52 protein-coding genes, 1 tRNA gene and 2 pseudogenes (1 of these 55 only partly in view) are annotated in these 55803 nt (G+C 66.1%); 25 read left to right on the top strand and 30 right to left on the bottom strand.

Annotation, left to right across the window (positions count from 1 at the left end):
• Positions 1-276: the 3' portion of an Lrp/AsnC family transcriptional regulator gene (locus tag L0976_RS24580; protein WP_203316605.1), read on the top strand. Its footprint begins 165 nt before the window's first position; 276 of the gene's 441 nt are visible here — the last part of the coding sequence; its start codon lies off the left edge, out of view; it ends in the stop codon at positions 274-276.
• Positions 277-282: 6 nt separating this feature from the next.
• On the opposite strand, the gene L0976_RS24575 is transcribed toward L0976_RS24580, so the two are convergent.
• From L0976_RS24575 to L0976_RS24565, 3 genes are all read right to left on the bottom strand, one after another.
• Positions 283-4458 carry a translocation/assembly module TamB domain-containing protein gene (locus L0976_RS24575; RefSeq protein ID WP_234189600.1) on the bottom strand — a complete coding sequence of 1392 codons (4176 nt, stop codon included), beginning with the start codon at positions 4456-4458 and terminating at the stop codon, positions 283-285.
• Between the two features lie 101 nt (positions 4459-4559).
• Positions 4560-6482, bottom strand: coding sequence for an autotransporter assembly complex family protein (locus tag L0976_RS24570; protein ID WP_234189599.1), 1923 nt, complete (start codon positions 6480-6482; stop codon positions 4560-4562).
• 260 nt (positions 6483-6742) lie between these two features.
• Positions 6743-7009 (bottom strand): YMGG-like glycine zipper-containing protein, encoded by a 267-nt coding sequence (locus L0976_RS24565; protein ID WP_203316608.1) that lies wholly within the window; start codon positions 7007-7009, stop codon positions 6743-6745.
• A gap of 457 nt (positions 7010-7466) precedes the next feature.
• On the opposite strand from L0976_RS24565, the gene L0976_RS24560 reads away from it, so the two are divergent.
• The 4 genes from L0976_RS24560 to hemA all read left to right on the top strand — a co-directional run bounded on the left by L0976_RS24560 (position 7467) and on the right by hemA (position 12680).
• Positions 7467-7958 (top strand): (2Fe-2S)-binding protein, encoded by a 492-nt coding sequence (locus L0976_RS24560; protein WP_234189597.1) that lies wholly within the window; start codon positions 7467-7469, stop codon positions 7956-7958.
• A 102-nt stretch (positions 7959-8060) separates the two neighbouring features.
• On the top strand, positions 8061-10412 hold the full coding sequence (locus L0976_RS24555) for a xanthine dehydrogenase family protein molybdopterin-binding subunit (protein WP_234189596.1): 2352 nt from the start codon (positions 8061-8063) through the stop codon (positions 10410-10412).
• 12 nt (positions 10413-10424) lie between these two features.
• Complete coding sequence (locus tag L0976_RS24550; RefSeq protein WP_203316611.1) at positions 10425-11222, top strand: xanthine dehydrogenase family protein subunit M; 798 nt, start codon at positions 10425-10427, stop codon at positions 11220-11222.
• A 243-nt stretch (positions 11223-11465) separates the two neighbouring features.
• Complete coding sequence (gene hemA / locus L0976_RS24545) at positions 11466-12680, top strand: 5-aminolevulinate synthase (protein WP_203316612.1); 1215 nt, start codon at positions 11466-11468, stop codon at positions 12678-12680.
• Positions 12681-12700: 20 nt separating this feature from the next.
• On the opposite strand, the gene dxr is transcribed toward hemA, so the two are convergent.
• Complete coding sequence (dxr, locus tag L0976_RS24540; protein WP_234189595.1) at positions 12701-13876, bottom strand: 1-deoxy-D-xylulose-5-phosphate reductoisomerase; 1176 nt, start codon at positions 13874-13876, stop codon at positions 12701-12703.
• Between the two features lie 188 nt (positions 13877-14064).
• On the opposite strand from dxr, the gene L0976_RS24535 reads away from it, so the two are divergent.
• Positions 14065-14781 (top strand): META domain-containing protein, encoded by a 717-nt coding sequence (locus tag L0976_RS24535; RefSeq protein WP_234189594.1) that lies wholly within the window; start codon positions 14065-14067, stop codon positions 14779-14781.
• 28 nt (positions 14782-14809) lie between these two features.
• The gene (locus L0976_RS24530; RefSeq protein WP_234189592.1) at positions 14810-15190 is read left to right on the top strand and encodes a CAP-Gly domain protein; all 381 of its coding nucleotides are present in this window, start codon (positions 14810-14812) and stop codon (positions 15188-15190) included.
• A 19-nt stretch (positions 15191-15209) separates the two neighbouring features.
• Here the strand turns inward: L0976_RS24530 and L0976_RS24525 are convergent.
• Both L0976_RS24525 and L0976_RS24520 read right to left on the bottom strand, forming a co-directional pair.
• Positions 15210-15286, bottom strand: a tRNA-Arg gene (locus tag L0976_RS24525).
• Positions 15287-15422: 136 nt separating this feature from the next.
• Positions 15423-16595 carry a M20 aminoacylase family protein gene (locus L0976_RS24520; RefSeq protein ID WP_234189589.1) on the bottom strand — a complete coding sequence of 391 codons (1173 nt, stop codon included), beginning with the start codon at positions 16593-16595 and terminating at the stop codon, positions 15423-15425.
• Positions 16596-16726: 131 nt separating this feature from the next.
• Between L0976_RS24520 and L0976_RS24515 the strand changes: the two genes are divergently transcribed.
• Positions 16727-17839, top strand: a complete 1113-nt coding sequence (locus L0976_RS24515) for a D-alanyl-D-alanine carboxypeptidase family protein (RefSeq protein WP_234189588.1) — start codon at positions 16727-16729, stop codon at positions 17837-17839.
• 14 nt (positions 17840-17853) lie between these two features.
• Positions 17854-19002, top strand: coding sequence for a GTP-binding protein (locus L0976_RS24510; RefSeq protein ID WP_234189587.1), 1149 nt, complete (start codon positions 17854-17856; stop codon positions 19000-19002).
• A gap of 1 nt (position 19003) precedes the next feature.
• Here L0976_RS24510 and L0976_RS24505 read toward each other — a convergent pair whose 3' ends face one another.
• The 5 genes from L0976_RS24505 to L0976_RS24485 all read right to left on the bottom strand — a co-directional run bounded on the left by L0976_RS24505 (position 19004) and on the right by L0976_RS24485 (position 23067).
• Positions 19004-19252 (bottom strand): sulfurtransferase TusA family protein, encoded by a 249-nt coding sequence (locus L0976_RS24505; RefSeq protein ID WP_203316618.1) that lies wholly within the window; start codon positions 19250-19252, stop codon positions 19004-19006.
• Positions 19249-20748, bottom strand: a complete 1500-nt coding sequence (locus L0976_RS24500; RefSeq protein ID WP_234189586.1) for a murein L,D-transpeptidase family protein — start codon at positions 20746-20748, stop codon at positions 19249-19251. The genes L0976_RS24505 and L0976_RS24500 overlap by 4 nt, the downstream gene beginning before the upstream one ends.
• Positions 20749-20941: 193 nt before the next feature.
• Complete coding sequence (locus tag L0976_RS24495) at positions 20942-21895, bottom strand: acetyl-CoA carboxylase carboxyltransferase subunit alpha (RefSeq protein WP_203316620.1); 954 nt, start codon at positions 21893-21895, stop codon at positions 20942-20944.
• A gap of 78 nt (positions 21896-21973) precedes the next feature.
• The gene (gene xerD, locus L0976_RS24490; RefSeq protein WP_234189585.1) at positions 21974-22921 is read right to left on the bottom strand and encodes a site-specific tyrosine recombinase XerD; all 948 of its coding nucleotides are present in this window, start codon (positions 22919-22921) and stop codon (positions 21974-21976) included.
• The gene (locus L0976_RS24485) at positions 22918-23067 is read right to left on the bottom strand and encodes a hypothetical protein (protein ID WP_117371919.1); all 150 of its coding nucleotides are present in this window, start codon (positions 23065-23067) and stop codon (positions 22918-22920) included. Before L0976_RS24485 ends, xerD begins: the two co-directional genes overlap by 4 nt.
• Before the next feature lie 154 nt (positions 23068-23221).
• Between L0976_RS24485 and L0976_RS24480 the strand changes: the two genes are divergently transcribed.
• The 3 genes and pseudogenes from L0976_RS24480 to L0976_RS24470 all read left to right on the top strand — a co-directional run.
• Complete coding sequence (locus L0976_RS24480; RefSeq protein ID WP_203316622.1) at positions 23222-23803, top strand: shikimate kinase; 582 nt, start codon at positions 23222-23224, stop codon at positions 23801-23803.
• A gap of 10 nt (positions 23804-23813) precedes the next feature.
• A complete protein-coding gene (aroB, locus tag L0976_RS24475; RefSeq protein WP_234189578.1) occupies positions 23814-24941 on the top strand; it encodes a 3-dehydroquinate synthase in 1128 nt (375 codons plus the stop codon).
• Positions 24942-25054: 113 nt separating this feature from the next.
• Positions 25055-25828, top strand: a pseudogene (locus L0976_RS24470) (transporter associated domain-containing protein); the annotation flags it as partial.
• 61 nt (positions 25829-25889) lie between these two features.
• On the opposite strand, the gene L0976_RS24465 reads toward L0976_RS24470, so the two are convergent.
• Positions 25890-26171, bottom strand: a complete 282-nt coding sequence (locus L0976_RS24465) for a BolA family transcriptional regulator (protein ID WP_234189577.1) — start codon at positions 26169-26171, stop codon at positions 25890-25892.
• 113 nt (positions 26172-26284) lie between these two features.
• Here L0976_RS24465 and L0976_RS24460 point away from each other — a divergent pair, with 113 nt between their 5' ends.
• The 4 genes and pseudogenes from L0976_RS24460 (at position 26285) to L0976_RS24445 (ending at position 30975) form a co-directional block, all read left to right on the top strand.
• On the top strand, positions 26285-26917 hold the full coding sequence (locus L0976_RS24460) for a DnaJ domain-containing protein (RefSeq protein ID WP_203319859.1): 633 nt from the start codon (positions 26285-26287) through the stop codon (positions 26915-26917).
• 118 nt (positions 26918-27035) lie between these two features.
• The gene (cobS, locus tag L0976_RS24455) at positions 27036-28034 is read left to right on the top strand and encodes a cobaltochelatase subunit CobS (RefSeq protein WP_203316626.1); all 999 of its coding nucleotides are present in this window, start codon (positions 27036-27038) and stop codon (positions 28032-28034) included.
• 16 nt (positions 28035-28050) lie between these two features.
• The gene (gene cobT / locus L0976_RS24450) at positions 28051-29952 is read left to right on the top strand and encodes a cobaltochelatase subunit CobT (protein WP_203316627.1); all 1902 of its coding nucleotides are present in this window, start codon (positions 28051-28053) and stop codon (positions 29950-29952) included.
• A 55-nt stretch (positions 29953-30007) separates the two neighbouring features.
• A pseudogene (locus L0976_RS24445) lies at positions 30008-30975 on the top strand (esterase-like activity of phytase family protein).
• A gap of 172 nt (positions 30976-31147) precedes the next feature.
• On the opposite strand, the gene L0976_RS24440 reads toward L0976_RS24445, so the two are convergent.
• Together L0976_RS24440 and rpmB are read right to left on the bottom strand one after the other, a co-directional pair.
• Entirely contained in the window at positions 31148-31786 is a 639-nt protein-coding gene (locus tag L0976_RS24440) for a VUT family protein (protein WP_203316628.1), read from the bottom strand.
• A gap of 113 nt (positions 31787-31899) precedes the next feature.
• The gene (rpmB, locus tag L0976_RS24435) at positions 31900-32196 is read right to left on the bottom strand and encodes a 50S ribosomal protein L28 (RefSeq protein ID WP_203316629.1); all 297 of its coding nucleotides are present in this window, start codon (positions 32194-32196) and stop codon (positions 31900-31902) included.
• Between the two features lie 342 nt (positions 32197-32538).
• Between rpmB and L0976_RS24430 the strand changes: the two genes are divergently transcribed.
• Together L0976_RS24430 and L0976_RS24425 are read left to right on the top strand one after the other, a co-directional pair.
• Positions 32539-33315 carry a DUF3108 domain-containing protein gene (locus tag L0976_RS24430; protein ID WP_234189576.1) on the top strand — a complete coding sequence of 259 codons (777 nt, stop codon included), beginning with the start codon at positions 32539-32541 and terminating at the stop codon, positions 33313-33315.
• A 35-nt stretch (positions 33316-33350) separates the two neighbouring features.
• Positions 33351-34232 (top strand): DMT family transporter, encoded by an 882-nt coding sequence (locus L0976_RS24425; RefSeq protein WP_234189575.1) that lies wholly within the window; start codon positions 33351-33353, stop codon positions 34230-34232.
• Between the two features lie 2 nt (positions 34233-34234).
• Here the strand turns inward: L0976_RS24425 and gloB are convergent, their stop codons facing one another.
• Positions 34235-34999, bottom strand: coding sequence for a hydroxyacylglutathione hydrolase (gloB, locus tag L0976_RS24420; RefSeq protein ID WP_234189574.1), 765 nt, complete (start codon positions 34997-34999; stop codon positions 34235-34237).
• 91 nt (positions 35000-35090) lie between these two features.
• Here gloB and L0976_RS24415 point away from each other — a divergent pair, with 91 nt between their 5' ends.
• Positions 35091-35840: a class I SAM-dependent methyltransferase gene (locus tag L0976_RS24415; RefSeq protein WP_203316633.1), complete on the top strand. Its 750-nt coding sequence runs from the start codon at positions 35091-35093 to the stop codon at positions 35838-35840.
• Between the two features lie 163 nt (positions 35841-36003).
• Positions 36004-36933 carry a prephenate/arogenate dehydrogenase family protein gene (locus L0976_RS24410; RefSeq protein ID WP_234189573.1) on the top strand — a complete coding sequence of 310 codons (930 nt, stop codon included), beginning with the start codon at positions 36004-36006 and terminating at the stop codon, positions 36931-36933.
• Here the strand turns inward: L0976_RS24410 and L0976_RS24405 are convergent, their stop codons facing one another.
• Positions 36934-37941 carry a DUF2125 domain-containing protein gene (locus tag L0976_RS24405; RefSeq protein ID WP_234189571.1) on the bottom strand — a complete coding sequence of 336 codons (1008 nt, stop codon included), beginning with the start codon at positions 37939-37941 and terminating at the stop codon, positions 36934-36936. It abuts the gene before it with no gap.
• A gap of 77 nt (positions 37942-38018) precedes the next feature.
• Here L0976_RS24405 and L0976_RS24400 point away from each other — a divergent pair, with 77 nt between their 5' ends.
• Positions 38019-38570, top strand: coding sequence for a gamma-glutamylcyclotransferase (locus L0976_RS24400; RefSeq protein ID WP_234189569.1), 552 nt, complete (start codon positions 38019-38021; stop codon positions 38568-38570).
• Here L0976_RS24400 and L0976_RS24395 read toward each other — a convergent pair.
• From L0976_RS24395 to ftsE, 4 genes are all read right to left on the bottom strand, one after another.
• Positions 38549-39358, bottom strand: coding sequence for a 1-acyl-sn-glycerol-3-phosphate acyltransferase (locus L0976_RS24395; protein WP_234189567.1), 810 nt, complete (start codon positions 39356-39358; stop codon positions 38549-38551). The two genes, L0976_RS24400 and L0976_RS24395, sit on opposite strands and share 22 nt — an antisense overlap.
• A 75-nt stretch (positions 39359-39433) precedes the next feature.
• Complete coding sequence (locus L0976_RS24390) at positions 39434-40141, bottom strand: YdcF family protein (RefSeq protein ID WP_234189566.1); 708 nt, start codon at positions 40139-40141, stop codon at positions 39434-39436.
• A gap of 70 nt (positions 40142-40211) precedes the next feature.
• Positions 40212-41219 carry an ABC transporter permease gene (locus L0976_RS24385; RefSeq protein WP_234189564.1) on the bottom strand — a complete coding sequence of 336 codons (1008 nt, stop codon included), beginning with the start codon at positions 41217-41219 and terminating at the stop codon, positions 40212-40214.
• Positions 41212-41871, bottom strand: coding sequence for a cell division ATP-binding protein FtsE (ftsE, locus tag L0976_RS24380; protein ID WP_203316639.1), 660 nt, complete (start codon positions 41869-41871; stop codon positions 41212-41214). The genes L0976_RS24385 and ftsE overlap by 8 nt, the downstream gene beginning before the upstream one ends.
• A gap of 175 nt (positions 41872-42046) precedes the next feature.
• Between ftsE and L0976_RS24375 the strand changes: the two genes are divergently transcribed.
• From L0976_RS24375 to L0976_RS24365, 3 genes are all read left to right on the top strand, one after another.
• Positions 42047-42715, top strand: coding sequence for a hypothetical protein (locus L0976_RS24375; RefSeq protein ID WP_234189562.1), 669 nt, complete (start codon positions 42047-42049; stop codon positions 42713-42715).
• Positions 42716-42816: 101 nt separating this feature from the next.
• Positions 42817-43362 carry a hypoxanthine phosphoribosyltransferase gene (gene hpt, locus L0976_RS24370; protein WP_203316641.1) on the top strand — a complete coding sequence of 182 codons (546 nt, stop codon included), beginning with the start codon at positions 42817-42819 and terminating at the stop codon, positions 43360-43362.
• A gap of 101 nt (positions 43363-43463) precedes the next feature.
• Positions 43464-43823 (top strand): response regulator, encoded by a 360-nt coding sequence (locus tag L0976_RS24365; protein WP_234189560.1) that lies wholly within the window; start codon positions 43464-43466, stop codon positions 43821-43823.
• 102 nt (positions 43824-43925) lie between these two features.
• On the opposite strand, the gene L0976_RS24360 is transcribed toward L0976_RS24365, so the two are convergent.
• The 4 genes from L0976_RS24360 to argH all read right to left on the bottom strand — a co-directional run bounded on the left by L0976_RS24360 (position 43926) and on the right by argH (position 49711).
• Positions 43926-46526 carry a TIGR02302 family protein gene (locus tag L0976_RS24360; protein WP_234189558.1) on the bottom strand — a complete coding sequence of 867 codons (2601 nt, stop codon included), beginning with the start codon at positions 46524-46526 and terminating at the stop codon, positions 43926-43928.
• Positions 46527-46630: 104 nt separating this feature from the next.
• The gene (gene lysA / locus L0976_RS24355; protein WP_234189555.1) at positions 46631-47899 is read right to left on the bottom strand and encodes a diaminopimelate decarboxylase; all 1269 of its coding nucleotides are present in this window, start codon (positions 47897-47899) and stop codon (positions 46631-46633) included.
• Between the two features lie 118 nt (positions 47900-48017).
• Entirely contained in the window at positions 48018-48203 is a 186-nt protein-coding gene (locus L0976_RS24350; protein WP_203316645.1) for a lipoprotein, read from the bottom strand.
• Between the two features lie 104 nt (positions 48204-48307).
• Positions 48308-49711, bottom strand: a complete 1404-nt coding sequence (gene argH, locus L0976_RS24345; RefSeq protein ID WP_234189553.1) for an argininosuccinate lyase — start codon at positions 49709-49711, stop codon at positions 48308-48310.
• A gap of 36 nt (positions 49712-49747) precedes the next feature.
• On the opposite strand from argH, the gene L0976_RS24340 reads away from it, so the two are divergent.
• Entirely contained in the window at positions 49748-50422 is a 675-nt protein-coding gene (locus L0976_RS24340) for a TlpA disulfide reductase family protein (protein ID WP_234189551.1), read from the top strand.
• 4 nt (positions 50423-50426) lie between these two features.
• Here L0976_RS24340 and L0976_RS24335 read toward each other — a convergent pair whose 3' ends face one another.
• From L0976_RS24335 to L0976_RS24310, 6 genes are all read right to left on the bottom strand, one after another.
• Positions 50427-51449, bottom strand: a complete 1023-nt coding sequence (locus L0976_RS24335) for a sulfate/molybdate ABC transporter ATP-binding protein (protein ID WP_234189549.1) — start codon at positions 51447-51449, stop codon at positions 50427-50429.
• The gene (cysW, locus tag L0976_RS24330; protein WP_234189547.1) at positions 51446-52342 is read right to left on the bottom strand and encodes a sulfate ABC transporter permease subunit CysW; all 897 of its coding nucleotides are present in this window, start codon (positions 52340-52342) and stop codon (positions 51446-51448) included. Before cysW ends, L0976_RS24335 begins: the two co-directional genes overlap by 4 nt.
• Position 52343: 1 nt before the next feature.
• Complete coding sequence (gene cysT, locus L0976_RS24325; protein ID WP_119259051.1) at positions 52344-53165, bottom strand: sulfate ABC transporter permease subunit CysT; 822 nt, start codon at positions 53163-53165, stop codon at positions 52344-52346.
• A gap of 76 nt (positions 53166-53241) precedes the next feature.
• On the bottom strand, positions 53242-54225 hold the full coding sequence (locus L0976_RS24320) for a sulfate ABC transporter substrate-binding protein (RefSeq protein WP_234189545.1): 984 nt from the start codon (positions 54223-54225) through the stop codon (positions 53242-53244).
• A 138-nt stretch (positions 54226-54363) separates the two neighbouring features.
• Entirely contained in the window at positions 54364-55236 is an 873-nt protein-coding gene (locus tag L0976_RS24315) for a 3-hydroxybutyryl-CoA dehydrogenase (protein WP_234189544.1), read from the bottom strand.
• A gap of 148 nt (positions 55237-55384) precedes the next feature.
• Positions 55385-55803 (bottom strand): electron transfer flavoprotein subunit alpha/FixB family protein (locus L0976_RS24310; RefSeq protein WP_234189542.1); only part of this gene is annotated, 419 nt, incomplete at its 5' end.

Below are 55803 nucleotides of genomic sequence, written 5' to 3'. Positions count from 1 at the left end.
AGGACCGGCGCGGAACTGACGGGAAGCGGCGTGCGCGCCATCGTGATGATCGAGGTGCACGGCAAGATGGCCGACCGCGTCGCCGCACAATTGCGCGGCCTGCCGCAGGTGCGCGCACTTCATTCCACCAACGGTCGCTGGGATTTCATTGCGGAACTGGAGGACCGCGACCTCGGCACATTCGACGAGACGCTGCATCGCATCCGCCTCATCGACGGCATCACCGTCACCGAGACGAACATCCTGCTGAAGACGACGAAGAACGCCCTGGCCTGAGCGGCCTCAATATTCCTTCTCGTAGAAGATGCCCGCGCCGGCATTGCCGGCGCTGCCGGCCTCGCCGCGCAGCTTCAGGCCGCGCCCGACGTCGAGGTTGATCACCGCCTTGGCGCCGTTCGTCTCCGGATCCTGCTTCAGCTCCAGGTAGGTCCGATCGTTCAGGTACTTGCCGGCCGAGACCGCCGCACGGCCCTCCGCATCCGTGGTGATGTCGAGGTCGTCGACGCCGAGCTTGCTGCGAAGGCTGTCGAGCAGGCCCGTGGAGTTGCCGCCGGCAAGCTGGCTGGCAGCGGCGGCGAGCTGCGCGATCTGCACGGCCGAAAGGTTCGACATGGAGCGGTTGAAGATGAGCTGGGAGAGGATTTCGTCCTGCGGCAGCGAGGGTGAGGAGGCGAAGGTCACCGTCGGATTGCTGGCAAGACCCGCAACCGTGACGGTGATTTCCGTCGTGCCGGCCGAACTGGAGGCGACAAGATCGACGGTCGGCACGAGGCCGCCGGCAAAGCCGATATGCGCGCTGGTGAATTCGAGGCGGCGCGCCAGGATTTCCATGCGGCCGCGCTTCAGCTCGAAGCCGCCGGAAACGACCGGCGCCAGGGAAGTGCCGGTGACCGTCAGGTTGCCGCCCATTTCCGCGTTGATGCCACGGCCGCGCACGAAAAGCTGGCCGGGCGATTCGATGGTGAGATCCAGCGCGATGCCGCGCGCGGCGCCGCTGGCGCCCTGCTCGCGCTGTACGTCGGCCGTCATGCGCCTGACGGCGGCCGGCGCGTTGCGGTGCTTGATGTCGATTTCCGAAAGCGACGCCGGCAGCTTCTGCGGGATGGTGATGTTCGCCTTGTTGATGTGCACCTTGCCCCCGAGCGCCAGCGCCGCGACCGGCCCCTTCAGCGTCAGGTCGCCGGTGACGTTGGCGGTCACCAGCGTGCCGTCGACATAGGTGATGTCACCGAGCTTGATCGCCACGTCGACGGGGAAGCCGCTCGCCGGATCGATGCCCACCGTGCCGCTCGCGGAAAGCTGCCCGCCGCTCGCCAACTTGCCGGAAACGGTCTCGATCACCGCCTGCCGGCCGTTCATGGTGACGCGGATAGCGAGGTTCTCGACGGCAAGGTTGCGGCGCACGTCGACAAGGCGCGCACCGCCCGCGGTGATGCTGCCGGTGACGGAAGGCGCGGCGGCCGTGCCGCCGATGGAGACATCGACATCGGCGTTGCCGGTCAGCACGAAACCCTGTCCGGAGAGCTGGCCCTGCAGCAGGCCGAACGGAACCTTGCCGTTGAACTTCAGGCCGAGCGGCGTCGCCCCGCCGATCCCGACCGTGCCGCCGCCGCGGAAGGACAGGCCGCCCGCGCCGGAAAGCACGGTATCGAGCCGCACCTGGTTGTTGGCGAATTCACCCTTGGCATTGATGTCGAGCCCGCCGATGCCGGCGCCACGGGTCTGGCTTGTCACCGCGCCCTTCCAGTCCAGCGCATAATTGACGACCGGGGCCGTCGCCTTGCCCTTCACGGTCACCGTACCGGCGATCGTACCGTCCGCGTCGAGCCCGGCAGCAAAGTTGTTGACGAGCGCGGCCGGCAACGCATCGAGGCGGAGCGACAGGTCGAGCGTCTCGCCCGCCTTGCCCGAAACGGCGACGGAGCCGCGCCCTGCCTGGATGGTCAGCCCGTCCAGCGTCGCGACGCCATTGGCGACGCCGATCGTCGCGGGCTTGGCGAGTTTCAGCGCGATGCGGCGCGGCGCGGCCTCGAAGGACTGCAGGGCGACATCGAGCCCGCCATCACCGCGCTGCAGGACCTTGCCCTTCGTTACGAGCGGCGCGCCGTCGAGGCGGCCGGTGAGGTCGAAATTCGTCGCCTGCCCTTCCCGCGAGAAGTCCAGCTTCAACGCTTCCACGCGGTTCTCGCCCGAGGTGATGCGCTCGGCACGGACCGTGCCGGTGACGGCGGCGGTCGAAAGGTCGGTGATGGCAAGATCGACCGCAGGCTTGGCGATGCTGACGGCATCGTACCGGATCGCCGAGCCCGAGGCCTGCACCGTCGCGGAGGTCTTGCCGTTGCCGGTCGCGATCTCCACCTGGCCCGCAAGGTCGCCGGCCGCCTGCTGGCCGGCCATCGCCGCGAGCAGGCCGAGATCCGGGAAATCGAAGCGGATCGTCCCGTCGGGCATGAAGTTCGGCGCAAGCGCCAGCGATCCCTTCAGCGTGTTCGCACCGATCTCGGCCTCCAGAACCGGCACGGAAATGCGCCCGCCCTCCGAGGTGATGGTGGAGCGCACGTTGATCGCCTGTCCGCCGAGCGCACCGGTCGCCGTCAGCTCGCCGGAGGGGCTGTCGGCCACGGCCTTGCCCTTCGCCGTGACGACGAGGTCGCTGAGCGTGCGGCCGGACAGCGTCGCGCCGCTGGACGTGACCCTGGCCGAAACGTCGAGCCCTTCCACCGGCCCCTTGGCGGACAGTTCGAATTCGGCTTCGCCCGCCGCATCCGCAAGCAGCTTGCCGAGGTTCAGCACCTTGCCCGTCAGCGCGGCGTCGAGGTTGCCGTTGCCGAGCGAGACGTCACCGGCCGTTTCCAGCGTGCCGGACTTGACCTGAAGGCCGGAGACCTGGACCCCGCCGTCGCCGGCCAGACCGAGCCGGCCTTCCATCGCGATCGTCGTATCGAATTTGCCGGAGAGCGCCGGCGGCAGCACCGCCGGCAGGGCGAAGAGGCGGAAGGCCACGTCCGCCTCGCGGCTTTCCAGCCCGTAGCGGCCGGACAGGGTGCCGCCGATGCTGGCGCTTTCGAGCGTTGCCGGATCGAATGCGATTTCGCTCGTCGATATGTCGAGGCTTGCAACGAGCTTTGCCGGCCCCTTGACCGCCCGGTCGACATCGGGATTGGCAAAGGCCGTGGCGCCGGTCTCGATCGTCGCCACGACCCGGCCGGACCGGTTCGCCACGTCGAAGGCCCCGCTCCTGGCCGACAGGCGGATATTCTCGATCCGGCCGGCCGGCAGTTCCGCGGAGGCGATCGCCGCCGTGACGTCGAGCGCCGCCGCGCTCGCCTCGCCGGTCAGCGAAATATCGGCGCCGTCGATCAGGACGCGCGCATCGCCCTCGGCGAGCGGCCAGCGGAAATCGATCGGTCCGTCCCTGCCGGCAAGCTTCACCGCGAAGTCGTTCGCGCCCCTGGCGCTGACCGTGCCCGAGGCGGCGAGCGTCAGCGCACCCGTCGAGATCGCGCCCTTTTCGATGCGCAGCATGTCCGAGCCGTCGAAGGCGGCAACCACATCGATGCCGGTCTCGCCGGCAAAGAGCGGGCGGAGCTGCGGCGGCATCAGCGCATCGAACGTCCCGCCGCCCTCCAGCGCGAGCGTGTGCAGGCCGCTTGCCGCAAGATCGTGCCGCCCGTCGACATGGAGCATTTCCGTGCCGTCGAGCGCGGCGGAAAGACGGCCCCGCCACTGCGACAGCGGGCCGTCTCCCGTCAGGCGGATCGAAACGGCAGGATCATCGGGCAGCTTGAGCAGCCCCGCCAGCACGCCGCCCTTGGGCTCGGCGACATCGGCCTCGAGGCGAAGCTCGTTGGCCGCCGGGTTGAAGACGATGTCGGCGACGATCCGCGCATCCGGCCGCGCTTTTTCGGAGGCGGAAAGCTTGACCGCCACGCTGTCCGCGGTGGCATCGCCACGCCCGGAGACGACGATGCGCTGGTCGCGCCCGGCGACGGCGCCCGACACGAAGAGCTCGGGAATGGCCAGCGAATCGACATGCACTTCCACCGGCAGGCTGAAAGGCTTGCTCTCGGCCGGCTCCGCATCGGCCTTCGAAACGGGCAGGCGCAACAGCGAGACCGAGGAGGCGGAAACGCGCGAGGCGTCGAAGCTGAAGAAGAGGAGCTGGAGCGGCGACCAGTCGACGGCAAGGTCGCGGATTTCCGCATAGGTGCCGTCCGCGTCGCCAAGCGTGACGGTGCCGGCGCGCAGCCGGCCGGTGAGCAGGCCCGAGGGCTCGCTGATCGAGATGACCTGGCCGCTCGCCGCCGCGATCCGTTCCGCATAGGATACGGCAACGCGCGCGCCCGTATCGGTAAAGCCGACAAAGCCCAGGCCCGCGACGATAAGCACGAGCAGGAGGGCAAGGCCGTAGCCGACATAGCGGAGCGTGGCGCGGAGAATTCGGGACAGCCTGTTCATGCTTCATCCATCTGGCGTGCGGGGAGCGCAGAATCGCTCCTAACGTCTAGAATCCCAATCGCGCGGCCGATCAAGAACCTAGATGAAAATTGAGGCGGCAGTCAGAAGGACTGGCCGATGCCGGCATAGACCCCGAAGGAGGTTCCGCCGGGATATTTCTTCAGCGGCACCGCCACGTCGAGCCGCAGCGGCCCGAACGGCGTCGCATAGCGCAGGCCGATGCCGGCGCCGGCCCTGATATCCTTGAAATCGGGCACCTCGTCGGTCGAGACCGTGCCCGCATCGATGAAGGGCACTACGCCGATCGTCTCGGTGACGCCGATGCGCACCTCCGCCGAGGCCGCGACATAGGAGCGCCCGCCGAGAAGCTGGTTCGCGCCGTTGCGCGGGGAGATCTCCTGATAGCCGTAGCCACGCACCGTGCCGCCACCGCCGAGGAAGAAGCGGCGTGTCGCCGGAATGTCGGAAAGCTCGTCGCCGCCGATGATCGTGCCGCCCGCAAGCTTGCCGGCCAGCACGAAGCGATCCTCGGCGCCGAACGCCTGGTAGCCGGTGATCGCCCCCTCGAAGCTCGAGAAGAACGTGCCGCGATACGTCTCGTAGCTCGGCTTGGCATTGATCAGGAAGCGATAGCCTTCCGTCGGGTTCAGCTTGTCGTTTCGGGTGTCGCGCACATACTCGATCGGGATGCTGGCCGTCAGGTACTTGTTCTTGCCGAAGGCGTCCTCGACATTGCTCCACATGAGTTCGCCGCCCGCGCTCACCGTGTCCCTGTCGGAGAGCTCGACGCTGACGCCCGCCGCAGCGGTGGTGGTGAACGCCTTGTAGGCGTCGGGATCGACGATCGAGGCCTTGAGGCTGGCATTGAACGTGGACGCCGGTCCGAAGGCGCCGGGCTTGGAGAAGAGGATGGCCGTGGAATAGTCGAGATCGCCGATATCCGATTCGCCGATCCGGTTGACCGATCCTTCGATGCGCAGCGATTCGGCCTGGCCGAAGAGGTTTCGATGCCCCCAGTAACCCTGGAGGCCGATGCCGTCCGTATTGGAATACTGCGCGCCGACGCCGAAATAGCGGTGCTTGCCCTCGGAGACCTCGATGGTCATGGGCAGCGATCCGTCCGGCGCGAGCGAACTCGCCTCGCGGATCGTCACGCTGGAGAAGACGCCGAGCGCACGCAGCCGCTCCGCCGCCTTGGTCAGCGCTTCCGGCGAATAGGGCTGGCCGGCATTGATGCGCGAATAGCGCTGCACGAAATCCGGATCGACCGTCTTCGTGCCGGTGACGCCGACCGGGCCGACCGGCGCGACGGGCCCGCCCTCCGCCGCGATCACCACGTCGACGGTCTGCGTCTTGTGGTCCGCCGTGGCATTGCGCTCGGTGAGCTTTGCGAGCGGCCGCCCCTCCGCCTTGAGATCGACGACGATCTTCTCGCCGGCCTTGAGGATGATGGTGGAATTGGCCTGCGCGCCGGGCACGAGGTCGTAATCGGCCGGATTGCGCCCCTCGGCATCGCCTGAAAACGCGATCTCGCCGAAGGTGAAGACGGGGCCGGGCTGCACGCTGATCGTCACGGGAATCGCGCCGCGCCGGTTGAATTCCGGGTTGGGTGGCAGGGAATCGAGATCCTGGCCGTTGACGGTGACGTTCACCACGCCGCCGTAGCGGGCGTTCTCGTAGAGTGCGGCGAGGATGCGGTCGCGGTCGTCGCGGGCCTTGATGACGAGGCCGAGATCGCCGGAGACCGGCTTTCCTTCGTCCTGCTTGAGGCGGGCCGTATTCTCGATCGCCTCCTTGAGGGCGGCATCGTCCGTGCCCGGGTCGAGCGTCAGCGAGTATTCGACGGGATCGATGACGGGCGCCGTGTCTTCCTCTTTCTCGAAGAACTTCATGCCGAAGATCTCGAAAGCCGAGGCAGGCTGCGCGGCGAAAGGACCACACGCCAGCACAGCAGCGACCGCGAGCGCGGTGCCAGCCTTCAGAAACGCAAAACTCTTTTCCGGCCGGTTCACTTTATCCCGCATCCGCAGCTATCCGTCGCCTTTCTCCTGGAGGTGCGGTGCGCGCGGCAGGCCGACAGCTTCCGACACAGACTTCAGGTGCCCCGTCATCCGGGGCTTTCAGGCAGAAACACCCTAACGCGTTAGGTTTTCCGTAATGTTAACGGCGGTTTTACACGCAGGCGCGGCAGATTTGAAGCGCCGCCGGGCATTTTATGCCTGCGGCAGGCGCGCAAAAGCCCCGGAGGCTGCTCCGGGGCTTCGCGAGAGTTGACCGTTGGCGATCAATAATAGTCGCGCGGGCACCGGTCGATGTAGCGACGGCCGTAGCGATCGCGATAGTAGCACTGGCCGGGCTGGTCGGCGACGCTGCCGATCACGGCGCCGGCAACGCCACCAATGGCCGCGCCGACGGCCGCACCGCGGACATTGCCGGTTGCCGCACCGCCGATAATGGCGCCGGAGACGGCGCCGATGCCCGCGCCCTTTTCCGTCTGGGTGCAACTGGCGACGGCCAGACCGACCAGGACGAGCGCAATGATTTTCTTCATGAACCTTCTCCAAAGTTGAACGGCGGCCCGGTTTTCCGGGTCCACCCTATCCCCTTCTACTCGACAACATACCGGGGCCGTCGGGGACGGTCAGGTCTGTCCGAGGACAAAAATATAGCCTGGAAGCGGGAAGTCCATGGCGGCAAAGTATTTTTTCAAAGCGCGAATAAACGGCCGCTCCGCTTCGTCCTGATTCGCTCGCGAGCGCGCCGCTCACGAGAAATTTCGCGCCCGCCTGAAAGTACCGGTTGATCGCCGCGCCAAAAAGTCAAATGATATGATTGTTGGGGTTGTGCCGGCGGAGGAGGAATTGCCGTCGCAACTGCCATTCCGGATGGAATGCATGCGAAGACAATACTGGCGTCGTTAGATCCCAGGCCCGCGTCGCGATGGCGCCCGCTGCATGGAATGTCGGATCGACCGCCCCCAGTGGACAGGAACCGCCAGGGAGGAACGAATGGCGAAAGTGGCAATGACCGTCAACGGCAGGAAGGTGAGCAGGGAGTGCGAGGACCGCACGCTGCTCGTGCATTTCCTGCGCGACCAGCTCGCTCTTACCGGAACCCATGTCGGCTGCGATACGTCCCAGTGCGGGGCCTGCGTCGTGCATATGGACGGCAAGGCGGTGAAGAGCTGTTCCATCCTCGCGGCCCAGGCCGCGGGCTCGGAGATCCTCACCATCGAGGGCCTTGCCGCCAATGGCGAGCTGCATCCCGTGCAGGCCGCCTTCAAGGCCAATCACGGCCTGCAATGCGGTTTCTGTACGCCCGGCATGGTGATGACCGCGGTCGACATGATCGCCCGCTACGGCGGCGCGCTCGACGAGAAGACGGTGCGCGAGAACCTCGAAGGCAATATCTGTCGATGCACCGGCTACCACAACATCGTGAAAGCCATTCTCGCCGCCGCCGAGGACATGGGCGCGGCGGGCCGGCAGGCTGCGGAATAACGGGGAGCGGAAAGGGAATGCGATAGGGCCCGGCCGCCCTCGCAGCGTCCCCTGTCCGCCACTTCCCATTCGCAATTCGCTCATTCTCGGGAGGAGATCAAGATGGGTGTCGAAGGCATCGGCGCGCGCGTCGCGCGAAAGGAAGACAAGCGGTTCCTGACCGGCAAGGGACACTATACGGACGACATGTCCGTACCGGGCATGCGCTACGCCGCATTCGTGCGCTCGCCCCATGCGCATGCGAAGATCACGAGCATCGATACGTCGGCGGCGCAGGACATGCCGGGCGTCATCGCCGTGCTCAACGGCAGGCAGATGCTGGACGACGGCATCGGCAACCTGATCTGCGGCTGGATGATCCACTCCAAGGACGGCTCGCCCATGAAGATGGGCGCCTGGCGACCGCTCGCGCATGAGACCGTGCGCTATGTCGGCGATGCCGTCGCCGTGGTCGTGGCCGACAGCCTCGGAGAGGCGCGCGATGCGGCCGAAGCCGTTATCGTCGACTACGACGTCCTGCCCGCCGTCACCGATGCCGTGAAGGCGCTGCAGACGGGCCAGCCGCAGCTTCACCCCGAGGCCCCCGGCAACCTCATCTTCGACTGGGAGATCGGCGACAGCACGGCGACCGATGCCGCCCTTGCAGCCGCCGCCCATGTCACGGAGATGAAGATCGTCAACAACCGCCTCGCGCCCAACGCGATGGAGCCGCGCGCCGCGCTCGGCATCTACGATTCGGCCGAAGACCACTATACCTGCTACACGACGAGCCAGAACCCGCACGTCGCCCGCCTCGTCATGAGCGCCTTCTACAATGTCGCGCCGGAAAACAAGCTGCGCGTCATCGCCCCCGATGTCGGCGGCGGCTTCGGCTCGAAGATCTTCATCTACCCCGAGGAGATCGTCTGCCTGTGGGCATCGAAGCGCGCGGGCGTCCCCGTCAAGTGGACGGCCGACCGCACCGAGGCGTTCCTCACCGACGCCCATGGCCGCGACCACGTCTCGACCGTCAAGATGGCCTTCGACGCCGACAACCGCATCACGGGGCTCAAGGTCGACACCATCGCCAATTTCGGCGCCTACATGTCGCTGTTCTCCTCCTCGGTGCCGACCTATCTCTACGCCACGCTGCTCTCCGGCCAGTATGCGATCCCGGCGATCCACGCCAATGTGCGGGCCGTCTACACCAACACCGTCGCCGTCGACGCCTATCGCGGCGCCGGCCGGCCGGAGGCGACCTATCTCCTCGAACGCACCATGGAGACGGCGGCCCGCGAGCTCGGCGTCTCGCCGGCCGAGCTGCGCCGCATCAATTTCATCCGCTCCTTCCCCCACCAGACGCCCGTGATCATGAACTATGACGCCGGCGACTACGAAGCCTCGCTGGAAGCGGCGATGCAGGCGGCCGACTGGAACGGTTTCCCCGCCCGCAAGGCCGAGGCCGCCGGCCGCGGCATGAAGCGCGGCATCGGCATGAGCTGCTATATCGAGGCCTGCGGCATCGCGCCGTCGGCGGCGGTCGGCTCGCTCGGCGCCGGCGTCGGCCTGTGGGAATCCGCCGAGGTGCGCGTCAACGCCGTCGGCACCATCGAGGTGCTGACCGGCTCGCACAGCCACGGCCAGGGCCACGAGACGACCTTCGCCCAGCTCGTCGCCGACCGCTTCGGCGTGCCGATCGACAGCGTCTCCATCGTGCACGGCGACACGGACAAGGTGCAGATGGGCATGGGCACCTACGGCTCGCGCTCCGGCGCGGTCGGCATGTCCGCCATCGTCAAGGCACTCGATAAGGTCGAGGCCAAGGCCAGGAAGATCGCCGCCCATCTCATGGAGGCCGACGAGAGCGACATCGTCATCGAGAACGGCGCCCTCAAGGTCGCCGGCACCGACAAGTCGGTTCCCTGGTTCCAGATGGCGCTTGCCGCCTACACGGCGCACAACCTGCCGTCCGGCATGGAGCCGGGCCTGAAGGAAGGCGCCTTCTACGACCCCTCCAACTTCACCTTCCCGGCCGGCTGCTACATCTGCGAGGTCGAGGTCGACCCGGAGACGGGCAAGACGAAGATCGTCCAGTTCGTCGCCGCCGACGACTTCGGCAACATCATCAACCCGATGATCGTCGAGGGCCAGGTGCATGGCGGCATCGCGCAGGGCATCGGCCAGGCGCTTCTGGAAGGCGTGCATTACGATCCCGATAGCGGCCAGCTCCTGACGGCAAGCTACATGGACTACACCATGCCGCGCGCCGACGACCTGCCTTCCTTCCAGGTCTCGCACCAGGTCACGCCCTGTCCCGGCAATCCGCTCGGCATCAAGGGCTGCGGCGAGGCGGGCGCCATCGGCTCGCCGCCGGCGCTGATGAACGCCATCACCGACGCCATCGGCAACAACGACCTCACCATGCCGGCAACGCCCCAGAAGGTCTGGGCGGCGGCGCTGGCCGCAAGCAACTGACGGGAGGACGCCATGTACGCAACGAATTATCATCGCGCCTCCTCCCTCGCGGATGCGGCCAGGCTGCAATCGTCGTCCGACGAGGCGAAATACGTCTCCGGCGGCATGACGCTGATCCCGACCATGAAGCAGCGGCTCGCCGCCCCCTCCGATCTCGTGGACCTGCGCCACGTCCCCGAGCTCAAGGGCATCTCGGTCAGCGGCAACAGGGTCAGGATCGGCGCCGGCACGACGCATCACGAGGTCTCGACCTCGGCGGAGCTGAAGGCGGTCTGCCCGGCGATCTGCCACCTGGCCTCCCATATCGGCGATCCGCATGTGCGCCACATGGGCACGATCGGCGGCTCCATCGCCAACAACGACCCGGCCGCCGACTATCCCTCCGCCATGCTGGCGCTGGGCGCGACGATCGTCACCGACAGGCGCGAGATCGCCGCCGACGACTTCTTCACCGGCCTCTTCGAGACGGCGCTGGAGGACGGCGAGATCATCGTCGCGGTCACCTTCGAGACGCCGGCAAGGGCCGCCTATGCCAAGTTCCCCAACCCCGCCTCGCGCTACGCCATGGCGGGCGTCTTCGTGGCGAAGGCATGGGACGGCAGCGTGCGGGCGGCGGTGACGGGCGCAGGCTCCAACGGCGTCTTCCGCCATGCCGGGCTGGAGGCGGCGCTTTCCGCAAACTGGTCGGCGGACGCCGCGTCAGGCATCACGGTCGATGCGGCGGACATGCTCTCGGATATCCACGGCAGCGCCGAATACCGCGCGAACCTGGTGAAGGTCATGGCCAAGCGCGCGGTCGCCGCCGCCTGATACCATCACGAAAGCGGAAACACTTCGGACAAAAGGACGGTTGAGGCCGTCCTTTTTTCGTGCAGACTTGACATGCATCAACAGGAAATGGCCTTTGGTGACCTAACATACATTGGAATGGTTCAAAGGTGGCGCCGATTTGCCGCAGCGCGGTGCGTTGCAGCGGAACGGCACCTGATATAGCCGATTGAACGACAGCCAACGACGACAGTGTCCGGGTTTTCGCCGGACAGGAGACCCCGGATGGACTTCGAGACCTACTTCAAGAACGAACTGGACGGCCTGCATCAGGAAGGCCGCTATCGCATCTTCGCCGACCTGGAGCGCCAGAAGGGCAACTTCCCGAAGGCGACCCGCTATACGGCGGAAGGTCCCAAGGACGTCACGGTCTGGTGCTCAAACGACTATCTCGGCATGGGTCAGCATCCGACCGTCACCGAAGCCATGAAGCGCGCCATCGACCAGTGCGGCGCCGGCGCCGGCGGCACCCGCAACATCTCCGGCACGAATCACTACCATGTGCTCCTGGAGCAGGAACTCGCCGACCTGCACGGCAAGGAATCGGCCCTGCTCTTCACCTCCGGCTACGTCTCCAACTGGGCTGCGCTCGGCACGCTCTGTTCCAGGATCCCCGGCATCATCTGTTTCTCCGATGCCGGCAACCACGCCTCGATGATCGAGGGCATCCGCCACTCCAAGTGCGAGCGCGTGATCTGGAAGCACAATGATCTCAAGGATCTCGAAGCCAAGCTCGCCAGCGCCGACCCGAAGGCGCCGAAGCTGATCGCCTTCGAATCGGTCTATTCGATGGACGGCGACATCGCTCCCATCAAGGAGATCTGCGACCTCGCCGACAAGTACGGCGCGATGACCTATCTCGACGAAGTCCACGCTGTCGGCATGTACGGCCCGCGCGGCGGCGGCATTGCCGAACGCGAAGGCCTGATGCACCGGCTGACCGTCATCGAAGGCACGCTCGGCAAGGCCTTCGGCGTCATGGGCGGCTATATCACCGGCTCCGCCGCGCTCTGCGACTTCGTCCGCTCCTTCGCTTCCGGCTTCATCTTCACGACGGCCCTGCCGCCGACGCTCGCCGCCGGCGCCCTCGCCTCGATCCGCCACCTCAAGGAAAGCCAGGTCGAGCGCCTCGCCCATCAGGCGCGCGTGCGCAAGCTGCGTGCGCTTCTCGACCGCAACGGCATTCCGCATATGCCGAACCCGAGCCATATCGTGCCGGTCATGGTGGGTGACGCGGCCAAGTGCAAATGGATCTCGGACCTGCTGCTCGACAATTTCGGCGTCTATGTCCAGCCGATCAACTACCCGACCGTGCCGAAGAAGACCGAGCGCCTGCGCATCACGCCGACGCCGCTGCACACGGATGCCGACATCGAGCATCTCGTCGGCGCGCTGCATGCGCTCTGGTCGCGCTGCGCGCTCGCCCGCGCCGTCGCCTGACAGGGTAAGTTCGAGAAAGCCTATCCGATGAGCCCGGCGGCCACCCGCCGGGCTTCTTCGTCGGCGGCGAAGACATCGTCCATGGAGGACGCCGGCGGCAGGTGCGAGAGCCTGTCCATCACCTCCTCGGCAATGTCGGCCATGGCGAGGAAGCCGATGCGCCCGGCGACGAAGGCATGGAACGCCACCTCCTCGGCGGCATTCATCACGGCGCCCTGCAACCCGCCGCGCGTGAGCGCCGTGCGGGCAAGCCGAAGCGCCGGGAAACGCACCTCGTCCGGCGCCTCGAAATCGAGCCGCGCCAGCCTGGCGAAATCCAGCCGGTCGACATTGAGCGGCGCACGCGCGGGATAGGTCAGCGCATAGCCGATGGCCGTGCGCATGTCGGGCGCGCCGAGCTGCGCCAGCACCGAGCCGTCGACATAGCCCACCATGGAATGGACGATCGACTGCGGATGGACGATCACCTCGATCTGGTCCGGCCTGACGTCGAAGAGATGCTTCGCCTCGATCATCTCCAGCGCCTTGTTGAACATCGAGGCGCTGCCGATCGAGATTTTCAGGCCCATCGACCAGTTGGGATGGGCGCGCGCGATGTCGGCGGTGACGCCCGCCATCTCATCGCGGCTCCAGGTGCGGAAAGGACCGCCCGAGGCCGTCAGCACGATGCGCTCGACGGCGTGGCGCTGGTCGTCCTCCAGCGCCTGGAAGATCGCGCTGTGCTCGCTGTCGACGGGAATGAGCCGCCCGCCGCCCGCCGCAACGGCCTTGACGAAGAGGTCGCCCGCCGAGACGAGGCATTCCTTGTTGGCAAGCGCGATATCCGCGCCTTTCTTGGCCGCGGCAAGCGTCGGCGCAAGACCGGCCGTGCCGACGATGGCCGCCATCACCCAGTCCGCATCGGCCGAGGCCGCCTCCAGCAGCGCCTCGCGCCCGGCCGCCGCCGCGATGCCGCTGCCGGAAAGCGCATCCTTGAGCGCGCCGTAGCGGCTCTCGTCCGCCGTCACCGCCATCCGCGCGCCGCAATCCCTGGCCTGCGCGGCGAGGAGCTCCACATTGCCGTTGCCGGTCAGCGCCAGCACCTCGTAGCGCTCGCGTCCGCCGAGCTGGCGCACCACGTCGAGCGTGCTGGTGCCGATGGAGCCTGTGGAGCCGAGAACGGTAATGCGGCGCTTCTGCAGCGCGTCGGGAGCCATGGGGATATCCGCTGTTTCTTCTTGTCAGGAAAGGCTCTACAGGCGAAAGACGCCTGCAACAAGTCGCCGAAATGCTGTAAAGCAACCGGTGCGCCAGTCTTCTGGCACCCGTGTCTTGACCTTTTCGCCCGGACGGCCATAACGTCCCGTCAAAGCGGTCTTCCGCCTTGACGCGATTGGAGAAATCTGTGCACCAACGCCTGAGAGTATGGACCCTCGCCTGCCTCGCCCTTCTGGCGGCAGCTCCGGCCTATGCAGACGAACCCGTCCCCGGTGGCCTCGGCGGCACCTGGCTTGCCGAGGACATCGGCGGCGGCGGTGTCATCGACAACCTGCAGACGACGCTGGAGATCAAGCCGGACGGGTCCTACGGCGGCAATGGCGGCTGCAACACCTATCGCGGCAAGCTGAAGGTCCAGAACGGCAACATCGCCTTCGCGCCGGCCGCCGCCACGCGCAAGATGTGCGCCCCGGCCATCATGGACCAGGAGCAGAAGTTCTTCGACGCGCTCGGCACCGTGACCTCCTGGAAGCTGGAGAACGGCATCCTGCACCTGACGGGCAAGGAAGGCGCGCAGGCGATCCGGCTCGCCGGCCTCAAGAACAACACCGACATCGTCATCCGCCTGCCCGGGCCCGAGCAGAGCGTGGCGCGCGAGACGCTGACCTACCAGTGCGACGCCGATCAGCGCATCAGCGTCGAATACATCAATGTCGGCGCCAATTCGCTGGCCGTCGTGCGCATCGGCGAAGAGACCGTCATCGCCGCCAACGTCATGGCCGCCTCCGGCGCCAAATATGCCGGCGGCCATTTCGAATGGTGGACGAAGGGCGACGAGGCGACGCTCTACGACCTGACCCGCGGCGAGAACGCGCCGGGCGTCAACTGCCGCAAGTCCGGCTGAGCCGGCACGGGGCATCGGAGGAAAGCACATGCCCACATTCAGCGTCGGCCAGAAGGTGGTCTGCATCAACGACCGCTTCAAGAACGTGTCGATCGACCAGGGCATCCGCAAGGGGCAGGTCTATACGGTCCGCTGGGCCGGCCATTACCGCCACTATGTCGATGGCGATTTCTACGGCATCAAGCTGATGGAACTCTACCGCGGCAACGACGACGGCCCCGAAGGCTACGGCGCCGTCGACATGCCTTTCCGCGCCAGCCGCTTCCGCCCGCTGGTCTCGGACCGCATCCGCAGCATGCTCGGCATCAAGGCACCGCAGCCGAAGGTCGTGACCAAGCCCTCGATCGTCCCCGCCGTCCGAACGAAGCCCAGGATCGTCACGCCGGAGCGCGAGACGGAAGACGTATAAGAACCATTTGCCGGAGAAATGGTGATCCCGCCGCGATTCGAACGCGGGACCCCCAGATTAGGAATCTGGTGCTCTATCCTGCTGAGCTACGGGACCACTGACTGCACCCATACAAAAGCCGCGGGCCGAAGCCAAGCGATTTTCGGCGTATCCGTTGGGGAAACAGTCGAGTGACCCACAGGGTCGGCCATCCCTTCACGGGATGCCGATGACCGAGGTGCCTGCCCTGCTTTCAGTCGGCCAGCCGGCTTTCGGCGAGCTTGACCCAATAGGTCACGCCGTGCGGGATGGCGTCGTCGTTGAAGTCGTAGGCGGGGTGGTGCAGGCCTGCCGTGTCGCCGTTGCCGAGGAAGACGAAAGCGCCCGGCCGGGCAAGCAACATGTAGGAAAAGTCCTCGCCGCCCATCATAGGGTCAAGCGCGGCATGGACCGCCGCTTCGCCGGCGATTTCCCGCGCCACAGCCACCGCGTGGCCCGTCTCTTCCGGATGGTTGACCGTGACGGGATAGTTTCGATGGTAGGCGACGGTGATCTCCGCGCCGTGCGCGGCGGCAAGGCCGGCGCAGATCTGCCGGATGCGGGCCTCCGCCTCCTCGCGCATGTCCGGGCTCAGCGTGCGCACCGTGCCGGCAAGCTGCGCCTCCTCGGGAATGACGTTGTGGGCAAAGCCCGCATTGAACTTGGTGACGGAGACGACGAGCGAAGCAACGGGATCGGCGACGCGCGAGACGATCGTCTGCAGCGCCGTCACCACCTGCGCGCCGATGACGATGGGATCGACCGTCTTGTGCGGCAAGGCCGCATGGCCGCCGTGGCCTTTCACCTTGATGGTGAACTCGTCCGTCGCCGCCATGATCGCGCCGGGCCGCGTGCCGAAGGTACCGACCGGCAGGCCGGGCAGGTTGTGCATGCCGTAGACCTCGGCGATGCCGAAGCGCTCCATCATGCCGTCCTTGACCATCTCGTTGCCGCCGCCGCCGCCCTCTTCGGCCGGCTGGAAGATGACCGCGACATTGCCGGCGAAATTGCGCGTCTCGGCAAGGTACTTCGCCGCGCCGAGCAGCATCGCCGTATGGCCGTCATGGCCGCAGGCGTGCATCTTGCCCCTGACGGTCGAGGACCAGGGCTTGCCGCTGGTCTCCTCGATCGGCAGCGCGTCCATGTCGGCGCGAAGGCCGATGGCGCGTCCCTCGCCCCCACCGTCGCGCCTGCCGCGGATGAGCCCGACGACGCCGGTGCGGCCGATGCCGGTCACCACCTCGTCGACGCCGAATTCACGCAGCTTCTCCGCCACGAAGGCGGCCGTCTTCTCCACCGCGAAGAGAAGTTCCGGCTCCCGGTGCAGATGCCTGCGCCATCCGGCGATTTCGTCCTGCAGTTCTGCGGCGCGGTTGAGAACGGGCATGCAACACTTCCTGTCATTTCGGCCGGAAAGTCGGCCATCCCTTTTCGATGGCTTTGCCATCACGGTGCCATATAGGTTAAATAGGGCGACGGTTCGAGACAACTCCCGATTTCGAGGACAGACCTTTGCAGATGAACGGACGAACGACGCGCCGGAGCGCATGGTTTTTGGGCTCCGCCCTGTTGCTCACCACAGGCCTTGCGGCCAACACCACCCTGGCCAACCCGCGCATGCTGGTGGACGTCAACACGCTGAAGGTCATCGAGCACGAGGATGCCTTCCAGCGCTGGTATCCCGCCTCGCTCACCAAGCTGATGACGGCCTACACGGTGTTCCGCGCCATCAAGGCCGGCGAACTGACGCTGGAAAGCCCGGTCACCATGACCAAGAACGCCGCCGCCGAACCGCCGAGCAAGATGTATTTCAAGCCCGGCCAGAAGATGACGCTCGACAGCGCGCTGAAGATCATCCTCGTCAAGTCGGCCAACGACGTCGCGGTCGCCATCGCCGAATCGGTCGGCGGCTCCGAACAGGGCTTCGTCAACCGCATGAACGCCGAAGCCGCCCGCATCGGCATGAGCTCCTCGCACTTCATCAACCCGCACGGCCTGCCCGGCAAGGGCCAGTACACGACGGCGCGCGACCTTGCCGTGCTCGCCGTGACGCTGAAGCGCGAATTCCCGCAATATGCCTCCTACTTCTCGCTGGAAGGCTTCACCACGGGCAAGAAGCAGTATCCCAACTTCAACATGCTGATCGGCCGCTTCGACGGCGCGGACGGCATGAAGACGGGCTTCATCTGCGCCTCCGGCTTCAACCAGGTCTCCTCGGCGACCCGCAACGGCCGCAGCGTGGTGTCCGTCGTGCTCGGCTCCGACAGCCTCGGCGCACGCGCCGACATTTCCGCCGGCATGCTGGAAAAGGGCCTGACGAGCCGGGTCGGCAATGTGCCGACGCTCGGCCAGCTCCGCCCCTACGGCGAGACGCGCGACAGCGTCGCCGACATTTCGGAGGGCATCTGCTCCAAGCACGCCGCCAAGGTGCGCAGCGAGGGACGGGACGAGGCAGGCCGCCAGAAGCTGGCCTCCCCCTATATCCACGAGCTGAACAGGCCGCTGAAACTCGTCTATGCCGGCCTCATCGCGGGTGAAGACGCCAAGCCGACCGGCAGCGAGCAGGTCGCCGCCGGCGACATCGGCGACATGGTCAACGTGCCGATCCCGATCCCGCGGCCGACCTTCTGACAGGACTGAAGACCATGACCCTTGCTGAGCGGCGCGTGCCGGTTTCCATACTGACCGGCTTTCTGGGCGCGGGCAAGACGACCCTGCTCAACCGCCTCCTGAAGGACCCGACGCTCACCGACACCGCCGTCATCATCAACGAGTTCGGCGAGGTCGGCATCGACCATCTCCTCGTCGAGCAGTCGGGCGACGGCATCATCGAACTTTCCGACGGGTGCCTGTGCTGCACGATCCGCGGCGAGCTCGTCGATACGCTCGCCGACCTGATGGACCGCATGCAGACGGGCAAGATCCAGCCGCTGAAGCGCATCGTGATCGAGACGACCGGCCTTGCCGATCCCGCCCCCGTGCTCCAGGCCGTCATGGGCAACCCGATCCTCTCCCAGTCCTTCGGCCTCGACGGCGTGATCACCGTCGTCGATGCCGTCAACGGTCTCTCGACGCTCGCCAACCATCCCGAGGCGGTCAAGCAGGTCGCGGTCGCCGACCGCGTGCTGATCAGCAAGACCTCGCTTGCCGACGCCGAAACGCTCGCCGCCATCACCAGGGAAATCGCCGCGCTCAACCCGCGCGCCGCCGTCTTGGATGTCGACACGCCCGGCCTTGCCGGCCCGGACCTCCTCGCCAACGGCCTCTACGATCCCGGCAGCAAGATACCGGACGTCCGCCGCTGGCTGCATGAGGAGTCGCACGGCCACCATCACCACCATGATCATGATCATGGTCACGGGCATCACCACCACGGGCACGACCACCACCATCACGCCCATGACGTGACGCGGCACGACGCGACGATCCGCTCCTTCAGCATCGTCTACGACCGTCCCATCGACCCGATGGCGCTGGAAATGTTCATCGACCTCCTGCGCTCGGCCCATGGTGAAAAGCTGCTGCGCATGAAGGGCATCGTGCTGATGAGCAACAGCCCGGAGCGTCCGCTGGTGCTGCACGGCGTGCAGAGCGTCTTCCATCCGCCGGAGCGGCTTGCCGCCTGGCCGGACCCGGACGACCGCCGCACGCGGCTGGTGCTGATCACCAAGGACCTGCCGGAAGCCTTCGTGCGCGACCTCTTCGATGCCTTTACCGGCACGCCGAAGATCGACCGCCCGGACCGCGCGGCGCTCGCCGACAATCCGCTCGCGATACCGGGCTTGAAACTCTAGATCAGGCCTTCTTGCGGATCAGGAATCGGTGTCCCGCCTCGACGCGTTCGCTCGCCTCCAGCGAATGGCCGTCCTCCTGGCAGAAATGTGGAATGTCGATGACCGCGAGCGGATCGGTGGTCTCGACCCAGAGGCCGGCGCCTGCCGCCATCGTCGAAAGGCGCTTGCGCGTCTTCATCACCGGCAAGGGGCATTTCAGGCCGCGCAGGTCGTAGACGTCGACATCGTCCTTGCCGGCCGTGGCACTCATTTCTGCCAGAACTTCCAGAAAGGCTTCTTCGGCGCCTGCTCGACGACCTCGACGGCCGGGTTTTCCTGAGGCACCGGGGCAACCGCGGCCGATGCAGCCGGAGCCTTTGCCTTTTCGGTGGCGGGGGCGGGATTGCGCGCCTCCTTGCGCGCCGGCTGGCCGGAATTCGGTCCGGCCGGCGGGGTCGCGCTTTCGACGGGCGCGACCGTGGCCGGCGCCTCTTCCCTGGCTGTCCAGAGCTTCCAGAACGGCTTCTTTTCCGTCTTCTCGACGACCGTCACGCCCGGATTTTCTTCCGGAACCGGGAGGGCGCCTGCGCCGCGCGCCTGCTTCTGCGCCTTCTCGGCGGCAACATCCGCCGCGAGGGCTTCCGCTTCCTTGACCTTCTTCTGCTCGGCATCGAGTTTGGCCTGCTCGACAGCCTGTTTCGCGCGCTCTTCCGCTTCGATCTTGCGCTTTTCGGCTTCCTCGGCCTTGCGCTTCTGGGCCTCGATCTCCTGCTGCGTCATCAGCTTGCCGGCGTCAAGCGAATTGCCGGTCGGCGCATAGGCAAGCTCGCGGCCCTTGCGCTGGTCGGCGACGATGGCCTTGCGCTGGGCTTCCGACGGCTCCACCCAGACGGTGCCCTGATACTTGCCCATCGCCTTGGAATAGGCGGCGGCATAGGTCTTGTTGTAGCTCGAAAGCGCCACGTCGAGCGACGGCGGCGTCGTCATCGCCGGGCAGGCGCCGGCCGGCGAGAAGGGCTTGTCGGCCTGCTGGTTGAAGACATACTTGCCTTCGCAGACATTGACCTCCGGCGGGCGCTTGGTGATCTCGAAATGATCCCAGCCGACCTTCAGCATCTTCCAGAATTCGATGTTCGGATTGTCGCGGTGGCGCGCCATGTTCTCCGCGGTCATGCGGAAGGGGAACGCCTGGAGCTGAACCGTCTTCTGCCCGCCGTCGAAGGCGTCGCGCGCGAAGGCGAAGATTTCGAGCATCTGCTCGTCGGTCATCGAATAGCAGCCCGACGAGGAGCAGGCACCATGGATCATCAGATTGGTGCCGCTCGCCCTGTTGGCGCGGTCATACGTATTGGGAAAGCCGGTGTTGATCGCGAGATAGTAGCTCGAATTCGGGTTCATCTGGCCGCGCGAGAGCGGATAGAAGCCCTCCGGCGCCTGGCGGTCGCCTTCCTTCGTCTTCGGGCCGAGCTTGCCGGACCAGGCGCAGATCTTGTAGTTGCGCACCATCTGGAACCGGTTGGAACGGTCGGCCTTCCACACTTCCAGCCGCCCCTCCTCCTTCAGGATGCGCAGCATGATCGGCGAGGACCGGTCGATGTTCATCTTGGAGAACTTGCTCAGCACCGCCGGCGAGAGCTGGTAGCCGGTCTTGCTGGACACCCTGGAGATGTCGACGTCGACCTTGTCGAACGAGTCGAGCGTCTCATTGGTGCATCCCGCGGTGACCACGGCGAGAAGCGAAACGGCGGCAAGAACGGTGAGGCGCATGCAAGGGTCCGTGAACTATCGTCAGATCGCGAGCCGTCGCGCCGGCAGGGCGGGACGCGCAGTCGTAACCGGCTTATACTTCATAAACTCTTAACCGGGAATTCTTTCGCGGAACTGCCGGACGACCGCAGCCCCTTCACACACAAGGATTGTGGCCGAGATGGGGCGAAAGGGTGCGGACCCGGCCCGCAGGTCAGAGCTGGCGGCCGATATTCAGGTAGCGCTGGCGGCGATCCTTGCGAAGCTGGTCGCCGGGCTTGGCCGAAAGGTCCTTCAGCGCCGCGGCGATGACGTCGCCCGTGCGGCCGATGACGGCCGCGGGATCGCGATGCGCGCCACCGACCGGCTCGGGAATGATGCCGTCGATGACGCCGAGGGCCTTCAGGTCCTCCGACGTGATCTTCATGTTGCTCGCGGCTTCCTTGGCGCGGGTGGAATCGCGCCAGAGGATGGAGGCCGCGCCCTCCGGCGAGATCACGGAATAGATCGCATGTTCCAGCATGTAGACCCGGTCGCCCGTGGCGATGGCGATGGCGCCGCCCGAGCCGCCCTCGCCGAGAACGACGGAGACGATCGGCACGCGGACGTTGAGACACATCTCCGTGGAGCGGGCGATGGCTTCCGCCTGGCCGCGCTCTTCCGCGCCGATGCCGGGATAGGCGCCGGCCGTGTCGATCAGCGTGATGATCGGCAGGCCGAAGCGGTCGGCCATTTCCATGACGCGGATCGCCTTGCGGTAGCCTTCCGGCCGGGCGCTGCCGAAATTGTGCTTGAGGCGCGACTTGGTGTCGCTGCCCTTTTCCTGGCCGATGATGGCGACGGCCTCGCCGCGGAAACGCCCCAGGCCCGCCTGGATCGCCTCGTCCTCGGCGAACTTGCGGTCGCCGGCCAGCGGCGTGAACTCTTCGAAGAGCTGGCTGGCGTAATCGACGAAATGCGGACGCTGCGGATGGCGCGCGACCTGGGTCTTCTGCCAGGGCGTCAGCTTGGCGTAGATGTCCGCCATGGCCTCGCGGGCGCGCACTTCAAGCCTGCCGACCTCGTCGCTCGTGTCGATGCTCTCATCTTCCTCTGCGAGCTTCCTCAGCTCGTGGATCTTGCCTTCGAGATCCGAGATGGGCTTTTCGAAATCGAGGTAGTTGTGCATGAGATGCGTTTCCGATCGTTTGCTCAAACCGCGCCGGTCTGCAGTCGGCCACAAGGCCAGTCGCAGGCGGTAGGGGTCCTAATCCGGTTTTTTTGCCTGTTTGGCAAGGGGGTGATGGGTTTGAACGAGCTGGTGGAGCCGTTCTTCCAGCACATGCGTATAGATTTGTGTCGTGGAAATGTCCGAGTGGCCCAGCAGTTCCTGCACCGCGCGCAGGTCCGCGCCGTTCTGCAGGAGATGGCTGGCGAAGGCGTGGCGAAGGACGTGCGGCGAAAGCGACGAGGCCCGAATGCCGGCCCGCCCGGCCAGCGCCTTCAGGTCGCGCGCGAAGACCTGGCGCGGCAGATGGCCTTCCTTGCTCTGCGCCGGGAAAAGGAACGCGCCGGCCGCCGGATCGTCGCCGATCTCCGCCGCCAGCATCTCCCCATAGGCCTCCAGCGCCGAAACGGCGGCGCGCGACAGGGGCACCATGCGCTCCTTGTTGCCCTTGCCCCTGACGACGAGGAAGCGCCCCGTCTGCGCCAGCACGCTCGCCGGCAGCGACACCAGTTCGCTGACGCGCATGCCCGTCGCGTAGAGCAGCTCGACGAGCAGATGCATGCGCCGCTTGAGAAGGGGATTTCCGCCGGGCTCCGCCGCCTCGGCTTCGGCCCGGGTGATGAGGCGGGTGACGTCGTCGACGCTCAGCGTCTTCGGCAGCGAGCGCCCCTTCTTCGGCGCGTCGAGAATGCCGGTCGGATCGTCCCCGCGCAGGCCCTCGCCATAGAGGAACTTGAAGAACTGCCGGAGCGCCGACAGCCGCCGCGCCTGCGAGGATGCGGCAAAGCCCTGCCGTGCAAGATGGCCGAGATAGGCCCTGAGGTCGTCAGGCGTCGCCTCCGCAAGCCGCACGCCGCGCTCGTTGAGGAAGGAGCGCGCATCCTCGAGGTCCCGTTCATAGGATTGCAGCGTGTTGACAGCCGCGCCCCGTTCGGCGCTCATCATCTCGAGGAAGGACTCGACCTGAAGGGCGGACGGATCCCTCATGGCTGGGGATTCACGCGCTCGGAAGGAATGCGGATCGTCACTTCCCGCTCGGTCGGCTCGACGAAGGTCACCAGCGCCACCATCACGCCGTAGACCGACCCGACGATCACGGCGCAGAAGAACAGGAATCGGAACAGGGTGGGCATGGCGATCTCCGGGACGATAGTCCCTATATCGCCTCGCCGTCCGTTCAGCGCAAGGGCGGCGGCCGTTCGCCCCCCCGCACGCCCGACACCGCGCAGGCTTGACGCTCCCGGCGCTTTTGTCGATACGGAAGGAAGCGAAACTCCGGGAAACCCCATGACCGAGCTGATCGTCCAGGCCCCCCTTACGCTTGCCGCCGAGGCCCGCGCCGCGCTCGGCAGGCGCAACCTCGTCCTGATCGGCCTGATGGGCGCCGGCAAGTCGGCGATCGGCCGCATGACGGCGCAGGCGCTCGGCATCCCCTTCATCGATTCCGACCACGAGATCGAGCGCGTCTCGCGCATGTCGATAACGGATCTCTTCGCCGCCTATGGCGAGGCGGAATTCCGGGCACTCGAAACCCGGGTGATCAAGCGCCTGCTGCGCTCCGGCCCGCGCGTCGTGTCGACCGGGGGCGGCGCCTATATCAACGAGAACACCCGAAGGCACATCAGGCGCGGCGGCCTCACCGTCTGGCTGAAGGCCGACCTCGACGTTCTCTGGGAGCGCGTCAACAAGCGCGACACCCGCCCGCTGCTCAAGACGGAGAACCCGCGCCAGACGCTCGAAAACCTCATGAACGCCCGTTACCCGATCTATGCGGAAGCCGATCTGACCGTGATGTCGCGCGACGTGAAGAAGGAAACCATGGTGGAGGAGGTGCTCGCCGCGATCATCGCCGCCGCCCGCAAACCCTGACGAGATGACCATGACTGCCAATGCCACCGCGCGCCGCACCGTGCGCGTCGATCTCGCCGACCGCTCCTACGACATCCTGATCGGCCCCGGCCTCATATCCGCGGCCGGCCGCGAGATCGCAAGCCGCCTCAAGGGCCGCAAGATCGCCGTCATCACCGACGAGCACGTCGCGCCGATCTATCTCGACGGCTTCATGGCCGCGCTTGCGGTGGAAGGCATCGAGGCCGTCTCGCTCGTGCTGCCGGCCGGCGAGAAGACGAAGAGCTTCGAGCACCTGATCCGCGTCTGCGACAGCGTGCTTGCCGCCCGCATCGAGCGCAACGACGCCGTGGTGGCGCTCGGCGGCGGCGTCATCGGCGACCTCACCGGCTTTGCCGCCGGCATCGTGCGGCGCGGCTCTCGCTTCATCCAGGTGCCGACCTCGCTCCTGGCGCAGGTCGATTCCTCCGTCGGCGGCAAGACGGGCATCAACTCGGCCCACGGCAAGAACCTCGTCGGCGTCTTCCACCAGCCCGACCTCGTGCTCGCCGACACCGACGTGCTCGACACACTCTCGCCGCGCGAATTCCGCGCCGGCTACGCGGAGGTCGCCAAATACGGCCTGATCGACAAGCCGGATTTCTTCGCCTGGCTGGAGAACAACTGGCGCGACGTCTTCGCCGGCGGCGAGGCGCGCATTACGGCCATCGCCACGAGCTGCCAGGCGAAAGCAGATGTCGTCGCCGCCGACGAGCGCGAGAACGGCCAGCGCGCCCTCCTCAATCTCGGCCACACCTTCGGCCATGCGCTGGAAGCGGCGACGCAGTACGACAGCGCCCGCCTCGTCCATGGCGAGGGCGTCTCCATCGGCATGGTGCTCGCCCATCAGTTCTCCGCCCGGATGAACCTTTGCAGCCCCGACGATGCAAGCCGCGTCGAGGCGCATCTGCGCGACGTCGGCCTGCCGACATCGATGGCAGAGATCCCGGGCGGCCTGCCGCCGGCGGAAAGGCTGATGGACGCCATCGCGCAGGACAAGAAGGTCAAGGCCGGCAAGCTCACCTTCATCCTGACGCACGGCATCGGCCGGTCCTTCGTCGCCGACGACGTGCCGCAGTCGGAAGTCGTCGCCTTCCTCAAGGAAAAGCTGCCGAAATGACCAGCGATACGCCCGCCGTGCTCGCTCCTGATGTCTGGCCGTGGATCGTCCTCGGCCTCATCGCCCTCGCCGCCATAGTCTACTGGCGCTCGTCGATTTCAGGGCTGTGGCGTTCGCACCGGGAGACGCGCGAGGCGGAGGGCGAACGCGAGGGGGCGTCCGCGAAGACAGAGCGCGACCGGCTTCCCAATGCGCTCGACCTCGACGCGCTGGAAGTCTCCGACATCATGATCCACCGCATGGCCATGCGGGCGCTCAATGCCGGCGATCCGCCGGAGGAGATCGTCAAGGCCGTGCTGGAAAGCCCCTATACTCGCATGCCGCTCTGGATGGGCTCGGCCGACAACATCGTCGGCGTCGTCCACGCCAAGGACCTCCTGCGCGCGCTGGCGGAACCCGGCGTCGAGCCGAAGAGCCTCGACATCACGCGGGTCGCGCAGAAACCGTGGTTCGTGCCCGACACGACGACGCTGAAGGAGCAGCTCGCCGCCTTCCTGCGCCGCGAGGAGCATTTCGCGACTGTCGTCGACGAATACGGCGATGTGCAGGGCCTCGTCACGCTGCAGGACATCCTCAAGGAGATCGTCGGCGACATCTCCGACGAGAAGACCGTCGACATCCAGGGCGTGCGGCAGGAGGCGGACGGCTCGCTCGTCGTCGACGGCAGCGTTTCGATCCGCGACCTCAACCGCGCCTTCAACTGGACGCTGCCGGACGAGGAGGCGACGACCATCGCCGGCCTCGTCATCCACGAATCGAAGTCGATCCCGGAGGAGCGCCAGGCCTTCACCTTCCACGGCAAGCGCTTCATCGTCATGAAGCGGGTGAAGAACCGCATCACCAAGCTGCGCATCCGCCCGGCGGAGCTGTTGCAGCCGGGCGCCTGAAGCAGGTCCGGCAAACGTGAGAAGCGGTTTTGCGTTCGCAATGGCGCAAGACCAAAAAAGCTCACCAGCGCGTCGGTTCGCCCGGCGCCGCCGCCTCGACGGCGAGGGCATGAAGTCCCGCGTCGAGCTCCGCCTTCACCGCCTCGTTGATCGCCCGGTGGCGTGCCACCCGGCTCATGCCGGAAAAGGCTGCGGAGACGATGCGGATGCGCATATGCGTCTCGCCCTCGCCATCGAAACCCGGCTGGTGGCCGGCATGCAGGTGGCTCTCGTTGACGACCTCGAGGCGCTCGGGCGAAAAGGCGGCTTCAAGCTTGCCGGCGATGCTGGTTTTCATGGACATGGGGCAACTTTCAGCGACGGAAACGGCACCGCCGCGACGCAGGTAAAGGGTTCCACAAAGCCAGCAACAATCCGCTTTGTCAATTCTTGTTGCGGCCGCTCGGGAGCCCCATAATTAGCGCCATGAAACTCGATTCCAAATACTTCGACCGCATCCGCACGAAGCGGCGCGTGGAGCGTCCCGAACGCTCCGCGCCGACCTGTCAGTGGGACGGCTGCGAGGAGAATGCCGTGCATCGCGCACCCGTCGGCCGCAACGCCGAGGGGCAGTATTTCATGTTCTGCTTCGAGCACGTCAAGGAATATAACAAGGGCTACAACTACTTCTCGGGCCTGTCCGACGGCGAGATCGCGCGCTACCAGAAGGAGGCCATCACCGGCCACCGTCCGACCTGGACGATCGGCGTCAACAAGGCCGCCAAGAACGGCCCGGCCCAGGGCACCGCGCGCTCCGGCACGGCCGGGGCAAATCAGCGCATCCGCGATCCCTTCGGCCTCTTCAACGAAGGCAAGGGCCGCAGGCCCCAGATGGAGCCCCGCGCGCGAAAACTGAAGACCCTGGAGGCGAAAGCCTTCGACACGCTCGGCCTTTCCGCGAATGCCACGACAGAGGACATCAAGTCCGCCTACAAAATGCTTGTCAAAAAGCATCACCCGGATGCAAATGGCGGAGATAGAGGCTCGGAGGAGCGTTTTCGCGCCGTCATCCAAGCATATCAATTGTTAAAGCAGGCCGGCTTCTGCTAGAGCATTTTGCAACCGGGCGGAATCGCCCGGTGTCGCACAAATGCGGTCAAGCAAAAGGCAAAGTTGGCGTGCACTAAATTATTGGGGCGGAGGCATGGCCGCCGCCCGCGGAGACGTGATGAGCAAGATGGATCTCGATATTTCCAACCTCCCGGACACCACGGTTTCCGTACGGGAGGTTTTCGGCATTGATACGGACCTCAGGGTCCCGGCCTATTCCAAGGCGGACGCCTATGTGCCGGACCTCGACCCGGACTACCTGTTCGACCGCGAAACGACGCTCGCCATCCTCGCGGGCTTTGCCCACAACCGGCGCGTCATGGTCTCCGGCTACCACGGCACCGGCAAGTCGACCCATATCGAGCAGGTCGCCGCCCGCCTCAACTGGCCCTGCGTGCGCGTCAACCTCGACAGCCATGTCAGCCGTATCGATCTCGTCGGCAAGGACGCCATCGTCGTCAAGGACGGCCTTCAGGTCACCGAATTCAAGGACGGCATCCTGCCCTGGGCCTACCAGCACAATGTCGCGCTCGTCTTCGACGAATACGACGCCGGCCGCCCGGACGTCATGTTCGTCATCCAGCGCGTGCTGGAATCCTCCGGCCGCCTGACCCTGCTCGACCAGAGCCGCGTCATCCGCCCGCACCCGGCCTTCCGCCTGTTCGCCACGGCCAACACCGTCGGCCTCGGCGACACGACCGGCCTCTACCATGGCACGCAGCAGATCAACCAGGCGCAGATGGACCGCTGGTCGATCGTCACCACGCTGAACTACCTGCCGCACGACAACGAGGTGAACATCGTCGCCGCCAAGGTGAAGCGCCTCGCTGCCGGCAAGGACGGCCGCGAGACGATCTCGCGCATGGTGCGCGTCGCCGACCTCACCCGCGCCGCCTTCATCAACGGCGACCTGTCGACCGTGATGAGCCCGCGTACGGTCATCACCTGGGCGGAGAATGCGGAGATCTTCGGCGACGTCGCCTTCGCCTTCCGCGTCACCTTCCTCAACAAGTGCGACGAACTGGAGCGCACGCTGGTGGCCGAACTCTACCAGCGCGCTTTCGGCGTGGAGCTGAAGGAAAGCGCCGCCAACATCGTCCTGGAAGCGACTGTCTGACGGCAAGGTGAAGCGCATGGCAGCCCGCGGAGACAATTCGAAGCCGAGGCCCGGCGGCGTGGTGGACATGGAACCGTTCCGCCGCGCGGTGACGGGCTGCGTGCGCGCCGTCTCGGGCGATGCGGAGGTGGAGGTCACCTTCGCCAACGAGCGCCCCGGCATGACCGGCGAGCGCATCCGCCTGCCCGAGCTCTCCAAGCGCCCGTCGCCCGCCGAAGTCGCGCTCACCCGTGGCCTCGGCGACTCGATGGCGCTGCGCAAGGCCTGTCACGACGCCCGCATCCACGCGACCATGTCGCCGCAGGGCGCCGATGCCCGCGCGATCTTCGACGCCGTCGAGCAGGCGCGCGTCGAGGCGATCGGCTCAAACCGCATGCACGGCATGGCGCAGAACCTCACCACCATGCTGACGGAGAAATACGCCAAGGCCAATTTCGGCGCGATCACCCGCCAGGCCGATGCGCCCCTTGAAGAAGCCGTCGCGCTCATCGTGCGCGAGAAGCTGACCGGCCAGGCCCCGCCCGCCTCGGCCGGCAAGGTGCTCGACCTCTGGCGCGATTTCATCGTGGACAAGGCCGGCAAGGACATGGAGGGCCTTTCCTCCGCCATCAACGACCAGCACGCCTTCTCGCGCGTCGTGCGCAACATGCTCGCCTCGATGAACGTCGCCGAGCAATACGGCGAGGACGAGAACGAACCGGACGATTCGGAAACGCCCGAGGACGAGAACCAGCCGCGCAGCGACGAGCAGGAAGACAACGACAGCCAGGAAGACGCCGGCGACGACAGCGCCCCTGCCGACGAGAACGAGACGTCCGACGAGCAGATGGACGAAGGCGAGATGGACGGCGCGGAAATCTCCGACGACGACCTCGTCGACGATGACGGCGACGACACCGAAAAGCCCGGCGAGGTGCGCCGCCCGAACCAGCCCTTCACGGATTTCAACGAGAAGGTCGATTACGGCGTCTTCACGCAGGAATTCGACGAGACCATCACCGCCGAGGAACTGTGCGACGAGGCGGAACTCGACCGCCTGCGCGCCTTCCTCGACAAGCAGCTCGCCCATCTTCAGGGCGCGGTCGGCCGCCTCGCCAACCGGCTTCAGCGCCGCCTGATGGCGCAGCAGAACCGCGCCTGGGAATTCGACCTCGAAGAGGGCTATCTCGACAGCGCCCGCCTGCAGCGCATCATCATCGACCCGATGCAGCCGCTCTCCTTCAAGCGCGAGAAGGACACGACCTTCCGCGACACGGTCGTGACGCTGCTGATCGACAATTCCGGCTCCATGCGCGGCCGCCCGATCACGGTCGCCGCCACCTGCGCCGACATCCTCGCCCGCACGCTGGAGCGCTGCGGCGTGAAGGTCGAGATTCTCGGCTTTACCACCAAGGCCTGGAAGGGCGGGCAATCGCGCGAAAAATGGCTCGGCAGCGGCAAGCCGCAGGCGCCCGGCCGCCTCAACGATCTCCGCCACATCATCTACAAGGCCGCCGATGCCCCGTGGCGGCGCGCACGGCGCAATCTCGGCCTGATGATGCGCGAGGGCCTCCTGAAGGAGAACATCGACGGCGAGGCGCTGATCTGGGCGCACGACCGCCTGCTCGCCCGCCCCGAGCAGCGCCGCATCCTGATGATGATCTCGGACGGCGCACCGGTCGACGATTCGACGCTCTCGGTGAACCCCGGCAACTATCTCGAGCGGCACCTGCGCGCCGTCATCGAGCAGATCGAGACGCGCTCGCCGGTCGAGCTGCTGGCCATCGGCATCGGCCATGACGTCACGCGCTACTACCGCCGCGCCGTCACCATCGTCGACGCGGACGAACTGGCCGGCGCCATGACCGAACAGCTCGCCTCGCTCTTCGCCGACGAAAGCACCGCCCGCCTCCCCGCCAGCCGCCGCCGTGCGGGCTGAGCCGGCGTTCCGGCAAAGGCCTGCGCGCCTCGTGCGAAGCCTTCCCGCAATCGCCCTGTCCGCTCTGCTCTGCCTGTCGCCCGTGCAGCCGGCGGCAGCGGATGCCATCGAGGTCCCGGTCTCCAGCCGCGCCATTATGCAGTTCACGCCGGGTTCCGGCCAGCGCATCTTCGGCAGGCTCGAATTCCTCGGCGGCATCGCCTATTCGTCGACCAGTCCCCTGCTCGGCGCGGTCTCGGCGATCCGCTTCCGAAACGACCGGCAGAACTTCGTCTCGGTGCTCGATACCGGCCACTGGCTGACCGGCCGCGTCGAGCGCGATGCCGAAGGCCGGTTGAGCGCCTTGCCGACGTCAGGATCCGCTCGATGTTCAATCGGGACGGCCGCGGCGAGAACCCCAAGCAGGCGATGGATGCCGAGGGCCTCGCCATCGGCAAGGGCGAGCTCCTCGTCAGCTTCGAGGGGCATCACCGGATCGACGCCTATCCCGATCCCGGCTTCATGGACGCAAGGCCGAAGCGCCGGTTGCCCCTTCCCATCGAACGGCGGGAGATCCGCCGGAACCGCGGCATGGAGACACTCGCCATGTCGCCGGCCACAGGCCCGCTCGGCGCCGTACCGGTGGTCGTGACGGAGCGCAGCCTGGATGCCGATGGCAACGTCTTCGCCGCTGTCTTGGAAGGCCCGCGTGCGGGCTTCTTCGCCGTCAGACGCAACGATCCCTGGGACATCACCGACGGCGCCTTCCTGCCGAATGGCGACCTCCTCCTGCTGGAACGCCGCTTCCGCCTGCTGGACGGCATGGGCACGCGCATCCGCCGGATCGACGGCGATACGATCCGCCCCGGCGCGGTGGTCGACGGCGAGGTGCTGATCGACGCCGACCTTCGCCAGCAGATCGACAATATGGAAGGGCTGGACGTGGTGGCGATGGCTAAGGACGACATCCGCATCATCGTCGTTTCCGACGACAATCACTCCATCCTCCAGCGCAACCTGATGCTGGAATTCCGGCTGAAGTGAAAGATCGGCCGGAGGAGAAAAACCTTTCCTCCGTCATGGTCGGGCCTGACCCGACCATCCATCCGCCGGCACGCCGCGCCTGTGGATCCTCGGCTCAAGGCCGAGGATGACGCCGGAGGGCGAGCGTGCTGGAGCTTTCACTGTCGCTCCTCGACCTCTGGAACGCCGCTCGTTAAGCCATCTTCTCGACGCCCGGCATCGGCTTGAGCCGGCTCATCAGCGCGCCATAGGGCAGCAGCATGACGAGGCCGACCAGCACCTTCACGGAGAAGTCGCCGATGGCCCAGGAGATCCAGCGCGGCGTCTCGGCCGCGAAGATGCCGAGCACGGGCGCCGAGGCGATGGCGAAATCGTCGTTCGGCCCGAAGACCGAGAAGAACGGCGCGAAGGCGAAGGAGAAGAAGATCATCGTATCGAGCACAGAACCGATCAGCGAGGCGATCAGCGGCGCGCGCCACCAGGTCTGCCGGCGCAGCCTGTTGAAGATGGAGATGTCGAGCAACTGGCCGGCAAGGAAGGCCGAGCCGGAAGCGATGGCGATGCGCGGCGTGGAAGCGGCGAACGAGAACAGCACCGCCACGAGGAAACCGGCCGCCACGACGCGGCGCGCGATGCGCGGGCCGAACTGGCGATTGGTGAGATCCGTGACGAGGAAGGCGACGGGATAGGTGAAGGCGCCGTAGGTCAGGAGGTCGCCGAGCGCGATACCGAACAGTTCACCCGAAAGCGGGTACTGCACCAGCACGTTGGAGGCGACGACCACGGCCGTCATCAGGAGGACATAGATAGGGATGACGCGGTTCGCGAGCATTTTTTTATCCTGGGTGATGCCACCAGTTGGAGTAACAATGATATGCGCAAAGCATTGAGGCCTGCCCGCAAAGCGGTCAAGCCTCAATGAAAATGCTTCGGCGTGTTGCCCGATCAGGCAGCAGCAGCGGCAGCCGTCTTCTTGGCGATCTGGCGGCGCAGCAGACGAGCGCGCATCGACAGTTCGTTCTCTTCGGCCTTCAGCAGGAAGGCGTCGAGGCCGCCGCGGTGCTCGACCGAGCGGAGAGCGGCTGCGGAAACGCGAAGACGGAAACGCTGGCCGAGGGCGTCGGAAATCAGCGTGACATTGCACAGGTTCGGCAGGAACTTGCGCTTCGTCTTGTTGTTTGCGTGGCTCACATTGTTGCCCGACTGGACGCCCTTGCCGGTCAATTCGCAACTACGGGACATGGTACACCTATTTTTTCTTGTTCAGGACAATACGTTTCCGGTGCCGAAACCGGCCGCAGTCCGTCTGGCCTTTTTGGAAAGTCGCGGTTCTATAGTCACACTGGCCGGCGACGTCAAGCCAAACCTGCCGTTCCGCCGGAAATCAGTTGCCAAACATCGCGATTTGCAGGCAATAGCAGGAGACGGCGAGATTTTTCCACGGCGTAGAATCGCCGCAATGGCGGGCTAGGCGGGCGTCCTGGAAACGATTCCGGAAAATATGCGCCCGCAATTGCATCGAAACAGGCAGGTCGGGCGTTTCCGGCTACGGACGAATGCGGAAAGGTCTTGGGAGTCGTGCGGATGAACGGACGGGGTTGGATTGCGGGCGCAGCGGTGTCGCTTGCCCTTCTGGGCGGCGCGGGCCCCCTTTCGTCGGCCGAGATCCAGCACCGCACGGACTACAGCATCCGCCTTTCCGGGCTGCCGGTCGCGACCGCCAGCTTCCGCTCCGAGTTTTCCGGCAACCGCTACACCATTTCTGGCAGCCTGCATTCGGCCGGCCTCGTCGACATCTTCTCCCGCACGCAGGGCACGACCTCCGTCTCCGGCATCGTCGGGCGGGACAACCTGCATGCCACCTCCTATTCGGTGAACTACCGCAGCGGCAAGCGCGGCCGGGCCATCGACGTCACCTTCCGCAACGGCAACGTCATCCATGCCAACATGGTGCCGGCGCGCAAGAAGCCGGAAAACTGGGTGCCCGTCACCCGCGCCGACATGCGCGCGGTGCTCGACCCGATCTCGGGCCTCATCATTCCCGCCGGCAACCGCGTCTGCCCGAACACCCTGCCGATCTTCGACGGCGAATCCCGCCTCGACCTGCAACTGACGTCGAAGGGCACGAAGCCCTATTCCACCAAGGGCTTCGAGGGCGAGGCCGTGGTCTGCGGCATCCGCTTCGTCCCCAAATCCGGCTACAAGAAGGGCCGGGACGACGTGGAATACCTGCGCAGGCTGAGGACGATGGAAATCTGGTTTGCCAAGGCCGAAGACGCGAATGTATATGCTCCGGTCTATGTGAAGATTCCGACCAAGCTCGGTCCCGTCACCGTCTCGGCCACGCGCTTCGGCGGATGACATGACCCCGGTCGGCAGACCGGGAGTGATCGGCCTTGAAGACGCGTGCAACCCTGATCGGCTTTACGGCGATCCTCATGTGGGCGCTGCTGGCGCTCTTCACCGCCGCGTCCGGCAAGATGCCGCCCTTCCAGCTCTCCGCCGTGTGCTTCCTCATCGGCAGCCTGCCCGGCATCGTCGTGCTCATCGCCCGGCCGCAGCGGGCCCGCCTCCTGAAGCAGCCGGCAAAGGTCTGGATCACCGGCATCCTCGGCCTCTTCGGCTATCACTTCCTCTACTTCACCGCCCTGCGCAACGCCCCGGCCGTCGAGGCGAGCCTGATCGCCTATCTCTGGCCGCTCCTCATCGTCACCGGCTCGGCGATGCTGCCCGGCGAGACGCTGCGCTGGAACCATGTGGTCGGCACGCTGCTCGGCCTCGGCGGTACCGCGCTCATCGTCGGGCGAAACGGCGTTACCTTCGACAGCGCCTATCTCATCGGCTATGGCGCCGCCTTCCTCTGCGCCTTCACCTGGGCCGGCTACTCGCTGGCGACCCGCCGTTTCGAGGCGGTCTCGACGGATGTGGTGACCGGCTTCTGCCTCGCCACTTCCATCCTCTCGCTCATCTGCCACCTGATGCTGGAAACCACCGTCTGGCCGCAGACGGGCTTCGAATGGCTCGCCATCGCCGGCCTCGGCCTGCTGCCGGTCGGCGCGGCCTTCTATGTCTGGGACTACGGCGTCAAGAACGGCGACATCCAGATCCTCGGCGCCGCCAGCTATGCCGCGCCGCTGCTTTCCACCCTCGTCCTCATCCTCTCCGGCTTTGCCGAGCCGACCTGGACCATCGCGCTCGCCTGCCTGCTGGTGACGGGCGGCGCGGTGCTCGCCGCCAAGGACATGATCTTCAGGCGGGCTGTCGCAAGCCCCGCCTGATCTCAGAACCGGTCCTTTCGCCCGCGGATTTCGGCAAACACTTCGGCATCGCTCGCCCCCTCCATTCCGAGATGGCGGCGGATCACCGGATCGCCGGCCCTGAGGAAGGGGTTCGTCGCCTTTTCGATGCCGATCGTCGTCGGGGCGGTGAAGACGCCGTCGGCCCGCAACGCCTCGATCTCGTCGGCACGGCGTGCGAGCGCCGCGTTTTCCGGATCGACGGTCCTGGCAAAGCGCGCGTTCGACAACGTGTATTCATGTCCGAAATAGACGGTCGTCTCATCCGGCAGGGCGGCGAGCGTCGAGAGCGATTCCCACATCTGGGTGGGCGTTCCCTCGAAGACACGGCCGCAACCGAGCGCGAAGAGCGTATCGGCGGCAAAGAGCAGCTTCTCCTCCGGCAGGTGGAAACAGATGTGGCCGACCGTATGGCCCGGCGTCGCGATGACCTCGACGCGCCGGCCGGCGAAATCGAAACTGTCGCCGCCATCCACCTTGCGGTCGATGCCCGGAATGGTCTCGCGCGCCGGGCCGATGATCGTCGCGCCGAAGCGGTCCTTCAGCGCGAGGTTGGCCTCCACGTGGTCGCCATGGTGATGGGTCGTGAAGATATGGCTGAGGCGCCAGCCGCGACGCTCCAGCGCAGCAAGGATCGGCTTTTCCTCCGGCGCATCGATGCTCGCCGTCGCACCCGTTACCGGATCGTGCAGCAACACGCCGAAATTATCGCTGCGGCAGGCAAAGAGTTCGATTTCCAGCGCGGTCATGGTCGTTCCTCGTCGCATCGGGCAGGTCGTCGCGGGCGAATGTAAGGCAAACGGCCTTGAAGTCCACCGGACCATCGCTAACATCGTGTCCATGCATGCAGATATCGTCGACCTCCGCGAATTCTACCACTCGCCCCTCGGGCGCCTCGCCGATCACTCGATCGCCATGGCGCTCGCCTCGCTCTGGGCGCGGCTGCCGGACGAGCGGCTGGTCGGGCTCGGCTATGCCGTGCCCTATCTCGACCGCTTCCGCGCCGATACGGAACGCACCTTCGCCTTCATGCCGGCCGGGCAGGGCGCGGTGAACTGGCCGCCGGGCGAGCTTTCCTCCACGGCGCTGGTCTTCGACGAGGAACTGCCGCTGCCGGACGCTTCGGTCGACCGCGTGCTGATGGTGCATTCGCTGGAATTCGCCGAGAACCCGCGCGAGACGATGAAAGAGCTCTGGCGCGTGCTGGCCCCCGGCGGCCGCCTCGTCATCGTCGTGCCGAACCGGCGCGGCGTGTGGGCGCGCATGGAGCACACGCCCTTCGGCTCCGGCCGTCCCTACTCCCGCAGCCAGCTCATCGCGCTGCTGCGCGAGACCAACTTCACGCCCGGCGCCTCGGCCGAGGCCCTGTTCTTCCCGCCTTCCAAGCTGCGCAGCGTGCAGAAGCTGCGCGGCGCCTTCGAGCGGCTGGGGCGTTCGCTCTGGCCGATGTTCTCCGGCGTCATCATCGTGGAGGCGCAGAAGCGGCTCTATCAGGGCCTGCCGGTCGCTGCCCGTGCCTCGCGGCGCGTCTTCGTGCCGGTGCTTGCCCCGCAGGGCATCCCCACGACGCGCGAGCGCGCGCCGCGCTGATCCCCTCGACAAATGCCGGGCCGCCCGCTAGAGCAATTCCAGCAAAAGTGCGCAGCGGTTTTGCGTCCGGAATTGCGTAGAAACAAAAGGATAGAGCGTTTTCGCGATTCGAAGAAAAGCGGAAATGCTCTAGAGCGGGTTGACGGCAGCAAGGGGCGGCAGCATGACGGACGGACATTTCGACAAGATCGCGCTGATCGGCATCGGCCTCATCGGCTCCTCCATCGCCCGGGCCGTCAAGGCCAAGGGCCTTGCGAAAACCGTCACCATCTCCAGCCGCAGCACGGAAACGCTGGACCGCGCCCGCGAACTGGAACTCGGCACCGACTACGTGCATGACGCCGGCAAGGCCGTCGAAGGCGCCGACCTCGTCATCGTCTCCGTGCCCGTCGGCGCCTCCGGCAAGGTGGCCGAGGACATCGCCCTGCACCTCAAGCCCGGCGCCATCGTCACCGACGTCGGCTCCACCAAGGCATCGGTCGTCGCGCAGATGCTGCCGCACATGCCGAAGAACGTGCATTTCATCCCCGGCCACCCGCTGGCCGGCACCGAGCATTCCGGCCCGGATGCCGGCTTTGCAGAACTGTTCCAGGGCCGCTGGTGCATCCTGACCCCGGTGCACGGCACCGACAAGGACGCCAAGCGCAAGCTCGCCGCCTTCTGGGAAGCACTCGGCTCGAAGGTCGACGAGATGGATACGGAGCACCACGACAAGGTGCTCGCCATCGTCTCGCACCTGCCGCACATCATCGCCTACAACATCGTCGGCACGGCGGACGACCTGGAGACGGTGACGGAATCGGAAGTCATCAAGTATTCGGCCTCCGGCTTCCGCGACTTCACGCGCCTTGCCGCTTCGGACCCGACCATGTGGCGCGACGTCTGCCTGCACAACAAGGATGCGATCCTGGAAATGCTGGCGCGCTTTTCCGAGGACCTCGCCTATCTCCAGCGGGCGATCCGCTGGGGCGACGGGGACAAGCTCTTCGACCTCTTCACCCGCACCCGCGCCATCCGACGCTCGATCATCGACGCCGGCCAGGACACCGCCGCGCCGAACTTCGGCCGCCCGGTCGACGACAAGAACGGCTGATCAGAGCGGCGGGATTTCCGCGACGGGGAAGAGGCCGAGATAGACCGTTCCCTGCCGGATATTGACCTTCACCACGGCCCGCTCCTGCCCGCCCGAGAGGACCTTGACCCCCTCCGCGACGCGCTTCGCCGTCTTGGCGGCCTGCGGAAACACCTCCGAAACGCGATCGCGCCAGGCCGTGATGCCCTCGATGGTGAGGTCCAGCGCGCCGGAGACATAGCCGTCCTCACCGATCGTCACGGCACCGGAAAGGGTCAGCTTCTGGCCCGCGCCGAGATCGAACGACAGGCTGCGCAATTCGGTGCTCGTGCCGAGCGGCAGGTTCGGCGGCGGGCCCTCGGCGGACATCCACCGGGCCGCATCGGCGATCGTCAGGTCGGCCGCGACGTTCATCGGCGGCAGCGCCTTGCCATTAAGCTCCAGCGAGAGGGTATCGAGCGAGGCGGCGACGTCGAGCGCTTCGCCGGATCGGCGGACATGCTTTTCGCCGTGGGCCGCGGCAATGCCGACCGACAGGCCGTCCGAGGGCATGTTGAGCTTGCCCTTCAGCCCATCGTAAGCGGCCGAGAACCGGTCGAGCCCGTCCGTCCAGGCGACGGCGCTCGCATGCATCAGGTCCCAGTCGGCATCGAAGACGAGGTCGGGTGTCACGCGCACCTGCGCCGGCCCGTCCAGTTCGAACACCGCATGGCCGGGGCGATAGACCTGCGCGGCCGAGCGCAATGCGCCGAAAGTGGCCGAAAGCCCGGAAGGCCGGTCGTCGACGGCGACGGAATCGCAGAAGACGCCGATGCGGAACGGAAAGCCGCGAACGTCGAGGTTGCCGCACGATGCCGAATGCATGCCTTGTGCGGAGGCGGCAAGCTCCCGATCCAGCCGTTCCTTCAGCCAGCTTGCGGCATAGAACCATCCGCCCGTATAGAGCGCGATGAAGAGAACGACGCCGATGGCGAGCAGGATCAGTTTGCGCGTAACGCCGGAAGCGTCGGCGCGGCTTGACGATGCCATAGTGTTCTCCAATGGTGACGAACGTGATTTGCGCGACAATGCCGGCAATTGCGGCGGCTTTTTGAGAGACGATCCAGGTGACGGTGGATATGAACGAATTCTGGGTCTTTGGCTACGGATCGCTGATGTGGAATCCGGGCTTCGAGTTCGAGGAACGGCAGGCGGCCCACCTCTTCGGCTTCCGCCGTTCACTCTGCGTGCGCTCCTGGGTGCATCGCGGCACGGAGGAAAGGCCAGGCCTCGTGCTCGGCCTCGACCGCGGCGGCTCCTGCCGCGGCGTCGCCTTCCGCGTGACGCCGGAAAAGCGCGAGGCGGTGGTCGATTATCTGCGTGAACGCGAGCTGGTGACCCACGTCTACAAGGAGCGCACGCTGCCCGCGACGTTGAGCGACGGCCGCCGCGTCTCAACGCTCGCCTATATCTGCGACCGCGCCCACCATCAGTTTGCCGGATCGCTGACGGTAGGGGAGGCCGCCAGCACCGTCAGCGCCGCCTTCGGCAGGTCGGGCCACAACATGGATTACGTGCGCAACACGCTGGCGCATCTGCGCGAGATGGGCATCCGCGACCACTGGCTGGAGGATGTCGGCCGGGCGGCGGAAAACCTCTACGCGCGCGCCTCGGCCTGACCGGAGCCCTGCGCCTTCAGCTCCGCCAGCCGCTGCACGGCGGTCGGCGGCAGGATGAGATGCGGATTGGCCTCCACCGTCTCGATCAGCAGCCGGTCGCTCGCCGTCTCCATCACCTCGACGAGATGAGCGAGGAAGGCATCGGGGTCCATGCCGGGCAAAATCGCCGGCAGGATGATCACCTTGAAATGACCCGGCTGGCGGATGAACTTGCGGCGCGGCCAGAACAGGCCGGGATGCATGACGACCGGCACGACGGGAACCTGAAGGTCACGGTAGAGGCGCGCGATGCCGTACTTGTATTCCGGCGGAGCGCCGGGCGGACGGCGGGTGCCCTCCGGATAGATGATGAGCTGGCGGCCGGTTTCCATTTCCGCCCTGGTGCGCGCCATGACGGCGGCCATGACCTTGCCGCGCGCATTGCGGTTGACCGGCACCATGCGCTGCTTCTTGATGTACCAGCCGAACAGCGGAATCCAGGTCAGCTCGCGCTTCAGGATGTAGAGCGGGTCGTCCAGCCACGGCAGCAGCGCATAGGCGTCCCAGAAGGACTGGTGCTTCGGCGCGAAGATGTAGCTGCCGTCGGGAATGTTCTCCAGCCCCTCGATCTCGAAGGTCGTGCCGACGATTTTGGCGAACAGCCAGTGGTTGCTGCGCGCCCAGTTCTTGGCGATGACATAGGCCTTCTTGCGCGGCAGCAGGAAATAGGCCGGCGTGAAGACGATCATCTGCACGATGAGGTTCACATAGAAGAGGGCGTTGAAGAGCACGGAGCGGAAAGCGAGCATCGGGCAGCCTGTGAGCGGAACGTGCCTTCGCCCTACACGATAATCCCGGGCGGGGAAACTCCCATGGCGGCGATCTCAGCTTCCGGTCAGGTCGGCGCGCAGCCCGGACCAGCTCCGCGCGCCGGCAAAGGCGCGCACATGCGCCAGGCAATATTTGAGATATTCCGAAAGCATGGCCTTCAGGATCATCGGCTGGCGCAGCCAGTTGCCGTTCTTGAGATCCGAATTGACCACCGGATAGGCGATGAACTCGGTGGCGGGATCGCTGACCCGCAGTTCCAGCAGGCTGCGGGGCATGTGGTAGTTGTTGGTGACGACCAGCACCCGGCGGAACCGGTGGTCGCTGATCCAGCGCGCCGTCTCGTTGGCGTTGCCGATCGTGTCCACGGCCTCGTAGCCCATGTCGACGCAGCATTCGAAAAGGGCCGACGAGCTTTGCGTGAGCCTGCGGATCTGGTTGCCGCTCGTCGTGGGGTTCACGCCGGAAATGAGCAGCCGTCCGCCCGCGCCCTTCTTGAGAAGTTCGATGGCGCGGTCGATGCGCTGGTAGCCGCCGGTGAGCACCACGATGGCATCGGCCTTCGGTTCGCGCGGCGCCTCGAGCGCGGCGACTGTCTCGGCGAAATAGAGGAAGCCGCCGGCACCCGCCATGGCGGCGAGAAGGATGAGCACCAGGAGAACGCGCACGACGCGCCGGGCGGGCCGCCGGCGGCGGCGCCGCCTCGCCTCGACCCGCGAAATGCCCTCAGGCATTCCCGGCTTTGCCCGTTCCAGCGCGTTCATGATTCGACCCATAAAACGCGATTGCGGCAACGAATAGTCCGTTTCGCGGCGATGATCCAACCCGCGCGCGTCATGGATCGGGCAGTTGGTCGGTGCGCGACGGGTCGGAGCGGATGAGGTCGATCTCGTGGATCGTCCGCATAACGGTGAAGCGGGCCGTCAGCGTCGTCAGCAGCGCGATCACGACAATGGTCCCGGCAATGCCGAGATAGCCGGTCAATCCCATGGAGAAGGTGCCGAAAAGCGCCGTCGCCTGGTCGCTCTGGGGCGTGGCGATGGCACGGCCCTGCCAGAAGCCGGCCACGGCGAAGAACAGCGCCGCCAGCAGCCCGCCGGCAAGCGAACCCTTCAGACTGATCTTGAGGAAATGCTTCTGGAACTCGGACGCGACGAAGCCCGCCTCCGCCCCCACGAAATGCAGCACCTCGACGATGTGCCGGTTGCCGGACAGCGCCCCGCGCGTTGCGAACACAACGGTCAGCACCATGGCCGAGAAGACGAGAACCAGCACGCCCGTGCCGATGAAGGCTGTCGTGCGGGCCATGGCGACGAGGCGGTCGACCCAGGTCCGGTGGTCGTCGAGCGAGGCCTGCGGGATCGCTTCGGCGAGCGCCGCGCGCATGCCGGCGAAATCGGGCGGATTCTGCTCGTCTATGGTGATGATGACGAGCCGCGGCACCGGCAGCTCGTCGATGTCCAGCCCCTCGCCGAGCCAGGGCTCCAGAAGGCGCGCCGTCGCGGTCTTGTCGACGATCGTGCCGTCGCGCGTGCCCGAGAAGGTGAGCGCAAGGTCGCGCGCATCCTTGAGCGCCGTTTCCATGTCGAGATTGTCGTCCGGCTTGATCTGGATGGTGACCTCGCGGGAGATCTGGCTCTGCCAGCTCACCGCCGTCGCCCGCACCATGCTGACGGCGCCGAAGGTGAGGCAGGCAAGGAAGGCCATGATGGCGATGACGGCCATCAGCGCCGTGCCGGAGACGTTGGACGGCGGCACGATGGGCGCTGTCGGGCGCACGCGCATTTCCGGCCGGCGAGCGGCCCTGGCATTGTCGGCGGCATCGCGCGGCGCTTCAATCATAAAGGTCGAGCCGCCCTTGCGAGAGGATCATGCGACGGGCCTCCACCTGGTCCATCAGCGACAGGTCGTGCGTGGCGATCACCACGGCGGTGCCGAGCCGGTTGAGCTCGAGGAAGAGGCTGAGCAGCCGGCGCGCCATCGGCGGATCCACGTTACCGGTCGGCTCGTCGGCGAGCAAAAGCTCCGGCCGGTCGATGAGCGCGCGCGCAATGGCCGCGCGCTGCTTCTCCCCGCCCGAGAGCACCGGCGGCAGCACGTTGATCCGCTCGCCGAGCCCGACCCATTTCAGCAGTTCGAGCACGTCGGCTCGGTAGCTGGCCTCCTCCTTGCCGCGCACCCGCAGCGGCAGTGCCACGTTCTCATAGGTCGTCAGGTGGTCGAGCAGGCGGAAATCCTGGAAGACGATGCCGATGCGCCGGCGCAGCATCGGCAGCTCGTCGCGCGGAATGGTCGAGATTTCCCGGTCGAAGGTGCGGATGATGCCGCGCGTCGGCTGCAGCGACAGGAAGAGCAGGCGCAGGAGCGTCGTCTTGCCGGCGCCGGACGGTCCCGTCAGGAACTGGAAGGAGCGGCGCGGAATATCGAAGGTGAGGTCGCGGAGGATCTCCGGCCCCATCCCGTAGCGCAATCCGACATTCTCGAAGTGAATCAATGGCCAACCCGGTTCTCGAACAGTCACCCTAGCAACACCGCTCGCATAGGAAAGCGGCTCTTTCACGGTCGGGTTTCCGAAGCATTAACCAGTATGGTTTACGTTTCGTAAGGATTGCATTCAATGCCCGACTTTTCGCAGGTGATTTTGCGAATGCGGGCCAGCGGAGGTCGCGATGAACGCCTTCAGGGCAAGACAGCAGGCGAAAGGCCGGATCGATCTCCTGCCGCCGGAGCCGACGACGCCCGCCCGCAGGGAGCGCTTCACACGGCGGCCCGAAGTGGTGGATGCCGATTTCGTCGTGATCCGCGCATCCGCCACGCGCACCTCCAACGACAATCGCCGACCTGCCCGCCCGGCACCGGCGCCGCCGCTTTCCCGGCACGTTCTCTTCCGCCTCGCCGCCGCCTGCGCGCGGCTTGCGGAAGCGGGCCTGCAGCGCCTGCCCGGACGCGCCTTCGCCGGGCTCGTCATGGCGTCGTGCCTCTTCGTCTTCGCCTATGCCGGCGGGATTTCGGCATTGAAGGCCGCACTTCCCGGCGCAGGCCCCGCCGAGCCGCTGCGCGTGGCCGAACTCAGCACCTCGCTCGACGACCGGAACGGCATGAAGGTGCTGTCGGTCTACGGCCGCCTCGACAATGCCAGCGGCGCGGTACAGCCCGTCCCGCCGCTCGAAATCCGCGTCGACGGCACGGGAAAATCGCTCCAGCGCCGCGTCGCGCTCGACGCCGCGACCATTCCTCCCGGCGCCAGCCAGCACTTCGCCCTGCACATCCCGCATGGCGGCGGAAAAGTGCCGAAAGTCTCGGTTTCCTTCGTCCGCGAGGGTGCGCCCGCTCCCTGACTATGCTAATCGGCTCCCTCGTTCCTGCGAAATTTTCGGCGTGGCACCACGCCGGACCATCGCCGGAACTGCTCTGCCACGACCCAAGGAGCCGCCTCGCGATGCAGATTGTCCGCGGAAAGAAGATCGAAACGCTTTACGACGCCGCGCAGATCGCCAGGCGCAACGAGGAGCTCGCGGCCGAGATCGCCTCCGGCCCGACGAAGGACCTCCTCGTCATCGCGGTCCTCAAGGGCTCGTTCATCTTCGCGGCCGACCTCACCCGTGCGCTGCACGCGGCGGGCCTTGCGCCGGAAGTGGAATTCATCACCCTTTCCAGCTACGGCACCGGCACGGTCTCGCAGGGCGTGAAGGTCATCAAGGACATCGACAGCGACGTCCACGGCCGGGACATCCTGCTCATCGACGACATCCTCGAATCCGGCCGCACACTCAGCTACGCCAAGGAACTGATGTACGAGCGCGGCGCGCGCAACGTCACGATCGCCGTGCTGCTCGACAAGCGCGAGAAGCGCAGGACCGACCTTGAGGCCGACTATGTCGGCTTCGAATGCCCGGACCATTTCGTCGTCGGCTACGGCATGGACGTCGCCTATGCCTTCCGCGAATTGCCCTTCGTGGGCGTCGTGACCGGCGACGCCGACTGAGCTCTCTCAATTTCCCCTATCCGGCGTTTACGGATCGACAAGGAAAGTCTGGTCTCTTCGTTCCCGAACCAGGGCCGATGATGCGGCCCGAAGGGGGATTGATGGCGAAGATTCTGATCACCGAAGACGAAGACTCGCTGCGCACCTTCGTGGCGCGGGCCCTGCGCATGGACGGCCACGAGACGGTCGAGGCGCCGGACGGCGCCGCCGGCCTCGACGCGCTGACCGACGGCGGCTTCGACCTCCTGCTCTCCGATATACGCATGCCCGTGATGGACGGCATCGAGCTTGCCCACAAGGCCTCCGCCGCCCACCCGGCGCTGAAGATCCTGCTGATGACCGGCTATGCCGACCAGCGCGAACGCGCCGACGACCTCTCCTTGAAGATCGTCGACGTCGTCAGCAAGCCGTTCAGCCTGCCGGACATCCGCCGCGCCGTGGCACAGGCATTGGCCGCCTGAGCGGGTAACGCGTTTCCCCGCTTGCCGGCCGCATAACTGCTCCAATCGCTTGTTTTCCGCAAATGGGGGCGCAGACCGCCATGCATCCCTGCCGGATTCGTCCTAGCGGATCCCGAGCAGCCGCTCCAGGTATTCCCGCTCGAAGCCTGGCGTGGCGCCCGCGCCGAGCCTGCGGCGAATCTCCTCGAGAATGTCCCGCGCCCTCTGGATGTCGATCTCCTCCGGGACAGAATTCGACGCGTCGTCAATGGCGCCGGTGCCTTTGTCCCTGGGCTCGCGGCCGAGCGGGTCACGCCCGTTGCGGCCGGCGGCCCTCGGCATGCCCTGGCCCTGCCCCTGGCCCATGGCCTGCATCTGGCTCATCATGCTCTGCGCGCCCTGCCGCAACGCTTCGAGGGCACGGCCCTGGCCGCCCACGGCCGATTCGCCCTGGCCTTCACCGAGCGCTTCTGCGGCGCCCTTCATTTCGCGGCCCGCCTGCCCGAAGCCTTCGCCGGGTTCCAGCCCCATGCCCTTCAAGGCTTCCTGCAACGCGCCGAGCTCTTTGCCGAGACCATCCTGCTGCTCCTTGAGCGCCTTCAGCGCATCGCGAAGCTGCTCGGCCGTCATCTGGTCGGTCGGCTGCTGGCCGGCGCCGTCGTCGCCCGGCTGCCGCTCGCCCTCCTCGCCGGGCATCGGGTCGCCCCGCTCCATGCGGTCGCGCTGCGCCTGGTCGAGCTTGAAGGTGTTCTCCATCAACTGCTGCTGCTTCTGCATGAGCTCGCCGAGCTTGTCCATCTGCTGGCGCATGGCATCGTTCTGCTGGCCCTGCCCCTGCTGCGGCCGGCCGGCCTGCAGGTTGTTCATCATGCGCTGCAATTCGGACAGCATCTGCTGCGCCTGGTCGCGCGCACCCGAGCGCGCCAGGTTCTCGATCTGGTCCATCATGCGCTGCAGGTCCTGCTGGCGCAGGATGCGGCCCTGCTGCTGGGCGCTCTGCTGCTGGCCGTTCTTGGCCGCCTGCTTCGCCAGCTCCTGCATATAGGCCTGCATCGCATCGCGCAGCTCCTTCATGAGCTGGGCAATCTCCTCCTCGGGCGCGTTGCGCTCAAGCGCCTCGGACAGCGCCTTCTGCGCCTCGCGCAGGCGCCGGTCGGCAAGCGACAGGTTGCCGTCCTCGATGCCGAGCGCGATTTCCCAGAGGTAATCCGCCGTCTCGCGCATCTGGTCTTCCGTACGCGCCAGCTTCATGCGCGCGCCGGCCGACTGGATCAGCAGGAAATGCGTGAGGTTCGGGATCGTCTCCTCGGGACGGATCGTCAGCGCCTCGTTGAGCGCGATGGCGAATGGGAGCTGGTTGGCGTCGAGCGCGAAAACCTGCCGCTCCTCGGCAACGGCGCCGGCAAGCGGTTCGAAGAAGGTCTTTGCCGGCAGCACCATCTCCACCGGCTGGCTGCGCCCCTCCTGCCCCGCCGCATCCTTGGCGACGAGCGTGATCTTCACGCGCTTGCCGGAGAGCGGGTGTTCGGAAAGGTTGCGGCTCGTGGTGCCCTTGGCCTCGCGCGCCGCGCGGCGCGGCAGGTCGAGCCGGTATTCCGGCGGTGGATAGAGCGGACGGGCATCCTTCGGCTGATCGACCGGCACGATCTCGGCATGGGCTTCCTGAAGCCCGTAGTCGTCCTTGGCGATGAAGCTGATCTCAAGGGCGGAAGCGACCGTCTTCTTCGGAATGCCGTCGAAGGCGATCTCGGGCACCCGGTCGGGGATCACGGCGAACGTCCAGGCGCGCCCATCGACCGTCAGCGTGCCGTCCTTGAGGATCTTGTACTGCATGGTGCGCGCGCCGTTGACGCTCGCCGCCTTGCCGTCGCCCATTACACCCCCGGCATTCTCGCCCTTCGGTTTTTCCGCGGCGGGGCGAATGGCGGTGGCCGTGGCCTCGCCGGTTGCCTGGTAGCTGACGTCTTCATCACCGCTGCCGCCGGTCACGCGCACGGTCAGCTCGCTGAACTGGGGAATGCGGATTTCCCCCTCCGCCGCCGCGGACGCTTCGCCCTGCGCATTGCCGGTGAGGAACACGGGCGCGCGCGACGTATGCGCCGGCGGCGTCACCCAGGCGTCGATGCGCATGTCGGGTGCGGTCTGCGCCGGCATGCGGAAGGCCACGACATCGGCCAGCAGGCCGCCGCGGTTGGAATAGGAAAAGGCAAAGGCGATCGCGACGAGAAGCAGCGGCACGGCGCGCAGCGCATGGCGGTCGTGGCGGGCGATATCAGGCTCGGGCGTGCCGGTGCGCAGCGCACCGATCATGCGGGCCATGCGCGCCTGGTGCTCGCGCCAGAGCGCCTCGCCGAAGGCATCGCCGACGGCCGGCCTGTCGTCCTGCACGCGGATCGCCTGGTGCGCCAGCGCATTGCGCGCCTCAAGCATGCGGTCGGCGCTGTCGATCGACGGCCACACGATGCCGCGCAGCCGGGCAACCAGGACGACGAACCCGATCGCGAAGCCTGCGAGCGTCGCGATATGCAGCCAGAAGGGCGCATGGCGGAAATAGCCGAACCATGTCAGCGCAAGGAATGTCGCAACGAGAAGGAGGACCGGCAGCAGCCGCGGCGCAAGCGCCTCCAGGTAGAGAACGGCCTTGGCCGCAAGGCGTTTGCCCGCAAGCCGGCGTGCCAGCGGATTGCCGGTCGCCTCCCTCTCGCGCTGCCTTTCAAACGCCATCGTCCATCAGTCTCCGCCACGGGTCGCCTCACCCGAAAATAACATGCTTTGTGGCGAAGACGAGGGCATGCGCGAAATCGTGAACGGCATCCGCGCCTGACGGCTCAGGCAAGCCAGTCCGGAATCGAGTCGAGGCCGATCAGGTCGTCATAGGAAAGCCGCGGGCGGATGACGTGGAACTCGGCTCCGTTGACCAGCACTTCCGGCACCAGCAGGCGGCTGTTGTAGGTGCCCGCCTGCACCGCGCCATAGGCCCCGGCGGAGCCGACGGCGATGAGGTCGCCGGGCCTCGGCTGCGCCATTTCGCGGTCCTGCGCCAGATAGTCGCCCGTCTCGCAGACCGGGCCGACGACATCGGCGCGGATGCGCGGCGCGTTCGCCGCCGAGATGACGACGGGCTGGATCTCGTGCCAGGCCTCGTAGAGCGTCGGGCGGATGAGGTCGTTCATCGCCGCGTCGACGATGACGAAGGTCTTCTCGCCGCCGTCCTTCACATAGAGCACCTCGGTGACGAGGATGCCGGCATTGCCGACGATCAGCCGGCCGGGCTCCGTGACGATCTTGCAGTCGAGGCCCTTGAGCTGGTTCTTGACGATCTCGGCATAGGCGTCCGGCAGCGGCGGCGGCGCATTGTCGGTCTTGTAGGGAATGCCGAGGCCGCCGCCGACATCGACGTGGTCGATGGTGTGGCCGTCGGCGCGCAGCGTCTCGACGAGTTCGCGCAGCAGCCGGAAGGCGTCGTCGAAGGGCTGCAGCTCGGTGATCTGGCTGCCGATATGCATGTCGATGCCGGTGACCTCGATGCCCGGCAGGCTCGCGGCGCGGGCATAGACGGCGCGCGCGCGCTCCCAGGAGATGCCGAACTTGTTTTCCTTCTTGCCCGTCGAGATCTTGGCATGGGTGCGGGCATCGACATCCGGATTGATGCGGAAGGAGACGTGGGCGACCTTGCCGGCCTTGACGGCGCGCGCGTTCAGCACCTCCAGTTCCGGCTCGGACTCCACGTTGAAGCAGTAGATGCCGGCCTCCAGCGCAAGGTCCATCTCCCGCGGCGTCTTGCCGACGCCGGAGAACATGATGCGCGAGGCGGGAACGCCGGCGGCGAGCGCCCGGCGGAGTTCCCCCTCGGAGACCACGTCGATGCCCGCGCCGAGCCGGGCGAGCGTCTTCAGCACCGCCTGGTTGGAATTCGCCTTCATGGCGTAGCAGACCAGCGCATCGACGCCCTCGAAAGCCTTGGAGAACACCTTGTAATGGCGTTCCAGCGTGGCCGTCGAATAGACGTAGAAGGGCGTGCCGACCGCCTTGGCGATCTCCGGAACAGGCACGTCCTCCGCGTAGAGAATGCCGTCGCGATGCTCGAAATGGTTCACTGCCTGATCCGTAGAACTAGAGCAATTCCAGCAAAAGTGCGCAGCGGTTTTGCGTCCGGAATTGCGTAAAAACAAAAGGATAGAGCGTTTTCGCGATTCGAAGAAAAGCGCAAATGCTCTAGAGAAGGGGGTCGAGGACGAAGGGCCTGTCTTCGACCTGCTCGACCTTCTTGCCCTTGATGGTCTTCACGACCGGCTGCCCGCCGCCCGGCAGGTCGAGATCGCCCTTGCGGCCACAAGCGGTCAGAACCGCCGCGGAAAGGCAGAGCACGAAAGCCAGCCTGCCGATATCGATGCGTGTCATGAAGCGTTCCCTGGAATTGCCGGTGATCGGGTGGGCATCATCCTTAGCGAATTCGCCCGCCCTGTGCACCCCTAATCTCTCGATGGTTCCCGCAAGCCTTCCGATCAGTTCCGCTGCCGCCACCAGGCGATCTGCCGGCGGACTTCCGAGGGCGCGGTGCCGCCATAGCTCTTGCGGCTGGCGACCGAGGCTTCCACCGTCAGGACGTTGAAGATATCGGCGGTTATCGCGGAATGGATCGCCTGCAAGTCTTCGAGCGAAAGCTCGGCAAGGTCGCAGCCCTTGCTCTCGGCGAGCGCAACGGCGCGGCCGGTGACATGGTGGGCGTCGCGGAAGGGCAGGCCCGCCTCGCGCACCAGCCAGTCGGCAAGGTCCGTCGCGGTGGAATAGCCGGAGCCGGCCGCCGCCTTCATCCGGTCCGCGCGGATCGTCATGTCGCGCACCATGCCGGTCATGGCGGCAATCGCCAGCTCCAGGCTCTCGGCGGCGTCGAACACCTGTTCCTTGTCTTCCTGCATGTCCTTGGAATAGGCGAGCGGCAGGCCTTTCATCACCGTCAGCAGCGCGATCAGCGAACCGTTGATGCGGCCGGTCTTGGCGCGCACCAGCTCGGCCGCGTCGGGATTCTTCTTCTGCGGCATGATCGAGGAGCCGGTCGAGAAGGCATCCGACAGGCGGATGAAGCCGAATTGCGGCGTCGACCAGATGACGATCTCCTCGGCAAGGCGCGAGAGATGCATCGAGGCGATGGCGGCGATGGAGAGGAACTCCAGTGCGAAGTCGCGGTCCGAGACCGTGTCGATGGAATTGCGCGTCGGCTCGCGGAACCCGAGGGCCTTGGCCGTCATGTGGCGGTCGATATTGTAGCCGGTGCCGGCAAGCGCGGCGGCGCCGATCGGGCTTTCGTCGAGATGCTCGATGGCGTGGCGCACGCGCTGGCGGTCGCGGCCGAACATTTCCACATAGGCCATGCAATGGTGGCCGAAGGTCACCGGCTGGGCGGTCTGGAGATGGGTGAAGCCGGGCATGACGGTCTCGGCGTGCTCTTCCGCGCGGTCGAGGAAGGCGGCGATGAGGCCCGTCAGCATCTTCTCGGTCTTCTGTAGCTCTTCCTTGACCCAGAGGCGGAAGTCGAGCGCCACCTGGTCGTTGCGCGAGCGGGCGGTGTGCAGGCGCCCGGCGGCGGGACCGATCAGCGTTGCCAGCCGCGCCTCGACATTCATGTGGATGTCTTCCAGCTTGCGCGAGAACGCGAAGGTGCCGGCCGCGATCTCTGACAGGATCGTGTCGAGACCGTGAACGATCTTCTCCTTGTCGTCCGCCGAAATGATGCCCTGATGGGCGAGCATCTCTGCATGCGCCTTTGAGCCGCGGATGTCCTGGGCGTAAAGCTTCTTGTCGAAGCCGATGGAGGCATTTATCTCCTCCATGATCGCATCCGGTCCCGAGGCGAAGCGGCCGCCCCACATCTGGTTCGAGGATTTCGTCTCGGAAGTGCCGTCTGCCATGGTTGCCTGCCTGGAAAAGAGTCCTGGAGAATGGAAATGTCAGTGAAGAAGAAACTCGGCCTGCCCACAGGAAAGCTCATCGCCATCGCCGGGCTCGCCGGACTTCTCGCCGGTGGTGCAGCGATATACGTGAAGGAAAGCCTGTCTGGCAATGGCGCGGTCGCGTCCGCCGATGCTGGCGCGTGCGCGCTCGCTGCCGAAAAGGCCGCCGCGATCACGCCCTTCTCGAAGGGTGAGGTCGCCGCCATGCGCACGGTCGACGAGCATCGCCCGCTCCCCGACCTCGTCTTCGACGGCCCGGACGGCAAGAAGAAGACCATCGCGGATTTTGCGGGCAAGACGCTGCTGGTCAATCTCTGGGCGACCTGGTGCGTGCCCTGCCGCGAGGAAATGCCGGCGCTCAACGCGCTCGAAAAGGATCTCGGCAGCGACAGGTTCGAGGTGGTGGCGATCAACATCGACACTGGAAACGACGAGAAGCCCAAGGCCTTCCTCGACGAGACGAAGGTGCACGACCTCGCCTATTACCGCGATGCCTCGATGGGCGTCTTCAACACGCTGAAGAAGGAAGGCCTCGCCTTCGGCCTGCCCGTCACGCTGCTGATGGACGACAAGGGCTGCCTGGTATCGGCGATGAACGGCCCCGCCGCCTGGGACGGCGAGGACGCCAAGGTCCTGATCAACGCCGCGCTGGCGGCGCCGAAGAGTTGAGATATCATGCCGCCGCATAGACCCGCGGCCGGCGGATCTCTATGAACCCCGCCTCGCCCTTGCGGTGCGGGAATTCCGGCGCGGTGTCGAATTCCACCGCCTGCCCGCTGCCGGTCACCGCCAGAACGCGGCGCGAATCCGGCCGGTCGATGACGCGGACGATCTTCGCCGCGATGCCCTCTCCGTCCTCGCGCCAGGTGACGTCGGCCGGGCGGAACAGGACCTGCCCGCCGCCATCGGCGACGCCCTCGGCCTCGAAGGCGACGTCCTCGACATAGGCCCTGCCGCCGCGGATATCCGCGTCGAGCCGGTTGGCATCGCCCAGAAAATTCATCACGAAGGCATCGGCCGGGTTGCGGCAGACGGCTTCGGGCGTCCCCTCCTGCACGATCCGGCCCTTGTTGAGGATGACGACGCGGTCGGCAAGGTCGAGCGCCTCTTCCTGGTCGTGCGTCACGAAAAGCGTGGTGATGCCGAGCTCGTCGTGGATCTTGCGCAGCCAGCGGCGCAGGTCCCGCCGCACATTCGCGTCGAGCGCCCCGAAGGGCTCGTCGAGCAGCAGCACGCGCGGATCGACGGCGAGCGCCCGGGCAAGCGCCACGCGCTGGCGCTGGCCGCCGGAGATCTGGCCGGGGAAGCGGTCCTTCAGCCCGCCGAGCTGCACGAGGTCGAGCAGTTCCCTGACACGCGCCTCGATCGCCTGCGGCGTGCGCTTCACCCTGGAGACCTTCATGCCGAAGGCGATGTTCTCGCCGACCGTCATGTGCGGGAAGAGTGCATAGTGCTGGAAGACGAAGCCGACGCCGCGCTCGCGCACCGGAATGTCCGTCGCATTCTCCTCGCCGAAATAGATCGCCCCGGCATCGGCATATTCGAGACCCGCGACCATGCGCAGGATCGTCGTCTTGCCGGAGCCCGAGGGGCCGAGCAGCGCGACCAGCTCGCCGCTCTCGATATCGAGCGAGACGCCGTGCACGGCGCGGAAGGTCTGAAACTCCTTGACCACATTATCGAGACGGATCTTCAAGGCTTGACCTCCGGAGTGATGCTGTCTGCGCCCGCAAGCGCGGACGGGCGCTGCACGCGGCCCGCGCCCTGCCGCTCCAGCGCCACCTTGGCAAGGAGCGTGACGATGGCAAGGCCGGCAAGGATGGATGCGGCGGCGAACGAGCCGGCCGCGTTATAGTCGTGATAGAGCAGCTCGATGTGAAGCGGGAGCGTGTTGGTCTGGCCGCGGATATTGCCCGAGACGACCGAGACGGCGCCGAACTCGCCCATGACGCGCGAATTGCAGAGCACCACGCCGTAGAGCATCGCCCATTTGATATTGGGCAGGGTGACGGAGAAGAAGGTCCGCCAGCCGCTCGCCCCGAGCGACGTCGCCGCCTCTTCGAGATCGCGACCCTGCGCCTGCATGAGCGGGATCAGCTCGCGCGCCACGAAGGGCGCGGTCACGAACATGCTGGCGAGCACGATGCCGGGCAGTGCGAAGAGGATCTTGATCCCCGCCGCCTCCAGCGCATGGCCGAAAAGGCCCTGCAAGCCGAAGACGAAGAGATAGGAAACGCCGGCGACGATGGGCGAGACCGAGAAGGGAATCTCGATGACGACCGTGAGCAGCCGCTTGCCGGGAAAGTCGTGCTTGGTGATGGCCCAGGCGGCCGCGACCCCGAAGGCCGTGTTGATCGGCACGGCGATGAGCGCCGTGACGACCGTCAGCAGGATGGCATGCCGCGTGTCGGGATCGGCGATGGACTTCGCGAAATAGTCGATCCCGCGCGAAAAGGCCTCGACGGCGATGACGACGAGCGGCGCGATGATCATCAGCGCCACAAGCAGGAGAACCACCGTCAGCAGGACGCGGCGGAAGAGGGGATTGTCGCCGACACGCGGCGGCTTGCCCTTTGCATGATATGCCATGTCAGCCCCTCACCGTGTAGCGCAGGGCGCGGGCCTGCATGAGATTGGTGATCGCCAGCATGACGAAGGCCGTCAGCAGCATGACGGAGGCAATGGCGGCCGAGGCAGGATAATCGTATTCCTCCAGCCGGATGAAGGCGAGGAGCGCGGTGATCTCGGTCGAGAACGGCTGGTTGCCGGCGATGAAGATGATGGCGCCGAACTCGCCGAGGCTGCGGGCGAAGGAGAGCGAGACGCCCGCCAGCAGCGCGGGCGCCAGAAGCGGCAGGATGACCTTGGCGAAGATGGAAAGATCGCTCGCCCCGAGCGTCTGCCCTGCCTCCTCCAGCGCCGGATCGAGTTCCTCCAGCACCGGCTGCACCGTGCGCACGATGAAGGGGATGCTGGTGAAGCTCATGGCGACGATGATGCCGAGCGGCGTATAGGCGACCTTGATGCCGAGATGGGAGAGCGGGCCGCCGAACCAGCCGTTGGTGGCGAAGAGCGTGGTGAGCGCGATGCCCGCGACGGCCGTCGGCAGCGCGAAGGGCAGGTCTACCAGCGCATCGACCAGCCGGCGGCCGGGAAAGCGGTAGCGCACCAGCACCCAGGCGAGCGCCATGCCGAAGAGGAGATTGAAGACCGTCGCCGCCAGCGCGCAGAGCACCGTCACGCGGTAGCTCGCAAGGGCACGGTCGGAGGAGACGATGCGCCAGTAGTCCGCAGGCCCAAGGCTCGCCGCCTTGAAGACGAGCGCGGCCAGCGGCAGCACCACGATGATGGCCACATAGACGAGGGTGATGCCGAGCGCGAGCGGCAGGCCGGGCAGTACACGCCGTTTCAAACGGACGTTCCTTTCTCATACCACAACCGGCGGGTTTTGCGCCCGCCGGCTGCCTTGAAGAACGAAGAGGGAAGGGTCAGCGGCTGCCGTAGATCTTGTCCAGCGTGCCGCCTTCGGAGAAATGCTCCTTCGAGACCTTGTCCCAGCCGCCGAAGACGTCGTCGACATTGACGAGGCGGATGTCCGGAAACTGGTCCTTGAACTCGGCGGCGACCTTCTCGTCAAGGACGCGGTGGCCGAATTCGGCGGCGATCTTCTGTCCCTCCGGCGCATAGAGGAAGTCGAGATAGGATTTTGCCAGATCCCGGCTGCCATGGGCCTCGGCCACCTTGTCGACCACCGCGACCGGGAATTCGGCGAGCAGCGAGACGGAGGGCACGACGCTTTCGAACTTGTCCTCGCCATACTGCTTGGCGATCGACTTGGTCTCGGCCTCGAAGGTGATGATGACGTCGCCGATCTCGCGTTCGACGAAGGTCGTCGTCGCCGCGCGGCCGCCCGTGTCGAAGACCGGCACGTTGTCGAAGATCTTGGTGACGAATTCCTCGACCTTCGCCGGATCGTCGTTGAAGGCTTCCTTGGCATAGGCCGTGGCGGCGAGATAGGTGTAGCGCGCATTGCCCGAGGTCTTCGGGTTCGGGAAGATGACCTTCACGTCGTCACGGGCAAGGTCGGACCAGTCCTTGATGTTCTTCGGATTGCCGGCGCGCACGAGGAAGGACGGGAAGGAGTAGAAGGGCGAAGCGTTGTTCGGGAACGCCTTCTGCCAGCCTTCGTTGACGAAGCCGTTCTTCACGAGGAAGTCGATGTCCGTCACCTGGTTGAAGGTTACGACGTCGGCCTCCAGGCCCTCGACGATAGCGCGCGCCTGTTTGGAGGTGCCGCCATGCGACTGGTCGATGGTGACGCCCGGATGCGCCTTCACGAAGGCTTCGTTCTCGGCGGCGAAAAGCTCGCGCGCCACGTCATAGGAGGCGTTGAGCAGCTTGTCGGCGGCGTTGGCGGAGAGCGGAGCGGCAAGGCCGAGAAGGGCCACGCCGAGAAGGAGCAAACGTTTCATCTGAAAAACCCCGATGCGAGAGAATGGGGCAGACAATAACGAGCGGCCGGACGGTCTCCGAGGCACGGGCCTGTCGCGCACGCGGCGACAGGCGGAACATTTTTCCCTGAAAGGGAAGCTTCGCGGATTCTCCGCCCGTCAGCGGGTCGGGACCGGAACCTCGCCGCGATAGTCGTAGAAGCCGCGGCCGGACTTGCGGCCGAGCCAGCCGGCCTCGACATATTTCACCAGCAGCGGGCACGGGCGATACTTGGAATCGGCGAGCCCGTCATGCAGCACCTGCATGATCGAAAGGCAGGTATCGAGGCCGATGAAATCGGCAAGCTGCAGAGGCCCCATCGGATGGTTCGCACCGAGCTTCATGGCCGTGTCGATGGCCTCGACCGAGCCGACGCCCTCATAAAGCGTATAGATCGCCTCGTTGATCATCGGCAGCAGGATGCGGTTGACGATGAAGGCCGGGAAATCCTCCGCGACCGTGATCGTCTTGTCGAGCTTGGTGACGAATTCCTTGGCGGCGGCAAAGGTGCCTTCCTCGGTCGCGATGCCGCGCACGAGTTCCACCAGCTTCATCACCGGCACCGGGTTCATGAAGTGGATGCCCATGAAGCGCTCCGGCCGGTCGGTGGCCGAGGCGAGGCGAGTGATCGACAGCGAGGACGTGTTGGTGGCGAGGATCGCCTCCGGCTTCAGCACGGAACAGACCTGGCCGTAGATCTTGCGCTTGACGGTCTCGTCCTCGGTCGCCGCCTCGATGACGAGGTCGGCGTCGGAAAGGTCGTTGATATCAGAGGAGCCCTTGATCAGCGCGAGCGCCTTCTTGCGGTCCTCGTCGCTCATCTTGCCGGAGGAGACCTGGCGGGCGAGGTTGCCGTTGATCGTGGCAAGCCCTGCCTCGATACGCTCGGGCGACAGGTCGTAGATATGGACCTTGTAGCCGGCAAGGGCCGCGACATGCGCGATCCCGCACCCCATCTGGCCCGCACCCACAATACCGACGTTCTTGATCATAGCGCCAATCGCCCCGTCACTTCAGTCCGCGCCCTCGGCGCAGGCAAAAAAATACCGGGCCGGTCGAGCCGGCCCGGTGGAAGTGATAAAGCCCCGCGACGCATTTTTCCAGTGAAATCATCGTCGCGAAAGGAGGCATGAAACCGGCTCAGAGCGCCTTTTCGAGCTCCGGGAGGATTTCGAAGAGATCGCCGACGAGGCCGTAGTCTGCGACCTGGAAGATCGGCGCCTCCTCGTCCTTGTTGATCGCCACGATGACCTTCGAGTCCTTCATGCCGGCAAGGTGCTGGATGGCGCCCGAGATGCCGCAGGCGATGTAGAGCTGCGGGGCAACCACCTTGCCCGTCTGGCCCACCTGCCAGTCGTTCGGCGCATAGCCCGCATCGACGGCCGCGCGCGACGCACCGACGGCCGCACCGAGCTTGTCGGCAACCGGAAGGATGACCTCCTGGAACTTCTCCGACGAGCCGAGCGCACGCCCGCCCGAGATGATGATCCTGGCAGACGTGAGCTCCGGACGGTCGGACGAGGACAGCGCGTCCTTGACATGCGTGGAGAGGCCCGGGT

Origin of the sequence: Shinella sp. NM-101 (assembly GCF_021401195.1) — a bacterium.
Classification (GTDB): Bacteria; Pseudomonadota; Alphaproteobacteria; order Rhizobiales; family Rhizobiaceae; genus Shinella.
This window is presented reverse-complemented; position numbering and strand designations above follow the sequence as displayed.

What these genes read in the sequence shown, in the direction of transcription:
- L0976_RS24350 (WP_203316645.1), bottom strand. Translation starts at nt 48,203, where the DNA reads ATGACACGCATCGATATCGGCAGGCTGGCTTTCGTGCTCTGCCTTTCC.
- L0976_RS24485 (WP_117371919.1), bottom strand. Translation starts at nt 23,067, where the DNA reads ATGCCCACCCTGTTCCGATTCCTGTTCTTCTGCGCCGTGATCGTCGGG.
- L0976_RS24565 (WP_203316608.1), bottom strand. Translation starts at nt 7,009, where the DNA reads ATGAAGAAAATCATTGCGCTCGTCCTGGTCGGTCTGGCCGTCGCCAGT.
- L0976_RS24385 (WP_234189564.1), bottom strand. Translation starts at nt 41,219, where the DNA reads ATGATTGAAGCGCCGCGCGATGCCGCCGACAATGCCAGGGCCGCTCGC.
- cobT (WP_203316627.1), top strand. Translation starts at nt 28,051, where the DNA reads ATGGCAGCCCGCGGAGACAATTCGAAGCCGAGGCCCGGCGGCGTGGTG.
- L0976_RS24520 (WP_234189589.1), bottom strand. Translation starts at nt 16,595, where the DNA reads ATGCCCGTTCTCAACCGCGCCGCAGAACTGCAGGACGAAATCGCCGGA.
- aroB (WP_234189578.1), top strand. Translation starts at nt 23,814, where the DNA reads ATGACTGCCAATGCCACCGCGCGCCGCACCGTGCGCGTCGATCTCGCC.
- dxr (WP_234189595.1), bottom strand. Translation starts at nt 13,876, where the DNA reads ATGGCTCCCGACGCGCTGCAGAAGCGCCGCATTACCGTTCTCGGCTCC.
- L0976_RS24390 (WP_234189566.1), bottom strand. Translation starts at nt 40,141, where the DNA reads ATGAACGCGCTGGAACGGGCAAAGCCGGGAATGCCTGAGGGCATTTCG.
- xerD (WP_234189585.1), bottom strand. Translation starts at nt 22,921, where the DNA reads ATGAGGGATCCGTCCGCCCTTCAGGTCGAGTCCTTCCTCGAGATGATG.
- L0976_RS24430 (WP_234189576.1), top strand. Translation starts at nt 32,539, where the DNA reads ATGAACGGACGGGGTTGGATTGCGGGCGCAGCGGTGTCGCTTGCCCTT.
- cysW (WP_234189547.1), bottom strand. Translation starts at nt 52,342, where the DNA reads ATGGCATATCATGCAAAGGGCAAGCCGCCGCGTGTCGGCGACAATCCC.
- L0976_RS24465 (WP_234189577.1), bottom strand. Translation starts at nt 26,171, where the DNA reads ATGTCCATGAAAACCAGCATCGCCGGCAAGCTTGAAGCCGCCTTTTCG.
- L0976_RS24360 (WP_234189558.1), bottom strand. Translation starts at nt 46,526, where the DNA reads ATGGCGTTTGAAAGGCAGCGCGAGAGGGAGGCGACCGGCAATCCGCTG.
- hemA (WP_203316612.1), top strand. Translation starts at nt 11,466, where the DNA reads ATGGACTTCGAGACCTACTTCAAGAACGAACTGGACGGCCTGCATCAG.
- rpmB (WP_203316629.1), bottom strand. Translation starts at nt 32,196, where the DNA reads ATGTCCCGTAGTTGCGAATTGACCGGCAAGGGCGTCCAGTCGGGCAAC.
- L0976_RS24405 (WP_234189571.1), bottom strand. Translation starts at nt 37,941, where the DNA reads ATGGCATCGTCAAGCCGCGCCGACGCTTCCGGCGTTACGCGCAAACTG.
- L0976_RS24480 (WP_203316622.1), top strand. Translation starts at nt 23,222, where the DNA reads ATGACCGAGCTGATCGTCCAGGCCCCCCTTACGCTTGCCGCCGAGGCC.
- L0976_RS24410 (WP_234189573.1), top strand. Translation starts at nt 36,004, where the DNA reads ATGACGGACGGACATTTCGACAAGATCGCGCTGATCGGCATCGGCCTC.
- L0976_RS24510 (WP_234189587.1), top strand. Translation starts at nt 17,854, where the DNA reads ATGACCCTTGCTGAGCGGCGCGTGCCGGTTTCCATACTGACCGGCTTT.
- L0976_RS24530 (WP_234189592.1), top strand. Translation starts at nt 14,810, where the DNA reads ATGCCCACATTCAGCGTCGGCCAGAAGGTGGTCTGCATCAACGACCGC.
- L0976_RS24415 (WP_203316633.1), top strand. Translation starts at nt 35,091, where the DNA reads ATGCATGCAGATATCGTCGACCTCCGCGAATTCTACCACTCGCCCCTC.
- L0976_RS24320 (WP_234189545.1), bottom strand. Translation starts at nt 54,225, where the DNA reads ATGAAACGTTTGCTCCTTCTCGGCGTGGCCCTTCTCGGCCTTGCCGCT.
- L0976_RS24495 (WP_203316620.1), bottom strand. Translation starts at nt 21,895, where the DNA reads ATGCACAACTACCTCGATTTCGAAAAGCCCATCTCGGATCTCGAAGGC.
- L0976_RS24375 (WP_234189562.1), top strand. Translation starts at nt 42,047, where the DNA reads ATGAACGCCTTCAGGGCAAGACAGCAGGCGAAAGGCCGGATCGATCTC.
- L0976_RS24505 (WP_203316618.1), bottom strand. Translation starts at nt 19,252, where the DNA reads ATGAGTGCCACGGCCGGCAAGGACGATGTCGACGTCTACGACCTGCGC.
- L0976_RS24560 (WP_234189597.1), top strand. Translation starts at nt 7,467, where the DNA reads ATGGCGAAAGTGGCAATGACCGTCAACGGCAGGAAGGTGAGCAGGGAG.
- L0976_RS24315 (WP_234189544.1), bottom strand. Translation starts at nt 55,236, where the DNA reads ATGATCAAGAACGTCGGTATTGTGGGTGCGGGCCAGATGGGGTGCGGG.
- L0976_RS24555 (WP_234189596.1), top strand. Translation starts at nt 8,061, where the DNA reads ATGGGTGTCGAAGGCATCGGCGCGCGCGTCGCGCGAAAGGAAGACAAG.
- gloB (WP_234189574.1), bottom strand. Translation starts at nt 34,999, where the DNA reads ATGACCGCGCTGGAAATCGAACTCTTTGCCTGCCGCAGCGATAATTTC.
- L0976_RS24570 (WP_234189599.1), bottom strand. Translation starts at nt 6,482, where the DNA reads ATGCGGGATAAAGTGAACCGGCCGGAAAAGAGTTTTGCGTTTCTGAAG.
- cobS (WP_203316626.1), top strand. Translation starts at nt 27,036, where the DNA reads ATGAGCAAGATGGATCTCGATATTTCCAACCTCCCGGACACCACGGTT.
- L0976_RS24515 (WP_234189588.1), top strand. Translation starts at nt 16,727, where the DNA reads ATGAACGGACGAACGACGCGCCGGAGCGCATGGTTTTTGGGCTCCGCC.
- L0976_RS24365 (WP_234189560.1), top strand. Translation starts at nt 43,464, where the DNA reads ATGGCGAAGATTCTGATCACCGAAGACGAAGACTCGCTGCGCACCTTC.
- L0976_RS24500 (WP_234189586.1), bottom strand. Translation starts at nt 20,748, where the DNA reads ATGCGCCTCACCGTTCTTGCCGCCGTTTCGCTTCTCGCCGTGGTCACC.
- L0976_RS24340 (WP_234189551.1), top strand. Translation starts at nt 49,748, where the DNA reads ATGTCAGTGAAGAAGAAACTCGGCCTGCCCACAGGAAAGCTCATCGCC.
- L0976_RS24395 (WP_234189567.1), bottom strand. Translation starts at nt 39,358, where the DNA reads ATGCTCGCTTTCCGCTCCGTGCTCTTCAACGCCCTCTTCTATGTGAAC.
- L0976_RS24550 (WP_203316611.1), top strand. Translation starts at nt 10,425, where the DNA reads ATGTACGCAACGAATTATCATCGCGCCTCCTCCCTCGCGGATGCGGCC.
- L0976_RS24440 (WP_203316628.1), bottom strand. Translation starts at nt 31,786, where the DNA reads ATGCTCGCGAACCGCGTCATCCCTATCTATGTCCTCCTGATGACGGCC.
- argH (WP_234189553.1), bottom strand. Translation starts at nt 49,711, where the DNA reads ATGGCAGACGGCACTTCCGAGACGAAATCCTCGAACCAGATGTGGGGC.
- hpt (WP_203316641.1), top strand. Translation starts at nt 42,817, where the DNA reads ATGCAGATTGTCCGCGGAAAGAAGATCGAAACGCTTTACGACGCCGCG.
- L0976_RS24575 (WP_234189600.1), bottom strand. Translation starts at nt 4,458, where the DNA reads ATGAACAGGCTGTCCCGAATTCTCCGCGCCACGCTCCGCTATGTCGGC.